The sequence below is a fragment of the Bradyrhizobium sp. KZN70725 genome (assembly GCF_055264925.1).
Genome location: NZ_JBUYWT010000006.1, coordinates 1 through 56,313, shown reverse-complemented (window position 1 = coordinate 56,313; position 56,313 = coordinate 1). Strand labels below are relative to the sequence as shown.

The following is a 56,313-nucleotide window of genomic DNA, read 5'->3' as shown; positions in this document are numbered from 1 at the left end:
TGCGCGATTCATCACCGGCATCGGCCTGCCGGTCGATGGCGGCATGGGCATGTAGCAACAAAGCCGACAACAAGCATTTCGGAGGATCGCAATGAGCGACAAGAAGCCCGTCATCGTCTATGGCGCTTCCGGCTATACCGGCCGGCTGGTCTGCGAATATCTGCGCGAGTACAACATCCCCTTCATCGCCGCTGGCCGCAGCGCCGAGAAGCTCAACGCCGCGATGAAGTCGAACGTGGCCGGCATCGAGACCGCCGACTACGAGGTCGTGTCGGTGCCGCACACCGTGGCCGCGCTGACCGAATTGTTCAAGGGCGCCTCGGTGGTGCTCAACACCGTGGGCCCCTTCGCCAAGTTCGGCGGCGAGGTGGTGCAGGCCTGCCTGGCTGCCAGGTGCCACTATACGGATACGACCGGCGAGCAGGACTGGCTGATCACGCTCGAGCACGAGTTTGGCACGAAATTCGCCAATGCCGGCCTGTTGCTGGCGCCGGGCATCGCGCAGATGTACACCACCGGCGAGATCGCCGCGCAGCTGTGCCTGGAAACGCCCGGCCTCGACACACTCGATATCGCCGTGTTCTGGGGCGGCAGCCCGACCATCGCCTCGACGCAGACCATCCTGGTCAACGCCGCGATGGCCAAGGCCTACTACCTGGAGCAGAACAAGTACGTCGAGCATCAGCCCGATGCCGGCCTCTACAACCTCGCCATCCCCGGCCAACACGAGCTGGCGCTGGCGCTGCCGTGGGGCGGCACATCGCACCCGGTGTGGTTCAAGCAGGATCCGCGCGTCGCCAACGTGAAGGTGCTGGGCGGCGTGTTCAATCGCGCGCTGATGCTGGGCGTGCCGCAGATCGTCGCCGCCGCGCTGGAGGCGACCAAGGACATGAAGCCCGACGAGCGCTACGCCGCGCTGGCACAGACCGCTGCCGGCGTGATGAACACCATGCCGCCGCGCGAGAACCCGCGTGTCAACAAGTCGCTGGATTCGGTGTATGCCTCCGGCCCGCTGGGGCGCGCGCACTGCGTCATCTACGGCAACAGCAACTACAAGCAGACCGGCATGTTGCAGGCCTATGCTGCCGCGCACCTGCTGCAGCAGCCGCCCAAGCGCGTAGGCTTCGCCTCCGGCTGTCAGGCGTTCGGTCATCGCGAGCTGCTCGGGCAATTGCGCAGCTTCGGCCTGGTCGGCAAGCCGGTCCTGACCGTGCATGATTGAGCTTGAGCCCCGCCCGGATCGGGGCTCGACACTCCGTTCCCTGAAGCGTTTTCGTTTTGCTCGAAAACGCACCTTCCGCGGGTGACGCAGTAGCGCGTCACCCGCCCCTTGCGCGAGACCTGCCATGCGCTTCATCGATTATCTCGATAAGGGTGCCTCGCTCGGCGCTGACGCGCCATGCCTCACGATGGACGGACGCGACCTCAGCTATGGCGAGGTGCAGCGGCTGAGCTACCGGATCGCGCGCGGGCTCGACCGGTCGGGCATCGCTCCCGGCGAGAAGGTCGCGATCCTGTCCGGCAACGATCCGCTCGCTTTCGCCTGCGTGTTCGGCATCTCGCGCGCGGCTGCCGTGTGGTGTCCGATCAATCCGCGCAACGAGGCGACCGAGAACAAGTTCATCCTCGATCAGTTCGATTGCAGCCTGCTGCTGTTTCATTCCAGCTTTGCGCCGATGGTCGAGGCGGTCCGGCAGGACCTGCCCAAGCTGCGCGCGCTGGTCTGTCTCGACGCCGAGCTGCCGTTCGCGCCGTCATTCGAGCGCTGGCTCGGCGGGCTTACTGATGATGTCTATCAGCGCGCCACGATCGACGATCTCGCGATGATCCCGGGGACCGGCGGCACCACCGGCAAGCCGAAGGGCGTGATGCTGTCGGGACGCAACATCGAGGCGATGACCGCGCTGACTCTGATGGGCTATCCGTTCAAGGGCCGCCCGATTTATCTCGCGCTGGCGCCGCTGACGCATGCCGCCGGCGTGCTCTGTTTCCCGATCATGACGTTGGGCGGCCGGGTCGTGATCATGCACCACCCTGACATCGGCGAGTTCCTGGCGCTGATCGAGCGCTACCGCGTCACCCACACCTTCCTGCCGCCGACCGTGATCTACATGCTGCTCGATCATCCCGGGCTCGACGCGGCCGATCGCAGCTCGCTGCAATGCTTCTGGTACGGCGCGGCACCGATCTCGGCGACGCGGCTAGCGGAAGCCTTGAAGCGGATCGGGCCTATGGCGCAGCTGTTCGGCCAGACCGAGGCGCCGATGATGATCTCGATGATGCCGCCCGCCGATCACTACAATCCGGACGGCACCATCGCGATGGAGCGACTCTCGTCGGCCGGGCGGATCGGCCCGCTGGTGCAGGCCGGCATCATGGATGGCGACGGCAAGCTGTTGCCGGCGGGATCGCGCGGCGAGATTGTGGTACGCGGCTCGCTGGTGATGGAAGGCTACTACAAGAACCCCGAGGCCACGCGCGAGGCTTCGGCGCATGGCTGGCACCACACCGGCGACATCGGCTACATCGACGGCGACGGCTATCTCTATATCGTCGATCGCGCCAAGGACATGATCATCACCGGCGGCTTCAACGTATATTCGATCGAGGTCGAGAACGCGTTGCGCGCCCACGAGGCGGTGCAGGATTGCGCCGTCATCGGATTGCCTGACGACAAATGGGGCGAGCGGATCGTCGCCGTGGTGCAGCCGCGCGTCGGCCACACTGTCGATGCGAGCGGGCTCGCCGCCTTCGTCAAGCAGCAGATCGGCAGCATCAAGACGCCGAAGCAGATCGAGGTCTGGGACGATCTGCCGCGTTCCAAGGTCGGCAAGGTGCTGAAGCCGGACATCCGCGCGCGGCTGGTGCAACGCTAGCCCGTGCGATCCGATGTCTACCTCTTGCCGTACTCGGTGAAGACGTAGTCGCGATTCTGTACCACCGTGTGGCACGCATGGCCGCACTTCGCGTCGTTTTCCTGGGGCGGATTGTCCGCCGTGGTGGCGGGCCTGAACACATCTGACGCCGCGTCATACTCGAACGCGCCGTATCCCCATCCGCCACTGTCTGCGAACCTCTTGCTGTCCTTGACCATGAAGTCGACGTCATGCTGCGCACCCGGCACCGTCGGTTGACCGGGATACGCCTCCTGCTTCTTCGGGATCCAATGGATCTTCGCCATCTTGGCGCCATCCGGGAACGGCTTGCCATTGCCGGGCACGCCCTCCCGGTAAGCGCCGATCATCACCGGATTGCCCAGGATCACGGCGATGACGCCTTCGTTCTCGCTGATCGCGATCACCGGCCAGTCCTCGTATCCCCTGAACTCGGAGAACGCGAGCCCGTTGGGCACCTGCAGGCTGTACTTGTCCTGCGCGGAAATCGCGACACCTGTCGCGAGGACGGAAATCGACACCGAAGCAACGAGATTGATCAGCGAGCTCTTCTGCATGTTCGCATCTCCTTCAATCGATTTGGCGGCGAATAATTCGTGCTGGAAATTCCTTGTCGCAGTGCTTCTCGCAGGAAGTTATTACAGCACGGAAATGCACAGAGCGAAATGGAGCTGCGGCCATGGTCCGCTGCCCAAGCCTGTGCAATGAATTGCTCAAGTTGAGCGAGCTTTCGCTTGGCGATCGACGACACGAGCACCTATTGACAACCAGCCGATGACACCGGAAGACGGACGCGCGCAACGAACCAGGGATGACTGATGTCCCGCGATTTTCGCCTTGATCGCGTTCCCGTCGACGTTCTCGCTTACGAGCTCGCCGAAGAGAGGGCGAGTGCGCTCGGCCGCATGGGCCGCGCGCTGGAACAGGCACTCGCCAGGCTGCGCGAGTTCGATGCCGCCCATCCGCGCGCTGAAACATCGACGTCAACACAACAGGCACGGCGCCTCCTGGTGCGGGAGGCCGGCCATGCGCTCTGGATGTTCGTGGTGCAGCGGGAAGCCTGCGGGCTGCGCAACAACCGCATGCTGATGCGCGACTACAACGTGCCCGGCGAGGTGCAGCTCAGCATGGGCCCGATGCTCGCCACGTCGACCTCATCGCCATAAAAAATGCGCAGGCCCCCTCGGTGACGAAGCAGGCCCGCGCATTGAATTCGCGGATGCTGAATTCAGCCGTAGATTTGCGTCAGTGGACGCTGACGGCCTGCAGCTCGTTGCTCCACGCATTTGCGACCGCGGCTTCGCGGCTGTCGGTCAGCATGATCGGCGTGCCGTCGGCGGCGTGCAGTGCGAACAGCTTGAGGCCCGGCGCGATCTTCGGCGCTTGCGGAAAGAGATCCGGCACGTCCTCGGAGCGGACCTGCTTCACGTAGGCGATATGACCTTCGCCCAGATGGGCCAGCGCTTCCGGCGTGACGCTCTCGGATTCGATGGTGGTGGTACTCAGTTCACTCATGGTCTCGACTCCTCAGTCAGATAAGCGGTCGAGTCCGCTCGTTGTTTCTATTATTCGTGCTCATTGATAGCGATTGTCTTAATGACCCGTTCAGGTTCCGGCCTGGCCAGGTCGATCGACAACAACCCGTTCTTCAGATCCGCGCCCAGCACATGCATCCCCTCCGCCAGCACGAAGGTGCGCTGGAAGTGGCGCGCGGCGATGCCGCGATGGATGTATTGCCGGGCCTTGTCGTCCTGCTGGCGGCCGCGGATGACGAGCTGATTTTCCTCAATAGTTACATCGAGTTGGTCGCGGGTGAAGCCCGCCACCGCCAGCGTGATGCGCAGCCGCTCAGGCTGCCCGTTGGTACGGTCGCACCGCTCGATGTTGTACGGAGGATAGCCGTCGGCGCCCTTCACGACGCGGTCGAGCGCACGCTCGATCTCGTCGAATCCCAGAAGGAACGGACTGGACAACGATGGAACACGAGACATTACAAAGTCCTCTCGAAGCGACTTTGAGGGGCCCTTGCGGCGCCCCATGCAACCGGCGGGCCGTCTGGCCTCCGGTCAGTGAGGGATATGGGGGCGATCTGGATAGCGTTCAAGCAGCCCCGAAACCAGCCTAAACGCCCGCAACATGGGGGTAAATTCTTCCCGATCGGTTACTCCCCGACGCGCTTGCGGCCATCGGCGGTAAAAAGATGCAGCTTGTCGCGGGGGGCGACGGCCCGGATCCGCTCGCCGATGGCGGGACCCGAGACGCCGGGAACCCGGACGATCACCTCACCGGGCGGCAGCTCGCCCGGATTGGCGGCAACGCCCTGCTCCTCGCGCTGGCGGCTGCCGTAGACGAAGGTCTCGGCGCCGACATGCTCGATCGCCTCGACGGTGAGGCCGAGCGCGACGCCGCCGGATGCGGTCTCGCTCGAGATCACGAAATCCTCCGGCCGGATCCCGACAATGCCGGCGCCGTCGGCGCCCGTGATCTGGGGCTTCAGCTCGTCCGCGCGCAGCGGCATCAGGTTCATCGGCGGGGCGCCGATGAAGGAGGCGACGAAGGTGGTCGCCGGCTTCTGGTAGATGTCCAGCGGATTGCCGACCTGCTCGACCTGGCCGCCGTTCATGACGACGAGGATGTCGGCGAGCGTCATCGCCTCGAGCTGGTCGTGGGTGACGTAGATCGACGTGGTGTTGAGCCGGCGCTGCAGTTTGCGGATCTCGACCCGCATCGCGATGCGCAACTTGGCGTCGAGGTTCGACAGCGGCTCGTCGAACAGGAACACTTTCGGCTGGCGCACGATGGCGCGGCCCATCGCGACGCGCTGGCGCTGGCCGCCGGAAAGCTGGCGCGGCTTGCGCTCCAGCATCGGCGAGAGCTCGAGGACGCGCGCGGCTTCCTCGACGCGGGTCTTGATCTCGGCCTCGGCCATGCCGCGGTTGCGCAGGCCGTAGGCCATGTTGTTGTAGACGCTCATATGCGGATAGAGCGCGTAGTTCTGGAACACCATCGCGATGTCGCGATCAGCAGGCTCGACCTGGTTCACGACGCGGCCGCCGATGTCGATCTCGCCGCCGGTGATGGTCTCGAGCCCCGCGACCATGCGGAGCAGCGTGGACTTGCCGCAGCCGGATGGGCCGACCAGCACGCAGAACTGGCCGTCGCCGACGTCGACATCGACACCCTTGATGGCCTCGAAGCCGCCGGGATAGGTCTTGCGGACGCTGCGCAGCGTGACGTTAGCCATTACTTTTCCGTCTCCACCAATCCGCGCACGAACAGTTTCTGCATCACGACGACGACGAACACCGGCGGCAGCATCGCGAGCAACGCGGTCGCCATCACAATCGGCCATTCGGTCAGCGCGTCCGTCGTCGTGATCATCTTGCGGATGCCGACCTGGATGGTCTGCATGTCGTCGCGCGTGGTGATCAACAGCGGCCAGAGGTACTGATTCCAGCCGAGGATGAAGAGGATCACGAACAGCGCGGCCATGTTGGTGCGCGACAGCGGCAGCAGCGTATCCCAGAAGAAGCGGAACGGGCCTGCGCCGTCGATCCGCGAAGCCTCCAGCAATTCATCCGGCACGGTCATGAAGAACTGGCGGAACAGCAGCGTCGCGGTGGCCGACGCAATCAGCGGCAGCGACAGGCCGGCATAGCTGTCGAGCAGATGCAGATCGGCGACGATCTTGTAGGTCGGATAGATGCGTACCTCGACCGGCAGCATCAACGTGATGAAGATGATCCAGAAGATCGCCATCCGGAACGGAAACCGGAAATACACGATCGCGTAGGCCGAGATGATCGAGATCGCGATTTTGCCGACCGCGATCAAGAGCGCCATGACCAGCGAGTTCAGCATCATGTGGAGCACCGGCTCGCGGGTCGAGCCGCTCGTGCCGACAAACAGCGTCTGGTAGTAGGTCTGGAGGAAATGGCCGCCGGGCAGCAGCGACATCTGGCCGTTGGCGATCACGGCGTTGTCCTGGGTCGAGGCGACCAGCGCGAGATAGACCGGGAAGGCGACGATCGCGATCCCGATCCACAGGATGGCGTGAGCCAGATAGCGCTGGAAGCCTTCCGCCTCGACCATCAGTAGGTCACCTTGCGTTCGACGAAGCGGAACTGGATCGCCGTCAGCATGACGACGATGACCATCAGGATGACCGACTGCGCCGCCGACGAGCCGAGATTGCCGCCGAGCAGGCCGTCCGTATAGACCTTGTAAACCAGCGTCTCGGTCGCCTTGCCGGGACCGCCGCGGGTCATGGTGTCGATGATGCCGAAAGTGTCGAAGAAGGCGTAGACGATGTTGATGACCAAGAGGAAGAAGATGGTCGGCGACAGCAGCGGGAAGATCACGGTCCAGAACCGCCGCATCGGCCGGGCGCCGTCGATCGCGGCGGCCTCGATCACGCTTTTCGGGATGCTCTGCAGCCCGGCGAGGAAGAACAGGAAATTGTAGGAGATCTGCTTCCAGGCCGCGGCGAGGATGATCAGGGCCGCCGCCTGATCGCCGTCGAGCAGCGGATTCCAGTCGATGCCCATGGCGCGCAGATAGCGCGACAGCACGCCGAGCGAGGGGTGCAGCATGAACACCCAGAGTACGCCAACCACCGGCGGGGCCACCGCATAGGGCCAGATCAGCAGCGTGCGATACAGCGTCGAGCCGCGCAGCGGCCTGTCAGCCATCACCGCGAGCAGCAGCGCGAAGGACAGCGATGAGACCGCGATCGCGAACGAGAACACGAAGGTCCGGACGATCGCCGCGAAATAGGCCGGGTCCTTGAACAGCTCGAGATAGTTCTCGAACCAGACGAAGCTGGTGGAGAGGCCGAAGGCGTCCTGCAGCAGGAAGGACTGGATCACCGCCTGCAGGGCCGGCCAGTAGAAAAAGATCAGGACGATCGCGAGTTGCGGGGCAACCAGCGCGTAAGGCAACAGCTTTGACTGGAAAATCGCTTGCTTTTGCATGGGCTCGGAAGAAGGGCAGGCCGCGGATGCGGCCCGCCGGTTGATCGCCCTAAAGCGCGATGAGATGAGGTTGGATCGTCATCGCGCCTTAGCTTGTCGTCTGGGCATGGTGGAAAACCGCTTCGCGCTTGTCCGGTTCATGCCCGAAGGCATCATGTCAGCGGACGGCGGTCTTTTCAAACTGCCGCAGCATCTGGTTGCCGCGCTCGACGGCGGCGTCCAGCGCCTGCTTGGCGGTCTTCTTGCCGGCCAGCGCCTGCTCGATCTCCTCCGACCACATGTCGCGCAGCTGCACCATGTTGCCGAGGCGCAGACCGCGGGAATTCGCGGTCGGCTCCTTGTTGGTGAGCTCGAGCAGCGGGGTCTCGAGATAGGGCTGGTCGTTGTAGAAGCCTTCTTCCTTGGCCTTGGCATAGGCGGCCTTGGTGATCGGCAGATAGCCCGAGGCCTTGTGGATCCAGACCTGGCGGTCGGTGTCCGAGAGGAAGGTCAGGAACCTGGCCACGCCCTTGTATTCCTCGGCCGACTTGCCGCCCATCACCCAGAGCGAGGCGCCGCCGATGATCGAGTTCTGCGGCGCGCCCTTGGCGTCGGGATAATACGGCATCGGCGCCGCGGTGAAGTTGAACTTGGCCTGCGCCTTGACGTTGCCGAAGAAGGCCGACGAGGTCAGGTAGATCGGGCATTCGCCCGAGGTGAAGCGGCCTTCGCCGGTGTTGGTGCGGCCGGCATAGTCGTAGGTCTTGTCCTTCTGCAGCTCGACGAGGCTCTCGAGATGCTTGACCTGCAGCGGGCCGTTGAATTCGAGCACGGTGTCGAAGCCGTCGAGGCCATTGGCCTTGCTGGCGAGCGGCACATTGTGCCAGGCCGAGAGCTGTTCGAGATTGACCCAGGTGACCCACGAGCCGGAGAAGCCGCAGGTGTTATAGCCGGCTGCCTTCAGCTTCTTGGCGTCGTCGAACACTTGCGGCCAGGTCTTCGGAATCTCCGCGATGTTGGCCTTCTTCAGCGCATCGAGATTGATCCACATCACCGTCGACGACGAGTTGAAGGGGAACGACAGCATCTCGCCCTTGGAGGTCGAGTAGTAGCCGGTGATCGCGGGCAGATAGACGCCCGGATCGAACTTCTCGCCGGCGTCGGCCATCAGCTTGTAGACCGGTTTGACGGCGCCGGTGGCGGCCATCATCGTCGCGGTGCCGACCTCGAACACCTGCATGATATGCGGCGCGTTGCCGGCGCGGAACGCGGCGATGCCGGCGTTCATGGTGTCGGCGTAGCCGCCCTTGTAGGTCGGGATCACCTTGTAGTCGGATTGCGAGGCGTTGAAGTCGTTGGCCAGCTTGACGATGACGTCGTTGTTGGCGCCGGTCATCGCGTGCCACCACTGGATCTCGGTCACCGCGAACGCGGGCGACGCGAATGCAAGCGCGGCAGCGGCTGCCGCGGCAGCGCCTAGTCGTCGAAAGAACATCAAAACCCCTCCCAATTGGAACATCATCTTTCGTTGCGCGCGTTATCAGCGCCGGATGACGTTCAAATGACCGTATAAACGAAAGTCATGGTAGGGGGGAAGCCGAAGCGAAGGGAAGCGGTAAAAAAGGCGAAGACCGCAGCCGGCTCCGTGCGGTGCAGCGCCAAACGCGACGTTGCACCGCAGTGTTGATGCGTCGGCCGGTTCGATACGGGCCGACGCTCCAGCTTTGTCCTGACGCGAACCGGTGCGCATCCCGCATCGCGTGCGGGACAGGCTCGAAAACGCCTTTAGCGCTTGCGCTGGGGACCGCAGACCACGCCCTTCTCAACCAGGCCGTTGATCTCGTCCTTCGAGTAGCCGAACTCGCCGAGCACTTCCGCGGCGTGCTGGCTGAACTTCGGCGGCGTCCGGCGCAGGTTCGGCTTGGTGCGTTCGAGGCGGATCGGCGAGGCGACGCCCTTGTACCAATCCTTCTCGATGACGTCGCCGCGATGAATGGTGTGCGGGTTGGTCAGCGCCTGGTCGATCTTCTGCACCGGGCCAGCCGGCAGGCCGGCGGCGAGCAGCCGGTTGCACAGCTGCTCGGCCTCGTGCTGGCTGAACACCGCGGCCAGCTCGACGCGGAGCGCATCGCGGTTGGCGATGCGCTCCTTGTTGCGGGCAAAGCGCGGGTCGGTGCCGAGCTCGGGCTTGCCGATCTCCTTGGCGAGCTTGCGGAAGGTTCCGTCATTGCCGACGCCGATGAAGATGTTGTCGGTCTTGGTCGGGAAGATCGCGTACGGAACGAGGTTGGGATGCTCGTTGCCGGTGAGCGACGGCGGCTTGCCGTGCATGAAGTAGTTCGCGGTGTGCGGATGCATGATCGCGAGCCCGGTCTCGTACAGCGTCGTCTCGATGAACTGGCCGAGCCCCGAGCGCTGCCGCTCCGACAGCGCCATCAGGATGCCGATCGTGGCGTAGAGCCCGGTGGTGATGTCGACCAGCGGCACGCCGATCCGCATCGGGCCGCTCTCCGGCGAGCCGGTCGCCGCGATCATGCCGGTCATCGCCTGGATGATCGCGTCATAGCCGGGATTGCCGCCGCGCGGGCCGTCGGCGCCGAAGCCGGAGATCCGGCAATGCACGAGGCGCGGAAATTTCGCGCGCAGCACGTCGTTGCCGATGCCCCATTTGTCGAGCGTGCCGGGCTTGAAATTCTCGATCAGCACGTCGGCGGTCTCGAGCATCTTCATCAGCACCGCGCGTCCGCCCTCGGAAGCGAGGTCGAGGCCGATCGAGCGCTTGTTGCGGTTGATGCCGACGAAATAGGCCGCGTCTTCTTCGTGGAAGGGAGGACCCCAGTCTCGCACCTCGTCGCCGGCGGGCGGCTCGACCTTGATCACGTCGGCGCCGTGGTCGGCGAGAATCTGGGTGCAATACGGACCGCCGAGCACGCGCGTCAGATCGATCACGCGCAGGCCGGTCATCGCGCCCGTAGCCGCTGGGGTATTCATGGAAGCAACCTTCGCTCAGTTGGGATCAGATAACGAGGGTCCCAGAGCTAACGGTCTTCAGCCGGGGCAGCAATGCTTCCGTCGGCGCAGGCCCATGCAGCAGGCGGCGCATGCGTTCGCCAAGCGAACCAGCCGCTGAAAGAGCAATGGTCCGCCACGTGTTGCGGCGGACCATTGCGTGATGTGGAATTAGACGACGCTCAGCTTGACGTCGACATTGCCACGGGTCGCGTTGGAATAGGGGCACACATGGTGGGCCTTCTCGACCAGCGCTTCGGCATCGTTGCGCGCAAGGCCGGGCAGCGACACCGCGAGCTCGACGGCGAGGCCGAAGCCGCCTTCCGAGCGCGGGCCGATGCCGACCGTCGAGGTCACCGAGGCGTCGGCGGGAACCTTGGGGCCGCCCTGCGAGGCCACGAACTTCATCGCGCCGATGAAGCAGGCGGCATAGCCGGCCGCGAACAGCTGCTCCGGATTGTTGCCGGCGCCGCCGCCGCCACCGAGCTCCTTCGGGGTCGTGAGCTTGACGTCGAGTGCGCCGTCGAGCGTCGCCGCATGGCCGTCGCGGCCGCCGGTTGCCTTGGCGCTGGTCTTGTAGAGCACGTTCACAGACATCGTGGTCTCCCTTGGTGGGTTGGGCTTGAATTCGATGACGCATGTATTGCACGCAAATAGATTGCGCACAATATAAAATATGCGGTCTCACATTTAATTGTTCGCAATTGAATCCGCGGTCCCGTGAGCCCAGAATGACCCGGAAACGAGATGGATTCGATGGGAATCATGGCCAGGAAACCGACGGCCGCGGATCAGGCGCTGCGGCTCGACAATCAGATCTGCTTTGCGGTCTATTCGACCGCGCACGCCTTCAACCGCGTCTACAAGCCGCTGCTCGACCGGCTCGGGCTGACCTATCCGCAGTATCTCGTGATGCTGGCGCTGTGGGAGCGCGACGACGTCGCGGTGAAGGACCTCGGCGAGCGCCTGTTCCTGGATTCCGGAACGCTGACGCCGCTCTTGAAGCGGCTGGAGGCGGCGGAGTTGATCAAACGGACCCGCAGCACCGCGGACGAGCGGGTGGTGCTGATCGCGCTGACGCCGCAGGGCCACGCGCTGCGCGAAAAGGCCAAGGCCGTGCCGCAGTCGATCCTCGCGGCCTCGGACTGCACCGTCGGCGAACTGATGGCGATGAAGGACGAGATCGTCGCGCTGCGCGACCGGCTGAATGCGGTGCTGGGGGAGTAGGGGCGGTCGGGGCGGTTAGAGGCGCTTCTTGGCGAAGGCGCGGCCGGATGCGGACTTCAGATATTTTCAAAAGCGACGGCCTGCTTCTCGTCGCTGAAAGCGACGTAGGTCTTGAGCCGCCACGGTCCAAATTTGGATGTATGGGGCACTTCCCCGGCATTGTGCTTAGCCAGTCTAGCCCGCAGATCGGTAATCCGGACATAGAAGTGCAGGCAATCAAGGCTCTCGAGAATGTAAACGTATTTCATCTGTTCCCCCCAACACACGGCTGATGGGGTGGATGCTAACGCATTCGGATTTCGGAGAGAGCCCGGCTCCGCCCTTTGGGCTACGCCGCGGCAGCCTTCGCTCACTTCGCTACGATGGACTATTCGGGCTTGCCGAGCCGAAGCTCGCGAAGGCTGGTGGAGCCAGGCGGGATCGAACCGCCGACCTCTTGCATGCCATGCAAGCGCTCTCCCAGCTGAGCTATGGCCCCTTATCCAGTTGGGATGATCCTGGGGGATCGATCCCGGTCCGCGCGGCCTGGACGACTCGCGCGGCAGCACCGTTGATCATAGATCGGCGCCGATCTCAAGTCTCTTCGTCGCCTCCGACGTCACCAATGATGTCGGTCACGTCCTCATCGCCCTCTTCCTCGTCGGCGATGAAGGTCGAATCGTCGTCGTCATCGTCGTCGATGGTCTCATCGACCTCGATATCGTCCTCGGATTCGGGAACCTGGGCCTTGACCTTCCCGGTGTTCTCCTCGGCATCGGCCTCCTCGAGCGAGACCATCTCCTCGGCCTCGGCGGGCTCCGGCATGTCGGCTGCGGTCGCAGGCGAACTGACGGTGGCGCCACGGCCCCGCGGCGGGGCGATCGGCGCGATCGGCACGACTTCGCCGGTATAGGGCGAGATCACCGGATTCTTGTTGAGGTCGTAGAACTTCTTGCCCGTGGTCGGGCAAATGCGCTTGGTTCCGAGCTCGGACTTGGCCACGTGGTAATCCCAGAATTTTCCTGAAAAACGGAGCTTCACTTGGCTAGTTGAGGAGCCGCTGTCAATAGCGGTCTGCGCGCATTTGACGGGCGCGTGACGCGGTGTTGCCTATGTGATACCTGCCGCGACGCGAGAGGACACAATCTTGGCCCATTCTGACACCCCGACCTCGCTGGACTCGCGCGCGTGCGGCCCCCTGGCCGGCACGGTCCGCGTTCCCGGCGACAAATCGATTTCCCACCGCGCCCTGATCCTGGGGGCGCTTTCGGTCGGCGAAACCCGCATTTCCGGCCTCCTGGAGGGCGAGGACGTCCTCAATACCGCCAAATCCATGCGCGCGCTCGGCGCCAAAGTGGAGCGGTCGGCGCCGTTTACCTGGTCGGTGTCCGGCGTCGGGGTCGGCGGCTTCGCCCAGCCTGCCGCGCCGCTCGATTTCGGCAACTCCGGCACCGGCTGCCGGCTGGTGATGGGCGCGGTGGCCGGTTGCCCGATCGCCGCCATTTTCGACGGCGACGCCTCGCTGCGCTCGCGGCCGATGCGCCGCATCCTCGACCCGCTGGAGCTGATGGGCGCCCGAACCAGCGACATAAGGGAGGGCGGCCGGCTGCCGCTCACCCTGCACGGCGCCCGCTATCCGGTGCCGATCGTCTACAAGACGCCGGTCGCCTCGGCCCAGATCAAGTCCGCGGTGTTGCTGGCGGGGCTCTCCGCGCCCGGCATCACGACGGTGATCGAGCAGGAGGCAAGCCGCGACCACACCGAGCTGATGCTGAAGCATTTCGGCGCCGAGATATCCTCCGAGCAGGAAGGCAGCCACGGCAGGCGAATCTCGCTGCACGGCGAGCCCGAGCTGCACGGCGCCAACGTCGTGGTGCCCGCCGATCCGTCCTCCGCGTCATTCCCGATCGTGGCCGCACTGATCGTCGAAGGGTCCGATGTCGTGTTCTCAGACGTGATGACCAATCCGCTGCGCACCGGCCTGTTCACCACGCTGCGCGAGATGGGCGCCTCGATCGAGGAGAGCGATGTGCGCGGCGATGCCGGCGAGCCGATGGCGCAGCTGCGTGTGCGCGCCTCGAAGCTGAAGGGTGTCGAAGTGCCGCCGGAGCGCGCGCCGTCGATGATCGACGAGTATCTGGTGCTGGCGGTCGCGGCCGCCTTCGCCGAGGGCACCACGATCATGCGCGGCCTGCAGGAGCTGCGCGTCAAGGAATCCGACCGCCTTGAAGCCACCGCCGACATGCTGCGGGTCAACGGCGTCAAGGTCGAGGTCTCCGGCGACGATCTGATCGTCGAGGGCCGCGGCCATGTTCCAGGCGGCGGCCTCGTTGCCACCCATATGGATCATCGCATCGCGATGTCGGCGCTGGTGATGGGCTGCGCCTCCGATCGGCCGGTGAAAATCGACGATACCGCCTTCATCGCCACCAGTTTTCCGGATTTCATCCCGATGATGCGCGCGCTCGGAGCTGATTTCGCATGATCATCGCCATCGACGGACCCGCCGCCTCGGGCAAGGGCACGCTTGGCAAGCGGCTCGCCCACCACTACGGCTATCGTCATCTCGACACCGGCGTGATCTACCGTGCGGTGGCCTATGCGATGATTCAAGCTGGTGCCGAGCTCAGCAACGAGGTGCTGGCCGTGGCCGCGGCGCTCGAGCTCGACCCCGAAAAGTTCGGCAATCCGATCCTGAAGACCCAGAAGGTCGGCGATGCCGCCTCCGTGGTGTCGGCGATTCCGCAGGTTCGTGAGGTGCTGGTGAACTTCCAGCGCCAGTTTGCCGCCGATCCGCCCGGTGCGGTGCTGGACGGACGCGATATCGGCACCGTGATCTGCCCGGATGCCGACGTGAAGATCTTCGTGGTCGCCGACCCCCGCGTGCGGGCACGGCGGCGCACGCTGGAGGCGCGCGCCCGCGGCGAGGACGCCGACGAAGAGGCGGTGCTCGCCGACATCCTCAAGCGCGACGAGCGAGACAAGAACCGGGCGATTGCACCCTTGCGGCCGGCTCCGGACGCCCACACGCTGGACAATTCGAACCTCGATATCGAGGCCGGCGTGCGTGCCGCCATCGCCATCGTCGAGGCCGCGCGCGCCAGGCGCTAGAATCGCGGGCCGTCGCGTCGCTCTCGGCCCGAAAACCCAGCAAAATGGGGCATTTCCTGCTTGCCGAAAGTCGCATGCAGGGCTATATCAGCGCCGTTCGGAGCAGCATCGACGATGTCGAGGCCGTGTCTGAGCGGGCCGGCGATGGGTTTGAACCAATCTCAAACGAAACCAACGCCGCATCTGGAGGAACGCCCGCTCCCAGGTCTTGCAGTCGATATTTTCGTTTCAGGCTCCGGATCAATCATACGTACCGAACGTGCAGTCTTGCTGCCGGCCCGCTGTTGCACCTCCTGCAATGAGCGGTCGTCAGGGTTTGCGGAACCCCGACACTTCACGCACGGTGCGCCCATCAACCCGAACGGCCGGCGAGATCCCGCATCTGGAGAACAAATGGTTTCGAATTCTGCGTCTTCCTATACTCCCACCCGCGATGACTTCGCGGCGATGCTTGATGAGTCCTTTGCCGGCGGCAATTTGCAGGAAAGCTCGGTCATCAAGGGCAAGGTGGTTGCAATTGAGAAGGACATGGCCGTCATCGACGTCGGCCTGAAGACCGAAGGTCGCGTTGCGCTGCGTGAGTTCGCCGGCCCCGGCCGTGAAAGCGATCTCAAGGTCGGTGACGAAGTCGAGGTGTTCCTCGACCGTATCGAGAATGCGCTGGGCGAAGCCGTGCTGTCGCGCGACAAGGCGCGCCGCGAGGAAAGCTGGGGCAAGCTCGAGAAGGCGTTCCAGAACAACGAAAAGGTCAACGGCGTCATCTTCAACCAGGTCAAGGGCGGCTTCACGGTCGACCTCGACGGTGCGGTGGCCTTCCTGCCGCGCTCGCAGGTCGACATTCGTCCGATCCGCGACGTTGCGCCGCTGATGAACAATTCGCAGCCGTTCCAGATCCTCAAGATGGACCGCCGCCGCGGCAACATCGTGGTGTCGCGCCGCACGGTTCTCGAAGAGACCCGCGCCGAGCAGCGCCAGGAGCTGGTGCAGAACCTCGAAGAGGGTCAGGTGATCGACGGCGTGGTCAAGAACATCACCGATTACGGTGCGTTCGTTGATCTCGGCGGCATCGACGGCCTGCTGCACGTGACCGATATCGCCTGGCGCCGCGTCAACCACCCGACCGAGGTGCTGACCATCGGCCAGACCGTCAAGGTCAAGATCATCAAGATCAACCACGAGACGCACCGCATCTCGCTCGGCATGAAGCAGCTCTTGGATGATCCGTGGCAGGGCATCGAAGGCAAGTACCCGCTGGGTGCCCGCTTCACCGGCCGCGTCACCAACATCACCGACTACGGCGCGTTCGTCGAGCTCGAGCCGGGCATCGAAGGCCTGATCCACGTCTCCGAGATGTCGTGGACCAAGAAGAACATGCACCCCGGCAAGATCGTTTCGACCTCGCAGGAAGTCGAAGTGCAGGTGCTGGAAGTGGATTCGGTCAAGCGCCGCATCTCGCTCGGTCTCAAGCAGACCATGCGCAATCCCTGGGAAGTCTTCGTCGAGAAGTTCCCGGTCGGTTCGGTGGTCGAGGGTGAGGTCAAGAACAAGACCGAGTTCGGTCTGTTCCTCGGTCTCGAGGGCGATGTCGACGGCATGGTCCACCTCTCCGACCTCGACTGGAAGCTTCCGGGCGAGCAGGTCATCGACAACTTCAAGAAGGGCGACATGGTCAAGGCCGTGGTGCTCGATGTCGATGTCGAGAAGGAGCGCATCTCGCTCGGCGTCAAGCAGCTCGAAGGCGACCCCTTCGCCGAGCCGGGCGACGTCAAGAAGGGCGCGGTCGTGACCTGCGAAGTGCTCGAAGTGAAGGAGAGCGGCATCGAGGTCCGGATTTCGGGCACCGAGTTCACCACCTTCATCAAGCGGTCCGAGCTGGCCCGCGACCGCAACGACCAGCGCGCCGAGCGCTTCGCCGTCGGCGAGAAGGTCGATGCCCGCGTCATCCAGTTCGACAAGAAGGCCCGCAAGGTGCAGGTCTCGATCAAGGCGCTGGAAGTCGCCGAAGAGAAGGAAGCCATCGCGCAGTACGGCTCCTCCGATTCGGGTGCGACGCTTGGCGATATCCTCGGCACCGCGCTGAAGAACCGCGGCACCGACAAGTAAGCGTTCGCGCGATTTGAGGCGAACAATCGGGGCCCCGGCGCAAGCCGGGGCCCTTTGCTTTGGGGCATCCGTAGCCCGGATGAAGCGAAGCGAAATCCGGGACTTTCTATCCGTGCTGCTGAAGCCTCCCGGATTACGCTTCGCTTCATCCGGGCTACGGATTTGTCTTCCCCTTCCCCCTGAAAGGACCTGAAAGGTGGAAGGACGGGATGGGGGTCAGCCACAGGCGATGCTGCTCATGGAGAGAGCTGATCCCCACCCGCTTTGCTCTGGCGAGCAAAGCGACCTCCCCTTTTCAAGGGGAGGTTAGGGCGCGGCTGGGATGAAGCGCACGTGCACCCGGGCTACGAGTGCCTCCGAATACCGGGCCTTGTTTTCTTCATATTGCGTCGCAATTGATGTATTTGGCTAAGCTGATAGTGACGCTGCGACTGCAAAACGCGCGGATTGCGCGCTGACCATTTCTGGAGAGATCGGATGTCGCTGGATTCGGACGTGATCGTCGATCGTCGCCGCATCAGGCGCAAACTGACGTTTTGGCGCGTCGCCGCCGCGGTCATTGCGATCGCGGCCATCGTCGGCGTGGGCGTGATCGCCGCCGGCGGGCGCGGCACCTTTTCGACGTCGAACACGATCGCGCGGGTCAATATCGACGGACTGATCCGCAGCGACCAGGATCGCGTCGAGGCGCTGGAGCGGCTCGGAAAGTCGAGCTATGCGGCTGTTGTCGTGCACATCAATTCGCCCGGCGGTACGACCGCGGGCTCCGAGCAGCTTTACGACTCGCTGATGCAGCTGAAGGCGAAGAAGCCGCTTGTCGTCGTGGTCGAGGGATTGGCCGCCTCGGGCGGCTACATCACGGCGATCGCCTCCGATCATATCGTCGCCCAGCAGACCTCGCTGGTCGGCTCGATCGGCGTTCTGTTCCAATATCCGAACGTTTCGGAATTGCTCAAGACTGTCGGCGTGAAGATGGAGGAGATCAAATCTTCCCCGCTGAAGGCCGCGCCGAACGGCTTCGAGCCGACCAGCCCGGAGGCCCGTGCCGCGATCGACGGTCTCGTCAAGGACTCCTATGCATGGTTCCGTGGATTGGTGAAGCAACGGCGCGGCATGGACGATGACCTGCTGGAGAAGGTCGCGGACGGTCGCGTCTTCACCGGCCGGCAGGCGGTCGATCTCAAGCTGGTCGATCAGCTGGGGGACGAGAAGACCGCGATCGCCTGGCTGGTTGCCGAGAAGAAGGTCAAAAGCGACCTGCCGGTGCGCAATTACAAGCTTAATCCGCGGTTCGGCGATCTGACCTTCCTGCGCACGGCGGCGTCCGTGACGCTCGATGCGTTCGGTCTTGGTGCGATCGCGCGGCGGATCGAGCAGGGCGGCGTGGCCGAGGCGGTCGACCGGTTCGGGCTTGACGGCATGCTGGCGCTGTGGAGCCCGGCTGGAACCAACTGATCGGCTGCCAAAGGCGTGCTCGTCAGGCTATTCCCGCTTTGCGGGAATCGCCGCATGCCCCAATTGGGCTATTTGTCACGTGATTTCACGACGCCCTAAATCGATTTAGCGTCTTGACAGTGCACGGCATTTTCACGGAAATGGGTTTCCGCAAGAGCCCGGATCCCACTTTCGATGATCAAATCCGAACTTGTTCAGCGTATCGCCGAGCACAACCCGCACCTCTATCAGCGGGATGTCGAGAACATTGTGAATGCGATTCTCGATGAAATCGTCGCAGCGCTGGCACGTGGCGACCGTGTCGAGTTGCGCGGTTTTGGCGCATTCTCGGTGAAGCACCGCCCGGCGCGCGCCGGCCGCAATCCACGCACCGGCGAGCATGTGCCGGTCGACCAGAAGAGCGTGCCGTTCTTCAAGACCGGCAAGGAAATGCGCGAGCGCCTCAACCGCGACGTGACCGAGGCGGGCGCCGCCAAGGTCGATGCGCCCAAGGCTGATGCTTAAGGCCGACGCCTAAGGCGCGACGTCAGGCGTTGCCGTGTTGCGGGCGATATGCCCGCATTTGCTCCATCGCTGCGAGAGATGGTCATGCGAAAGTTCTTCACGGCAGTGGTCGTCGTTCCGCTCGGTCTGATCTTCATCATTTTTGCAGTCGCTAACCGTCACTGGGTGACGGTGTCGTTTGATCCCTTCAATTCGGTGACCCCGACGGTTGCGGTCACGCTGCCGTTGTTCGTCGTCATCATCGCCTCCGCGATCCTGGGCGTGATCGCGGGCGGCATCGGAACCTGGTTCAAGCAAGGGCGCTGGCGCCGCGCGGCCCGGCAGCACGAGGCTGACGCCCGCCATGTCCGCGCCGAGCTCGCCGACCTCAAGGCCGCCGCCTCCCGGGACGACGCGCAGCGCCGTCCGGCCCCGGCGCAACTCGGCTTTTACGGGGCCGCCGGGCGAGACAAGCAGGGCGCGACGTTGTAGAACCCGCCCCACCGGACCAGGGTTCACCCCGGTTCCGGTCGCCCGACAACCCGTTTTGAGACCCGTTTCGAGACCATGCCCCTGCTCGTCAAAATCTGCGGCCTGTCCACGCGCGAGACGCTCGACGTCGCGCTTGAAGGCGGTGCCGATATGGTGGGGTTCGTATTCTTTCCGCCGTCGCCGCGTCACATCAGCCTCGAGACCGCGCGCGAGCTTGGCAGCCGCGCCAAGGGCCGCGCCGTCAAGGTCGCCCTCACCGTCGATGCCGACGATGCGATCCTGGAAAACATCGTCGAGACGCTGCGGCCGGATATCCTGCAATTGCATGGCAAGGAGACCACGGCGCGGCTGCGCGACATCAAGGCGAAGTTCGGCCTGCCGCTGATGAAGGCGCTGCCGGTCGAGACGTCGGCCGACCTTGCGCCGCTGCCGGGTTATGCCGGTGTCGCCGATCGCATCCTGTTCGATGCCCGCGCGCCGAAGGATGCCACGCGGCCGGGTGGCCTCGGCGCGCCCTTCGATTGGCACGTGCTGGAAAATCTCGATCTTGCGCTGCCCTACATGGTCTCCGGCGGGCTCAACGCCGACAACGTCACTGAAGCCGTCCGCGTCACGCGCGCCGGCGGCGTCGATGTCTCGTCGGGCGTCGAGCGCACGCCCGGTGTCAAGGATCCCGAATTGATCCGCGCCTTCATCCGCGCCGCGCGCGCAATCCAGCATTCTTCACCTCTCCCCGTTCACGGGGAGAGGTCGACCGCGCAACGCGCGGGCGGGTGAGGGGCGCTGCAACGATGATCGAGCAATTGGAGAAACCCCTCACCCCAGCCCTCTCCCCGCAAGAGCGGGGCGAGGGAACGGAAACAGCGCCGCAAGCCGGCAAGAAGAACTGATGGTTCGATGAATCCAAACCTGCCCAATTCCTTCCGCAGCGGTCCCGACGAGCGCGGGCATTTCGGCATTTTCGGCGGACGCTTCGTTGCGGAAACGCTGATGCCGCTGATCCTCGATCTCGAAAAAGCCTATGCCGACGCCAAGGCCGATCCGGCGTTCCAGGCCGAGATGAATGTCTATCTGAAGGATTATGTCGGCCGGCCCTCGCCGCTCTATTTCGCCGAGCGGCTCACCGAGCATCTCGGCGGCGCCAAGATCTATCTGAAGCGCGAGGAGCTCAACCACACCGGTTCGCACAAGGTCAACAATGTGCTCGGCCAGATCATGGTCGCGCGCCGCATGGGCAAGAAGCGCATCATCGCCGAGACCGGCGCCGGCCAGCATGGCGTGGCGACGGCGACGCTGTGCGCGCGGTTCGGGCTCGAATGCGTGGTCTATATGGGCGCGGTCGACGTCGAGCGGCAGCAGCCGAACGTGATCCGCATGGAGATGCTGGGCGCCAAGGTCGTCCCGGTGCAGTCGGGCGCGCGCACGCTGAAGGACGCGATGAACGACGCGCTGCGCGATTGGGTCACCAACGTGCACAACACCTTCTATTGCATCGGCACGGTGGCGGGTCCGCACCCCTATCCGATGATGGTGCGCGACTTCCAGTCGATCATCGGCCACGAGACACGCAAGCAGATGCAGGAGGCCGAGGGCCGCCTGCCGGATTCGCTGATCGCCTGCATCGGCGGCGGCTCCAATGCGATGGGCCTGTTCCATCCGTTCCTCGACGATCCCTTGATCGAGATTTTCGGCGTCGAGGCTGCCGGTCACGGACTGACGCAGCTGCATGCCGCTTCGCTGGCCGGCGGCCGTCCCGGCGTGCTGCATGGCAACCGCACCTATCTCTTGATGGACGCCGACGGCCAGATCGAGGAAGCGCATTCGATCTCGGCCGGCCTCGATTATCCCGGCATCGGCCCGGAGCACGCCTGGCTGCACGAGACCGGCCGCGTGAAATATCTCTCGGCGACCGACGAGGAGGCGCTGGCCGCATTCCAGCTGCTGTCGCGGCTCGAGGGCATCATCCCCGCGCTGGAATCGGCGCACGCCATCGCGAAACTGTCCGAGCTCGCACCGCAGCGACCGAAGGATCACCTGATGGTGGTCAACCTCTCGGGCCGCGGCGACAAGGACGTGCCGCAGGTCGGCGACATCTTGAAGGCGAGGAAGAAGTGACCACCCGTATCGACGCACGTTTCTCCGAGCTGAAGCAGCAGGGCCGCTCCGCTTTCGTCACCTTCGTGATGGCCGGCGATCCCGACGCCAAGACCTCGCTCGACATCCTCAAGGCGCTGCCGAAGGCCGGCGCCGATGTCATCGAGATCGGCATGCCCTTCACCGACCCGATGGCCGATGGCCCGTCGATCCAGGCCGCCGGTCTGCGCGCGCTCAAGGGCGGCATGACGCTGCGCAAGACGCTGGCGATGGTCCGCGACTTCCGCAAGGAGGACAACGCCACGCCGATCGTGCTGATGGGCTACTATAATCCGATCTACATCTACGGCGTCGACCGCTTCCTGGCCGACGCCAAGACCGCCGGCGTCGACGGCCTGATCATCGTCGACCTGCCGCCGGAGGAAGATACCGAGCTCTGCATCCCCGCGATGAAGGCCGGGCTGAACTTCATCCGGCTGGCGACGCCGACCACCGACGACAAGCGGCTGCCGGCGGTGCTCGCCAACACCTCGGGCTTTGTCTATTACGTCTCGATCACCGGCATCACCGGCGCCGCGACGGCCGATTCGAAGGTGGTCGCGGAAGCCGTGGCCCGCATCAAGCGGCACACCAAGCTGCCGGTCTGCGTCGGCTTCGGCATCCGCACCCCGGAGACGGCGCGCGCGATCGCCGAGAACGCCAACGGCGCGGTGGTCGGCACCGCAATCGTCGATGTGGTGCGCGCCAACCTCGATGCCGAGGGCCGTGCGACGCCGAAGACCGTGAGCGCGGTGGCGGACCTGGTGTCGGCGCTGGCGCAGGGGGTCCGGGGCGCCAAGCAGGCCGCTGAATAAGCCACATTTTGCGGCAACAAGGCCGCCGATGGCGGCTTGCCGGGCTCGCCCGGCCCGCCATATATCCAGCTGGTGCGGAACCGATCCGCATTTCGGAGCGAACCATGAATTGGCTCACCAACGTCGTCCGGCCGAAGATCCGCAACATCCTGCGGCGCGAGACGCCGGAAAACCTCTGGATCAAGTGCCCGGATTCCGGGCAGCTCGTGTTCTACAAGGACGTCGAGGCCAACCAGTTCGTGATCCCCGGCTCGAACTACCACATGCGCATGGGCGCGGTGGCGCGCCTGAAGTCGATCTTCGACAACGAGACCTGGTTCGACGTCGCGCTGCCCGAGGTGACGGCGGATCCGCTGAAATTCCGCGACGAGCGCAAATATGTCGACCGCATCAAGGACGCCCGCACCAAGACCGGGCTGAACGACGCGATCAAGGTCGGCTACGGCAAGTTAGAAGGTGCCGGCGTCGTGGTCGCCGTGCAGGATTTCGATTTCATGGGCGGCTCGCTCGGCATGGCCGCCGGTGAAGCCATGGTGCGCGGGCTCGAACTCGCGGTCGAGAAGAAGTCGCCCTTCATCGTGTTCGCCGCATCCGGCGGCGCGCGGATGCAGGAAGGCATCTTGTCGCTGATGCAGATGCCGCGCACCACCGTCGGCGTGCAGATGCTGCGCGAGGCGCGCCAGCCCTACATCGTGGTGCTGACCAATCCGACCACCGGCGGTGTCACCGCGTCCTATGCGATGCTCGGCGACATCCAGATCGCCGAGCCCGGTGCGCTGATCGGCTTTGCCGGCGCGCGCGTGATCGAGCAGACCATCCGCGAAAAGCTGCCGGACGGCTTTCAGCGCGCCGAATATCTGCGCGAGCATGGCATGGTCGACATGGTGGTGCACCGCCACGAGATGAAGGCCACGCTGGCGCGGCTGTGCCGCCTGCTGACCAAGGCGCCGGCGCTCGAATCCGCATCGAAGCCCACGGCCGCGGTCATCGAGCCGGCCCAGATCGTCACGGCGCCGGAGACGGTGCCGGCCGCGCCGCACGCGTGACCGCGAGCGCCGTCCCATCGCAAGCCTCGTTTGAGGCGTTGATCGCGCGGATATCGGCGCTGCATCCCAAGCGCATCGATCTCAGCCTCGATCGCATGCGCGGCCTGATGGAGCGGCTCGATCATCCCGAGCGCAAGCTGCCGCCGGTGATCCATGTCGCCGGCACCAACGGCAAGGGCTCGACCATCGCCTATCTGCGCGCGATTCTCGAAGCCGCCGGCCTGCGCGTGCACGTCTTCACCTCGCCCTATCTGGTGCGGATCAACGAATGCTACCGGCTGGGCGCCGTCGGCGGCGGCAAGCTGGTCGGCGACGAAGAGCTGCGCGAGACGTTCGAGCACTGCGAGCGCATCAACGCCGATAGTCCCATCACCATCTTCGAGATGGAAACGGCGGTGGCGTTCTGCCTGTTCGCCAAGCATCCGGCCGACGTCGCATTGCTCGAAGTCGGGCTCGGCGGCCGGCTCGATTCGACCAATGTGGTCGAGGCGCCGCTCGCCTCGGTGATCGCACCGGTGAGCATGGACCACATGGAATTCCTCGGCGACAATCTGATGGCGATCGCCGGCGAGAAGGCCGCGATCATCAATCGCAAGGTGCCGGTGGTGTGTGCCGAGCAGGCGCCGGATGCGATGGCCGTGATCGAGGCGCAGGCGAACCGCATGCGCGCGCCGCTGCATGCGGCCGGCCAGCAATGGCATGTCGGCGTCGAGCGCGGCCGGCTGGTCTATCAGGACGAGCGCGGCCTGCTGGATCTCGCCGCGCCGAAACTGTTCGGCCGGCACCAGTTCGACAATGCGGGCCTTGCGATCGCGACCCTGCGCGCGATCGACGCATTCAAGCTCAACATCGCGGCCTTTGAAGCCGGCATCGTCAATGCGGAATGGCCGGCGCGAATGCAGCGACTGGTTTCCGGCACTCTCGTCGGACAGGGGCCGCAGGGCTCCGAGGTCTGGCTCGACGGCGGACACAATGCCGAGGGCGGCCGCGTCGCGGCGGCTGCGCTCGGCGATCTGGAGGAGCGCGTGTCGCGGCCGCTGGTGGTGATCGTCGGGATGATGGCCAACAAGGATGCCGACGCATTCCTCGCCAATTTCGCCGGACTGACCCGCCACATCATCGCGGTCCCGGTGCCCGGCCGCGACAACGGCATGGCGCCGGACAGACTGGCGGACGCCGCGCGAGCTCTCGGCATGCGGGTCGAGATCGCTGATGGCGTCGCCGCCGCCTTGCGGCGGCTTGCTGCGCTGGCCTATGAGGTGCCGCCGCGGATCCTGATCACGGGCTCGCTGTATCTGGCCGGTCCCGTGCTTGCGGCCAACGGCACGCCTCCTGCATGACAGGTGACGCGTCCCGGATGCGGTGCGCATGAGGGAGGACGAGCATCATGCGTTTTGCTGCGATCGCCGACATCCACGGCAACCATCTCGCGCTCGAAGCCGTACTGTCGGACATCCGCGCGCAGGGCATTTCCGACATCGTCGACCTCGGCGACATGGTGAGCGGGCCGCTCGACGCCCGGCCCACCATCGATACGCTGATGGCGCTCGATGCGGTCCATCTGCTCGGCAATCACGACCGCTACCTGATCGACCGCCCGCATGAGAAAATGGGCTCCTGGGAGCGGCTGACCTATACCCAGCTCGAGCCGCGGCATCTCGACTGGCTGCGCACGCTGCCGGCGAATTCGATCTATCGCGACGAAGTTTTCCTCTGTCATGCAACGCCCCAGAATGACGAGACCTACTGGCTCGAGACGGTGCTGCCGGGCGGCGAAGTCTGCATGTCCCCGCTGGAAGCGATCGAGGCGAGAGCGGCCGGCGTGCCGCAATCGCTGATCCTCTGCGCACACACGCATACCGCGCGCGCCATGCGACTTCGCGACGGCCGGCTGATCGTCAATCCCGGCAGCGTCGGCTCGCCCGGCTATCGCGCCGGCAAGCCGCATCCGCATGTCGTCGAGGCCGGTTCGCCCGATGCGCGCTATGCGATCCTCGAACAGGTCGATGGTGGCTGGGATGTCACCTTCCGCCACATCCCCTACGACCACGCAGCAATGGCGGCGCTGGCGCGGCAGCACGGCCAGGCCGAACTCGCCTCGGCGCTGGCGACGGGATGGATTCGCTGACTTGCCTAATGGATATGCGCCTCATCCGAGACGCCGACATGCTCGCGATAGACCATCTCCCAGCCCTTCCAGCCGGTGAACAGCAGGATCAGGACCACGATGAACGATAGCGCGAGACCGGTCGGCACGATGGCGGATGCGCCGTGCTCGAAGCGCAAATACCAGTTGTAGAGCGCGATCAGCACCGCGATGACATTGCCGCCGGCGTGCTGCCATGCATCGGAAAGATTGCGGACCTGATCGTCTCCGAGGAGATCGATCACGCCGGCGATGGCGGCGAGCGCGGCCATGATCAAGCCGATGCCAAGCAGCCAGAGCGAGGCGCTGGCCCAGAAGTCAGTGCCCGTCTTCCAGAAAGCGAGATCGGCAACGAAGGTCAAAACAAAGCATACGACTGGAAATGGAATAAGCATCGGATGGATAGGATGTCCCGCGACCTGCGCGGTTGATCTGGGGTTCGACATGGGTCCCTCCTGAGGGCCATTTGATCCCTCAACATCGACTGCCTGTCCGGGTTCCTATTCGCTGCACCGCAACGGCAGTGCCGTTATCCCCTCAACAGCTTCATCGGGTCGGCCGCCTTCTGCTTCAGTTGCTCGAACGAGCATTGCTTCGGCGCCTTGTCCGGACGCCAGCGCAGGATCGAGGTGCCGTGGCGGAAACGATCGCCACTGAAATGGTCGTAGCAGACCTCGATCACGAGCTTCGGCTTCAGCGGACACCATTGCGCCGAGCGCTCGGTCGACCACCGGCTCGGGCCGCCCGGCGCATTCCCGGTAAAGCCGGGCTTTGCAATCAACGGCTCGAGACGGTCGGTGAGCGCCGCCTTGTCCTGTTGCCTGATTGCGGAGGTGAAGCCGACATGATGCAACAAGCCATCGTCGTCATAGAGGCCGAGCAGCAGCGAGCCGACCACTTGGCGGTCGCCGATCCTGTTGGTGGCGTAGCGAAAGCCGCCGACCACACAGTCGGCGCTCCTGAACCTTTTGATCTTCTGCATGCCGTCGCGATTGCCGGCCTGATAGGGCAGGTCCAGGCGCTTGGCGATCACGCCGTCGAAGCCGCCGCCGGATCGCGCCAGCCATTTCCCGGCAAGCGCGTAGCTTGTCGTCGCGGGAGACAGCCGAAAGCTGGAATTGGATTTCAATTGCGACCTGGCGAACGCCTCGAGCTGCGGTCGTCGTTTGCTCAAAGGCTGGCCGGAAAGCTTCTTCATGGTTGGCGCGGCCAAGAGATCGAACGTCAGAAACAAGGCGGGCGTTTCCTGTGCCAGCCGCGTCACCCGGCTGGCGGCAGGGTGGATGCGCTGCAGGAGATCGTCAAAGGAGAACGTTCGGCCGTGCGGCACCACGATCTCGCCGTCGAGCACGAATGACGTTGCCTTCACGCTCAGCGCCGCGGCGACCAGCTCCGGGAAATAGCGGCCGAGATCTTCGCCGGATTTCGAGCGCAGGTCGACTTTGCGGCCTTCGCGTTTCAGCAGGCAGCGGAAGCCGTCCCACTTGGGTTCGTACTGCCACTCCTTCCCGCGCGGGATGGCATCGACCGAGCGCGCCTCCATCGCAACGAGCGGCGTGGACCTGGAAGCGGGCTTTTGACGCGGGGAGGGCAAGTGCCGGGACCTTCAAACGCAACACACACGGTCCCAACGCAAACGGCCGGCGAATCCGCCGGCCGTGCACGAATTTATTAATCAGAAGAAGCGGGATCAGACCGCAGCGGTGATCCACTGCTGCAGCTTGGCCTTCGGCGCGGCGCCGACCTGACGGGACGCCATCTCGCCGCCCTTGAAGATCATCAGGGTCGGGATCGACATCACGCCATACTTCGACGCCGTCTTCGGGCTCTCGTCGACGTTGAGCTTCACGATCTTGACCTTGTCGCCCATCGCGCCGGAAATCTCATCGAGAGCGGGCGCGATCATGCGGCAGGGGCCGCACCACTCGGCCCAGAAGTCGACGACCACCGGCCCGGTCGCCTTGAGCACTTCGGCTTCGAAATCGGCGTCAGAAACCTTGCCAACGGCCATGTGAGTACCTCGTTCGGTTGAGACAAAAGGGCGCGGTTGGGAATCGCGCCCGGGAGCATGGGTCAAACCTATGAACGCCCCCTTGCCGGGTCAAGCTTGCTCACGCCGACATGAACTTATGCCAGGGCGGCGTCCAGCGCGGGGGCGGAAATCTCCATGATTTCAGTCGTTTCGGTCCAGAGCAGGGCGGCCCGCACCGGCAGCTGGGGATAAAGCCTGGCGAGCACCGCGCGGTACAGCGCGAGCTGCCGGACGTAGCCCCTGGGCGCCTCGGCTGCCGTCCTGGGCGGAGCGTGGTTGGTCTTGAAATCGACGATCAGGACGTCGGTCGGCGTCACCACCAGGCGGTCGATCTGGCCCGACACCAGCGCCTTCGGCTGGCCCGGCCGCTCCAGCCGCCCGACGATCGAGACCTCGGCGCGGCTGCCGGGCGCGAACACGGCGGCAAAGCGCGGATCGGCGATCAGGCCGAGCACCTGATCGGCGAGCGCGACCTGCTCCTGTTCGTTCCAGCCGTCGGCATTGCGCGCGAGGTAGCCGAGCGCGGCGGCGCGCCGCCGCTCGAGGGCGACGTCGGGCAGCGACTGCAGCAGCCGGTGCACCAGCGTGCCGCGTTGCAGGGCGCGGGCGCGCAGCTGCACCGATTCGCCGGTTCGGATCGGATGGCTGTCGTCATCAGCCGGATCGGACGGACGCAGCATGCTCGCCGCCGATGCTTCCGGTACGGCCGGAGCCCGCAGCCAGGACGGCAATGCGATCGGCACCGCGGCCGCCGACGCAGTCGCACCGGTGAGATCGGCGACGTCATCCGGCCGCGAATAGCGCATCACCTTGCCGCCTGGCGTCTCCAGCTCCTCGAGCTTGAGCCCGGAATTGGCGAGCCCCTTGGTGATCAGATCGTACCAGGACGATTTCCGCACCGTGTTCATGTTGCCGGGCATGCAGCCGCCGACGATCAGCCGGTCGGCGGCGCGGGTCATCGCGACATAGAGCAGGCGGCGATACTCGTCCTCGGTGTCGCCGAGCATCGCCTTGCGCGCCTCGGCGACGCCGGGCGGATCCTCGGCCTTCTTGCCGGCCCACACCACGACGCCGGGCGCGTTCGGCGCGGCGTTGCCCTGCGGCAGATGGATCAGCCGCAGCCGCTGCGTGTCCGACGGCGAGGTCGTGGTGTCGACCAGGAACACCACCGACGCTTCGAGGCCCTTGGCGCCGTGCACGGTCATGACGCGGACCTCGTCGCGCGAAATCTCCATGTCGCGCTTCACTTCGGTGTCGGCGGCGCGCAGCCAGGCGACAAAGCCCTGCAGCGAGGCCGGCGCCTTGCGCTCGTAGCTCAGCGCAAGCTCGAGGAACTCGTCGAGCGCGTCGTTCGCCTCATGGCCGAGCCGGCGCAGGATGCGCGCCCGCCCGCCATCGCCGCCGAGCAGCCAGGCGTAGAACGCGAACGGCGTCTCCTGGGTGAAGCGGCGCTCGCATTGTTCGAGACGGCGCAGCGCGGCCGAAAATTGCTCATCGGTGGGTGCCTGCGCGGCCAGTGCCTCGCGCAGCGAGCCGCGACGCTGGTACGCCAGCTTGAATAGATCGTCGTCGTCTAGGCCGAACAGCGGGCTCTTCAACGCCACCGCCAGCGCGAGATCGTCCTGCGGCAGCAACAGCGCATCGGCGAGGTTCATCAGGTCGATGATCGCGATGTGCTCGGTCAGCTTCAGCCGGTCGGCGCCGGCGACCGGGATGCCCGCGTGCTTCAGCGCCTGGATCACCGCGTCGAAGGCGTTGCCGCGCCGCCGCACCAGGATCAGCATGTCGCCGTAGCTGAGCGGCCGCCGTCCGCCGGTGCTGCCGGTCATGGTGCCGCTGGCAACGAGGCCCTTGATCTCGGCCTGGATGCGACGCGCCAGTTTCACCTCGGGGCTGGTCACCGACACGCCGTCGAACGGCGCGCGCCAGCCCTCGATATCCTGGCGATCGTCGGCCACGGCGAGATCCCAGAGCTCGATCTGGCTGGGGCCGGCATCGGCCATCGCGTTGTGGATCGGGTAGCCGTTCTCGATCGCATGAATGCTGCGGAAGATCTCCTGCTCGCGGAACACATGGTCGACCGAATGCAGGATCACCGGCCCCGAGCGGAACGAATAGGTGAATGACACCGGGTCGAATTTCAGCCCGGCTTCCTCGAACCGCCGCTTCAGCTCGCGCCGGCGCAGGTCGAATTCGCGCGGCGCCGCGCCCTGGAACGAGAAGATCGACTGCTTCTCGTCGCCGACCGCGAACACGGTGCGCACCAGGCCGTCGCGCGCGCCGGCGCCGGAGGTGAATTCCGAGATGATGTGCGCGACGATGTCCCATTGCCGCGGGCTCGTATCCTGCGCCTCGTCGATCAGCACGTGATCGACGCCGCGGTCGAGCTTGTAATGCACCCAGCCCGACGAGACGCGGTCGAGCATCGCCAGCGTCTTGTCGATCAGATCGTCATAGTCGAGCAGGCCGCGTTCCACCTTCTCGCGCCGGTAGTGCGCGGCGGCCGCGGTCGCGATGTGGATCAGCGCCTCGGTGCGGTCGCGCGCGACCACGGCGCGGCGGCGCTCGATCAACGGACCGAGACGGTCGATCTCCGCCTCGAACCGACGGCCCGCGACCGCATTCTTCTTGATGAAACTGTTGGTGACGACAGACGCGCGCGGGGCGCGTTCATCGGTCAGGAAGACGCCGAGATATTCGTCGACCTGCGCTGCACCGGTGAAGGTCAGCGCGCTCCGCAGCCGTTCGGCCTGCTTCTGATCCGCCTTGCTGCTGGTATCGAGCAGCGTCGCCATCTCCTTCCAGCTCGCGCGCGGCAGGTTCGGCCCGTCGACGATCTCGCGCTCGACCTCCTCGATGCGATCATCGGCGGAGACGCCGAGCGCGGCCGACATCTGCGCTGCGGCGGCCGCGGCGTTGCCGGCGGCATCGGTCCAGGCCATGAAATGGTCGCGGCTGAGGCAGGCCTCGCGGACCACCTCCTTGAAAGTGACGTCGGCGGCATTTGCCATCGCCGTCCGCAGCGCGCGGCCGATCGGACTGTCGGGAATCCGCGAGGCTTCGAGGAACACCGCGAGATTGGCGCGCTCCATCATCTCGTTCTGGTCGCGGTCGTCGAGCACGGCAAAGCGCGCCGGCACGTTGGCCTCGAACGGAAACTGCTGCAGCAGGCGGGTGCACAGCGCGTGGATGGTCTGCACCTTCAAGCCGCCGGGGGTCTCCAGCGCGCAGGCAAACAGTTTGCGCGCCTCGCGCCGCAACGTGGCGGAAGGATGGGCAATGCCGGCCTCGCGGATCGCGGCGTCGAGCCCGGCGTCGTCGAGCGTCACCCAATGGCCGAGCGTCGTGAACACGCGCTCGGCCATGTTCGCGGCAGCCGCCTTGGTGAAGGTGATGCAGAGGATCTTTTCCGGCGGCACTCCCGACAGCAGCAGGCGGATGACGCGCTGCACCAGCACATGGGTCTTGCCCGAGCCGGCGTTGGCCGACACGAAGGTCGACGCTTTCGGATCGGACGCGCGCGCCTGCGCGTCGCGCACGGCGGGCGGAATCGGACGGGGCGCCTTCACCATTCCTCGATCCCCAGGCCGCCGGCGGCGGACCATTCCTTGATGCGTGCGAGGTCGTCATAGGCGCCGTAGCGGTTCGCCCACATCGAGAGGTTCAGCGAGGTGTAGGCCTGCTGCTCGTCGTCGAAGGCGCGGATCAGGGCCTCGAGCTTGCGCCGCGCGCTGTCGGCGGCCTCATCGGGCGGCTGCGGCGTGTCGTTGGTCTTGATCTTCAGCTCCAGCGAACGCTGCTCTCCCGGCGGATTGTTGCCGCTCAGCCTGACATAGACGAGGTCGCCGACCGAGGAGTCGGCCGGGATGTCGACAAAGCCGCCCTCGCGCAGGATCGCGGCTTCCAGGGTGAGCTGCGGCGACAGGCCCATGCGCACCTGCTTGCCGGTCGGCGGCTGGCCGGTCTTGTAGTCGAGGATCGCAAAGCTGCCGTCATCGCGCCGCTCGATGCGGTCGGCGCGCGCCGAGAGCGTGAAGGTCCTGGCATCGTCGAGCGGGATGCCGATCTCGCCGCGGATCTCGGCCTTGATGGCCTCGATCTGGCCGCGCCGGGCCTGCTCCCATTCGGCAAACCATGTTGCGATGCGCTGGAAGCGCGGCCACCACAGCGCTCGCGCCTCGGGCCGCTCCATCAGCGGCGCAAAATATTTGGCCCCGATCTCGCGCAACGTGAGCAGGGTGTTGGCAGGCAGCGCGTCGGCATAGACCTGCGTGAACTCGCCGAGCGCCTCGTGGATCGCCGAGCCGCGATCGGCCGCCGACAACGGCATGTCGACGGGGTCGAGCGGATCGAGCCGCAGGATGTAGCGCGCATAGATCGTGTAGGGATCGCGCAGCCAGTCCTCGATCGCGGTGACAGACATCTTCAGCGGACGTGCCTCGCGCGGCGGCCGCGGCTCCGGCTGCGGGATCGGCTCGACCTTGTCGGGCCGGTCGAGCTCGGCGGCATATTTCACGTAAGTTTTGCCGGCCGATGTCGCGGCCTTCCAGCGCGCCTCGCCCGCGACCGCTTCGAGCCGGTGCAGGAAGCGCGAGGCGACCGCCGGCGCGCCGCCGACCTTTGCGGCGTGGGTGAGGATCACCTCGTGATGGCCGAGCAGCTGCGCAAAGTCGTGCGCGGAAAGCCCGATGCGGCGCTCGGGAAGATCGAGCCCGAGCTCATGCCGCATCGGCCGGCTCAGCCACGGATCGATCCGCGGCGCCGGCGGCCAGACGCCCTCGACCAGGCCGCCGAGGATGACGCGATCGGATTCGGTGAGACGTGCTTCGAGCTGGCCGAAGATGTTGAGCTGCGCGCGCGCCGATTCCGGCCGCCGCACCATGCGGTCGGCGAACGCGGTCTGGAACACCTCGGGATAATCGGCGAGCGGCGTCATCAGCCCGCTCGGCTGCTGCTTGGCGAGCAGCTCGTCGAACGCAGACGCCAGCGACGCACCGGCGCGCTCCTCGAACACGACGGCAACGCCGTTCTGGTCGCCGGACAGCGCGATCAGGGCCTCGCGGTGGCGCGCGGCCAGCTCCGCGAAATCATGGGGTTTTGACGACGCCATGCCTTCGAGCGGCGCCAGCGCCGCCTGCAATCTGGCGATCAGGTCCTGCGCCCGGTTGAGCTCGTTGTCACGCAGCCGGGCGCGCGGCTCCATGGCGTGCAGCGACGAGGTCTCGCCGCCGTGCAGTTTGACCAGCTCGGCGCGGAAGCGCGCGAAGTCGCGGGCGAGGCCGCCGGTCCCGGCTTGCGGCCGCGTGCCGCGGAGCAGCGCGATCTCCAGTACCTCGATCGCGCGCCGCAGCGCGCCGCGCGAACCGCCGAGCCGGAACAGCGGATGCTTGAGCAGCGCGAGCAGCGTCGGCGGCTCCAGCCCCTTGGCCGCCGCCTCCGCGGTCAGGCGGGCGAACACGCCGGCCGGCGTCTCGATCAGCGCATCGCCGCCGGAATCGTCGAACTCGAGCTTCCAGCGCGTCAGCGACGCCATCACGCGGCGCGCCAGCGCGCGATCCGGCGTCACCAGCGCGGCCGATTTGCCGAGATGCCGCGCCTCGCGCATCGCAACCGCGATCGCCAGCGCCTCCATTTCCGGATTGGGCGCCTCGACCACGGTGAGGTTGGTCATCCCGGCGGAAATCCGCGCCACGATCTCCGGCCGTTCCAGCCGGTCGTGCCACTGCGCGGTCGCGGTCGAGGGACGCATCGTCTCCGACACCAGCACCTCGCGGCCGAGCGGCGCCGGCTCGGCAAGGCTCTCGACGTCGCGGCGCTTGATGCCGAAGCGGTCGAGCAAGGCGTGCATCGCGAATTGCGGATGGTTCGACGAGGGCGGCGTTACGAACCTGCCGTCGTCGCCGCGGTCGCCGCCGATCGTGTCCCAGGAGTCCTCGTCGAGATCGGTGTCGAGCCCGGGCAGCACCACGGCACCGTTCGGCAGCTTCGCCACCGCGTGCAGGAATTTCGCCGTCGCCGGCATCGAGCCGGTCGAACCGGCCGCGATCACCGGGCCCGCGTGGTGCGCGGTCAGCCGCGCCGCCTCCGCCTCGATCAGCAGATCGCGGCGCGCGGCGGGTTCGATCCGGCCGATCTCCTTGAGGTAGCTGGGCCAGGCGTCGCGCGCGATGCGCAGGAAGTCGAGCGAGTGCTGCCAGTATTTGTCGAGCTGGTCCGGCACCAGGCGGTCGAGCGCGCGCCAGTCGACGCGGCGCGTCACCATGTCGTCCATCAGCCGCGCCAGATCGCCGGCGAGTTGCAGCGTCGAGGCCGGCCCGCCGACCACCAGCGGCGCCGATACCGGCGTCTTCGCCCAGGCGGCGACCAGATGCGCCAGCGTCAGCCGGCGCTCGAGCTCGCCCAGCCTTGGCGGAATCTCCAGCGGCGCGGCGCCGCCGACGTCCTCGCTTTGGTCGGCGAAGGCGAGTTCGTCCTCATCGATGTCGCCAAGCGCGACGATGCGCGGCAGCACGGCGGCGTCCGACTCGAGCACATCGAGGAAGATTTCCCGCGCCAGCCGCCCGGCACGGCGGGTCGGCAGATACAGCGTGGCGTTGGCGAGCCTTGCCGGATCGCTCTGCGCCTCGAATCCCGCGACCAGCCGGCCATCGACCAGCGCCGAGATGACGGCGCGCAGGAACGGCGCAGAAACGGGAACACTGAAGACGCGCATGGGCTGCCTGATTCGAATCCGGCGCCAATATAGGGAGCGGCGGCCGTCGTTAGCCACCCCTGACGGAGAACCGTCACCGCTCAATATCGCAATCGGCCGGCGCAGCGATCGGCGGCATCCAGGAACCAGCGCAGCGCCGGATCCCGGGCAGCGCGGCTCGTATGGATCAGGTCGATCGCGAAGGCGGGGATGTCGATCGGCGGTGCGACGACGGCAATGTCGGCCAGATGCGTGAAGCGCCGGGCGACGCGCTCGGCCATCGTGGCGATGAGATCGGTGCCGGCCACGGCGAACGGAACGGCCACCACATGCGCAAGCGTCACCGCCACCCGTCGCTTCAGTCCATGGCGCACCAGCAGCGCGTCGATCACGCTCGGCAGGCCGTCGCCGCCGGCCGCCGAGAACAGCGCGTGCGGCAGGGTCGCGTAATCTTTCAGATCCAGGCGCTCCGATCGGTTCGCGCGTGCATCGCGGACGCAGACGAAGCGTTCCTCGAACAGCCGGTGCCGGACACAGCGCGGCGAGTCCGGCAGGTGCCCGCCGATCAGGGCATCGAGCTCGCCGCGCTCCAGCTTCGCCAGCGCCACCGTCGCATCGGTGAGCGGGCGCACCGCAAGGTCAATGCCGGGCGCTTCGATGCGCAGCAGCCGGGTCAATTCCGGCACCACGACGAGATCGCCGTAGTCGGTCGCGGCGATGGTGATGCGCCGTCGCGCGATCGCCGGATCGAAGCCCTGATCGGGCACCAGCGCGCTCCGGATTTGCCGCAGCGCGTCGCCGATCGGCCCGGCCAGCGCCAGCGCCTTTTCGGTCGGCTGCATGCCCGCGCCGGCACGCAGGAACAGTTCGTCCGCAAACAGCGCACGCAGCCTTCGCAACGCGCTGCTCATGGACGGCTGGGCGAGCCCGATGCGCTCGGCCGCCCGGGTGACGTGGCGCTCCTCCATCAGCGCTTCGAAGGCGACCAGCAGGTTGAGATCGACGGCGGATAAATTCATCGTAGCAATAATGCTTATAAGAATAATCGATTTCAACAATGATTTGCCCCGGCTTATGCTCGTTGGTCGGACATGACGACGGGACCCAGGAATTTGGCGAGATTTGCGAGGCTGGTGCCAAGCGGGCCGACACTGCTGATCATCGGCGTGCTGGCAGGATTGGCTTTCCCCGCCTTGGCGGACGGCGCCCGCCCGCTGATGGCGGCGGCGATCTTCGTTCTGGTGCTAGGCACCTTCCTCCAGGTCGACGGCACGGCGTTCCGGCGCGCGTTGCGGCGGCCGCTGGTCTGGCTGCTGTTGCCGGCGCTGGCCATGCTGGCGAGCCCGCTTGCAGTCGGCCTTGCCGCGCGCGGCGCCGGCTTTCGACCCGAGCTGATCGTCGCATTGGTGCTGTCGGTGTGTGCGCCACCGTCGAGCGGCACGGCGGCCGTCGCGCGCATGCTCGGCTTCGATGCGACCATTCCGCTTGCCGTGACGCTGCTGTCGATGGCGCTGGCGCCGGTTACCGTGCCGCTGATCGCCGCGGGATTTGCCGGTCTCGCGCTCGATCCGCTGGCGCTTGCGACGCGGCTGGCCCTCCTGGTTGGCGGCGCCGGCGCGTTGGCGTTGCTGTTGCGCCGTCAGGCCGCTGCACGATTGGTGCAGCATGCGCGCATCATCGACGCGCTCGTGCTGGCCTCGCTGCTGCTGTTCGCGATCGCCACCATGGCCGGGGTGCGTGCTCAGATCGAAGCGCAACCGGCCGCCGCGTTCACCTGCGTCGGCCTTGCCTTCGCCTGCAATCTTGCCCTGCAATTGTGTGGCGCGCTGCTCACGCCGGGCAATCTGGCTGCACGGCTGACCAGCGGCCTCGTTCTCGGCAACCGCAATGTCGGACTGGTCTGGTCGGCGATGGGCGCTGCGGTGTCGCCGATGACGGCGTTGTTCTTCGCCGCCACGCAGTTTCCGATCTATATGACGCCGCGGCTGATCGAGATGCTTGTTCGCCGCGAGCGCAAGGAGAATGCCTCACCATGAGCGCGACGATCCTGACCGAAGACCTCGCCGTCCGTTTCGCGCGCATCGCGCTCGGCCATGTCACGCGCGAATATCCGAACAAGCCCGATCACGTGCTGGCGGGGCCGCAGGATGCGCGCACGCCGCGCGAGCTGCATCCGGTGTTCTTCGGCAGCTACGACTGGCATTCCTGCGTCCACAGCTACTGGATGCTTGCCCGGTTGCTGCGCCGCTATCCCTCATCCGAGGCGGCGGACGATATCCGCGCGCTGTTCGACGCGCAGTTCGTTGCGGAGAAGATCGCGGCCGAATGCAGCTATCTCGCCGCCCCGACCGCGCGCGGCTTCAAGCGGCCTTACGGCTGGGGCTGGCTGTTGAAGCTCGCCGCAGAGCTCTCGCTCGTCGAGAACACCAACTGGCGCGATCGGATCGCTCCGCTCGCCGAGATCTTCGCGCAGCGCTACCGCGATTTCCTGCCGCTCGCCACCTATCCGGTGCGGGTCGGCACCCATTTCAACACCGCGTTCGGACTGCGCATGGCAGCCGACTACGCCGCGGTGACACAGGACGATGCGCTCAGTGCGCTGTTGCGCGACACAGCGCTGCGCTGGTACGGCGCCGATCAGGACTGCCCCGCCTGGGGTGAGCCGAGCGGTGATGACTTCCAGTCGTCCGCGCTGATCGAAGCGGAGTGCATGCGCCGGCTGCTGGCACCGGGTGACTTCCTGCCCTGGTTCGACCGCTTCCTGCCGCGGCTCGAGCTGCGCGAACCCGCAACCCTGTTCCGGCCCGCCACGGTCACCGATCGCTCGGATGGCAAGCTGGCACATCTCGACGGGCTCAATCTCAGCCGCGCATGGTGCTGGCGGGCGCTGGCCGGTGCGTTGCCGGCGGCCGATGCGCGCCGTCCGATCCTGCAGGATGCCGCGCGCCGGCATCTCGACGCCGGCCTGCCGCATATCGCCAGCGACTATATGGGTGAACACTGGCTTGCGAGCTTCGCGGTGCTCGCGATCGACGCCGATGGCTGACGAAGGCGCCGCCTACGCGACGCTTTCCAGGTAAGCTTCTTCCGCAGCCTGGATCGCGTCCGGAGTGCCGACATGCATCCAGACGCCGTCGAGGCGCAGGCCGAACAGCCGCTCCTGCTCGTTGGCGCGGTCGAACATCTTGGTCAGCGAGAACTCGCCGGCCGGCGCGTCGGCGAACAGCGCAGGCGACATGATCGCGGCGCCGGCATAGACGAACGGCACCACCTGGTGCTCGCGCCGCTTGCGCAACGCGCCATCCGGCAACATCGAATAGTCGCCGCGCCCGCCATAGCCGATGCTCGTAGCGGTCGGCGCCATCAGCAGCAGGATATCCATCCGCGCGGGATCGAAGGTTTCCGCGAGCCGCGCCAGATTGGAGCGCACGCCGTCGATCCACATCGTGTCCGCGTTCAGATGATAGAACGGCGCATCGCCGAGCAGCGGCAGCGCCTTCACCACCGCGCCGCCGGTGCCGAGCACCTGGTCGCGCTCGTCGGAGATGATCACGCGCGGACGGCTGCGGGGCTTGACGTGCTCGATGATCTGGTCGGGCAAATAGTGCACGTTCACGACCGCTTCGCTGACGCCGGCGCCGGAGAGCTTGTCGAGCACATGGTCGAGCAGCGGCTGGCCGGCGACGCTGACCAGCGGCTTCGGCATCGTGTTGGTCAGGGGGCGCATGCGCACGCCGAGGCCCGCAGCGAGCACCATGGCTTTATGGGGAGTGACGGGCATCTTGCGGATATTCTCGGTCATCATCTCTCATGCGCCGATCATATCACGGCGATTCGGCAAGCACATCAATCAGACGCCATAGTCACGAGACATGACGGCCGTAAGACGGCAATGACGACCCTGGCCTAGACGTCGGCAGCTTGCGTGCCGCGTCTGGCGGTTTTCTTCTTCTTGTCGCCTTGTTTGAGAAAGTTGACGCCGATCTGGTCGCCATTGACCCATGCCAGCTCGCAGCGGCGATAGGCCAATCCTGTGGACGACAGCAGCAGAAAGAACTCCTTCAGGTTCAGGCCCTCGACCGAGCCGTCGACGGAGAGCTTGGCGCCCGTCTCCGACACGTCTTCCATGGTGCAGTCGCGCCGCCAGGTGCCGTCGATGCCCATCATGTGCGCTGCTATGCCGCGCTCAAACGTGACACGATCGCCCTTGCGTCGTTCCGTCCCCATCGTGTGGTCCCGCTCCAGATCCGGCCGCGCCATGGATCAGGTGCGGGCTCCGCAACCTTAGGGGAGGCGAGGCTAATAACCCGTAAACTACGGTACTGGAGGAGGGACGTTGGCTTTGTACCAGATGCGGAAGCTGGTCAGCGCGGGGTGAGCCAGCGACCGCTCGAGATAGGTCCAGATCCGCGGCTGGTGCTTGAGATATTGCGGCTTGCCGTCGCGGCGGTTGAGTCGCGCAAAGGTGCCGAGCAGGCGGGTGTTGCGCTGCGCCGACATGATCGCATAGAGCTCGGCGAAGCCGGCCGGATCGAAGCTTTCATCGGTCGCGCGCCGCGCCTTGATGTAGCGGGTCAAGAGCGACAGCTCGAGCTGCTCGGGCACATCGATCCGGGCATCCTGCAGCAGCGACACCACGTCATAGGCCGCGGGGCCGAGCAGCGCGTCCTGGAAATCGATGACGCCGACGCGCAGGATGCCGGTGCGTTCGGCAAGCCAGATGATGTTCGGCGAATGGAAGTCGCGGATCACCCAGGTCTGCGGTGCGGCTGCGGGCTTCTCCAGCAGGCCGCGCCACATCCCGAGAAATTCGGCGCGAAGCTCCTCGCTCGGCTGCGCGCCGCGGTCTGGCAGGTACCATTCCAGCATCAGCCCGATCTCGATCAGCCAGGCGTCGATGTCGAACACCGGGATGTCGTAGCTCTCGTCCGACGTCAGCGGCAATTGCTCCGGCAGCACCTCGCGGTGCAGCGCCGCCAGCATGTCGACGGCGGCCTCGTAACGCTCGGCGATCGGCTGCGGTGGGTCGCCCTCGATGACGCCCTCGGCGCCGAAATCCTCGGTGATGAGGAAGCCGGATCCGAGATCGATGTGACGGATCGCGGGCGCCGAGAAACCATGCTTGCGCAGGCCGTTTCCGATCGCGACGAACGGCCTGACGTCTTCGGCGAGATGCACCGCTGCGCTGTAGGACTGGCCGCTGTAGATCGCCGGGCCGTCGGGACGGCGCGGCGAGTTCATCAGGATGACGGTGCCGTCGTCGTTGCGCAGCCGCGCATAGGAGCGCGTCGAGGCATCGCCCGGCATGCGTTCGCGCCGGGCATTGAGAAAGCCCGCGCGGTCGAGGAACTGGCGCAGCTCGTTGAGCCGCGCGACCTTCGCCGCACCCTTGCCATGGCCGGTGATCTCGGCCGCGCGTGCCGCCGATCCGAGCGCCGGGCGATGGCTGAACGCGATATCGATGCGGTCGGCGGGCATCGCGTCGGGCGCGCGCTCCGGCCACTCGATCAGCGCCACGATGTCGTCGGGCAGCGGCGACAGCCCGATCTCCTCGAGCTCGCCGGCGTCGTTGATGCGGTAGAGGTCGGCATGGACGAGCGGAAACGACGGCAGCTCGTAGCTCTGCGCCAGCGTGAAGGTCGGGCTCGGCACCTCCAGCGCGTCGTCGGCGGCGAGGTAACGGATCAACGCGCGCGCGGCCGTGGTCTTGCCGGCGCCGAGGTCGCCGGACAGCGTGATGACGTCGCCGGCGCCGATCAGCAGCGCGAGGTCGGCCATCAGCTCTGCTGTCGCGGTCTCGTTCGCGAGCGCCACCGAGAATGTCGAGGTCGCCGTCATTCAGCAGCGTTGCGGTGTGCGGTCTGGTCGATCGGGAAGTCGCAGGTCACGGTCGTGCCGCGGCCTACGGTCGAATCGACGCGCACCCGTCCGCCATGGAGTTCGACGAAGGAGCGGACCAGCGACAGGCCAAGGCCCGCGCCGCGGTGCCGCGAGCCGTGCGAATGGCTCTCGAACCAGTTGAACACCTTGTCGCGCATCTCCGCCGGAATGCCGGGACCGGCATCGGTCACCGCAAACACCACGCTGTGCTCGGTGCGGTGCGCGCTGATCGTGACGGTGGCGTCGTGCGGCGAGAAGCCGACCGCGTTGGCGAGCAGATTATACAGCACCTGCACCACGCGCCGCTCGTCGCCGACAAAGGCGCCGATGTCGGGCTCGATATCGACCTTGAGGGTGATGCGGTCGGTCGCGAGGCGATCCTGGATGCCTTCGGCGGCGGCTTCGATCGCCTGGCCGATATTGACCGGACCGAGCTCGAGCTTCATCGCGCCGGCGTCGATGGTGGCGAGATCGAGAATGTTGTTGGTGAGCGCCAGCAGCGCGTTGGTCGATTTGGTGACGTAGTCGAGATATTCGGCCTGCTTCGGCGTCAGCGGTCCGGTCGAGGGATCGCTGAGGAAATGCGCGAAGCCGATGATGGTGGTGAGCGGTGCGCGCAGCTCGTAGGAGACGTGGTGGACGAAATCCACCTTCATCTGGTCGGCGGCTTCCAGCGCCTCGTTGCGCTCGCGCAGCGCCCGCTCAACATTTTCGGTGTCGGTGATGTCCTGGAAGGCGAGCAGGGTCTTGCCGTCGGGCAGCGGGATGGTCATGCAATTCAGCACGCTGCCGTCCTTGCGCTCGAGCTTGAGCGCGACCTGGGCGCGGTTCTCGATCGCGGTGATCTGCTCGCGCAGCGTCCGCCAGGTCAGGGCGTCGTCGAACAGCGGCCGGCACAGTGCTTCCACCGCCTCGATATGCGGCTCGCCCTGCAGCGCGTCGGCCGGCAGCTTCCACATCTTGGCGAAGGGCGGGTTGAACAGTTCCGCGCGGCCGTTGCTGCCGAACACCGCGACCGCTTCGCCGAGATTGTCCAGGGTCTCGCGCTGCACCCGCGTCAGGCGGTCGTAGCGGCGGGCGAGGTCGAGGCTCTCGGTGACGTTGTCGAACAGATAGGTGACGCCGCCCTCGAGGTTCGGCGTGGTGACCACGCTGATGGCGCGGCCGTCGGGCAGGAACCAGGTATAGGTCTCGGATTCGACCGCGCGATAGGCTTCGTGCAGCTTGGCCTTCCAGGCGCGGAAATCCGGCTGCTCGGGCAGCTTGCGGTTGGCGCGCAGCCGGTCCAGCACGCTGGAATCGTCGGGGTTGCCGTCGAGGAAGGCCTGATCGAGGCCCCACAGCCGCCGATAGGACTCGTTGTAGAAGGTGAGCCGCCGGTCGGCATCGAACACCGCGACGCCCGACGACAATTGGTCGAGGGTACGCCGGTGCGCTTCGACCATCCGCGCGATCGCCGCGCGCAACGCCGCAGCTTCGCTGGCGTCGATCGCGATGCCGGCGCTGCCGCCGGAGAGCTTGAGCGCCTGCACGTCGTAGATCCGCCGCTCGCCGCTGACGACGATCGGCAGCCGCGCGGCATAATTGGCATTGTCGTTCAGCGCGCGGGTCAATTCGCCGCGCTGGTCGCTTTCGAGCAGTTCGAGATTGCGCTGCAGCGCATCCGACACGCTCTTGCCTTCGGTAGCGCGGACATAGGCCGCGTTGGCATAGCGCAGATTGCCCTCGAGGCTCTTGGCCCAGATCGGCCATGGCGCGGCGGCGGCGAAATCGCGCAGCAGCTCGGTTTCCTCCTGCAGCGCCTTGTAGCGCAGGTTGGACTCGGCGAGCTCGCGGCGCAGGCCGCCGAGCTCGCGGATCCGCACGATGGCCTGGCCGCCGATCGCGCGGCCCATCGCCTCGATGGCGCGGCCGGCCGAGGTCGAGAGGTTGAGCAGGAACGCCTCGCCCTTCTCGCGCAGCGCGTCGACGGCGTGATCCATCTGCAGCGCCGGCTCGGGCGGCAGCCAGGTTCCGAAGGCGAGGACGCGCTGCGGCGAGCCTTCCTGCGACATCACCAGCGAGATGTCGCCCGAGATCTGCGGCCGGTTGTCGCCGGCGGCCCAGGAGATCAGGACCTGCGGCTCGACGAACAGCAGCGCGCGCAGCCGGTCCGATTGCGCCTGCAGGTCGGTGATCTCGGACTGCAGCTGCTCCTCGTTCCTCGTCGCGCGGACCCGGGTGCGCATCAAGAGGATCGCGGCGACGGCCGAGAAGCCGACCAGCGCAAGCGACGTCGCGAGGACCGCGACCTCCTGGTGATTGAAGCCGAAATGATCCGACATCGCCTGGGCGACCGGGCTCTCGGCGGCAAACGCGGTGCGGGCTGGCAGCAATGCGGTGATGGCGAGCCCAATCATGCCGTCGCGCGCCAGTGAGGTGCATGACAGCAGGGTTCGACGCATTGCCGCGACTACGCCCGACATATGTTGCCCCAGAACGCACAAACCTTAAGGCATGATCCGGAAAAGAGGAGACCGGTGTTCCCTCACGGCAAACGTACGACGTTTGTCCGCCGATCATGCCCAAGCAGGACCAGTCAGCCCGACGAAGACCCCCCGTCGCGCTCGAATCAAGACAGAATAGTCCCAACGGGACTCGGCGAGTAAGAGTCCAGACCGTGAACGCAGAATCCCCTGTGAAAAAATGCCGCCGGGTGGGGCGGATTTTACGCGAATTGACTCCGTATTGGTGCGGAGAGCGCGCACGAAGCGTGATCTTCCCGAGCTCGTCCGCACACTTCTCCGATGCGAAGGCGCTTGGCTCCCTCTCCCCGTTCTTACGCGTTCTTACGGGGAGAGGGTTGGGGTGAGGGGCCGTCTCCGCATATCCGGTGATAGCTGCGTTCGCGGAGACTCCCCCTCACCCGGAACGCATCTGACGATGCGTTCCGACCTCTCCCCGCACGCGGGGCGAGGTGAAGTGGCGCCGCCGCTCGAGTGAAGTCGTCGCGCACTAGCGTCCGGTCGAGCCGAAGCCGCCGCTGCCGCGCCCGGTCGCCGGCAGCACGTCGACCGGAACCAGCTCGGCCCGTGTGACCGGCGCGATCACCATCTGCGCGATGCGCTCGCCGCGCCGGATCGAGAACACCTCGTGGCCGTGGTTGATCAGCAGCACGTTGATCTCGCCGCGATAGTCGGCGTCGATCGTGCCGGGCGAGTTCAGCACCGTGACGCCGTATTTGGCGGCAAGGCCGGAGCGCGGCCGCACCTGCGCCTCGTAGCCCGGCGGCAGCGCGATCGTCAGTCCGGTCGGAACCATCTCGTAGCGGCCCGGGAGCAGCAGCAGCGGCGCCGACTGCGGCACCGCCGCGAGCAGGTCGAGCCCGGCCGCGTCGGCGGTCTGATAGATCGGCAGCAGGAGATCGGCGCCGTGCGGCAGTTGATGGACTTCGACCTTGATGGTGGCGCTCACGATGCGGTTCCTACGGCTCTAGAGCATGATCCGATTGAATCGGATCATGCTCTAATCCTTTTGTTTGGTCGCGTTTTCTTGACGCGAACCGGTGACCACTTCGCTCGAAAACGCTCTTGCGATGCGCGACACCAGCGCGGTCGCGACTTCCTCCTTGGTCATGACAGGCCAGGAGTCGACGGTGACGTCCTTGCCCTCGCGCGAGAGCAGGTGAACGGTGTTGCGGTCGCCGCCCATCACCCCGGTTGCCGGCGAGACGTCGTTGGCGACGATCCAGTCGCAGCCCTTGCGCGCGAACTTCGCCTTGGCGTTCTCGATCAGATGCTCGGTCTCGGCGGCGAACCCAATCACCAGCGGCGGCCGCTGCTCCTTCAGCTTGGAAATTGTCGCGAGGATGTCGGGGTTCTCGACCAGCTGCAGCGGCGGCATGCCGGCCGCGGTCTTCTTCAGCTTCTGGCTGCCCTCGGTGGCGACCCGCCAGTCGGCGACCGCGGCGGCGAAGATCGCGACGTCGACCGGCAGCGCCGCCTCGACCCGGTGCAGCATGTCGCGCGCGGACTCCACGCGCATGACCGAAATGCCCTGGGGGTCGTCGAGCTCGACCGGGCCGGTCACCAGCACCACCTCGGCGCCGGCGGCGCGCGCGGCGGCGGCGATGGCAAAGCCCTGCTTGCCGGACGAGCGGTTGGCGATGTAGCGGACCGGATCGATCGCCTCATGGGTCGGGCCCGCGGTGATCAGCACCCGCTTGCCGGCTAGCGGACGTGGCTGCGGCGGGCGCAGCATGCGGTCGGCGGCGGCGGCGATCTCGGTCGGCTCGGCCATCCGGCCGACGCCGGCCTCGCCGGCTTCCGCCATCTCGCCCGCATTGGGGCCGACGGTGTGGACGCCGTCGCGGCGGAGCTGCAGCACGTTGCGGCGGGTGGCCGGATTGTTCCACATCAGCGGGTTCATCGCCGGCGCCAGCAGGATCGGCCGGTTGGCCGCCAGCAAGGTGGCGGTGGCGAGGTCGTCGGCATGGCCCTGCGCCATCTTGGCCATCAGGTCGGCGGTCGCCGGCGCCACCACGATCAGGTCGCAGTCCCGCGCCAGGCGGATATGGCCGGCGTCGAACTCACTCTCGGCGTCGAACAGGTCGGTGTAGACGCGCTCATGCGACAGCGCGCTGGCGGCGAGCGGGGTGACGAATTGCTGGGCCGCCCTGGTCAGCACGCAGCGGACCTGGATGTGCCGTTCCTTGAGTCGCCGGATCAGATCCAGCGCCTTGTAGGCCGCAATCCCCCCGCCGATGATCAGGGTGACGCGCGGCTCGCCGGCCACGCTGGCGGCCCGTGGAGCAGGGGCTGCCACTGTCGCGGAACCTGGGCCGGGCGCCTCGGAGGGCTCCGTACCGCCGTCTGCGAGGTCCCGGAGGATCACCCGGACCTCCTCCTCGACCGAGCGGCCGTTCCTGGCGGAGCGCAGCCGCAGATAGGCCTTCAGCGTGTCGTCGAGTTTGCGGATGGTCAGGCTGGCCATGGCGTGCCCTCAGGCATCATGCTCAAATAAATATGATAGCGATGCTATCACATGGTGCATGCATTGCAATCAGTGTGCCCGGATCGCGAAAAAGATCGCGATGGAGGCGATCGCAATGACCCAGAGGCCGACGGTCTGCACCCGCGCCTTGCGGGCCTCGGCGCGGGCCATTTCGTCGATCGAGTCCGAAGACAGCATGTGGCCCTCCAGCGTCATGGTCTCCAGCTGCTCGAGCACCGTGACGGCGCGGTTGGCGATCGACGGCAAGTTGGCGAGGATGCGGCCGAGCTCGCCCGCGCCTGAGATCGCGCCCTGGATGCGGCCGGCCGGGCCGAGATTCTGCGTGATCCATTCGCGCACCACGGGGTCGGCGATCTTCCAGATGTCGAGCTTCGGGTCGAAGCCGCGCGCCACCCCCTCGACCACCACCATGGTCTTCTGCAGCAGGATCAGCTCGGGGCGCGTCTGCATGTCGAACAGGCCGGTGACCTCGAGCAGAAGCGTCAGCAGCTTCGCCATCGAGATTTCCTCGGCGGTGCGGTTGTGGATCGGCTCGCCGATCGCGCGGATCGCCTGCGCGAAATTCTCCACCGAATGGTGGCCGGGCACGTAGCCGGCCTCGAAATGCACCTCGGCGACGCGGCGATAATCGCGGGTGATGAAGCCGAGCAGGATCTCGGCCAGGAAGCGCCGCTCCTTCAGCCCGAGCCGTCCCATGATGCCGAAATCCACGGCAACGAGCCGGCCGGCCTCGTCGAGGAACAAATTGCCGGGATGCATGTCGGCATGGAAGAAGCCGTCGCGCAGCGCGTGGCGCAGGAAGCTCTGGATCACCTTGCGGCCGAGATCGGGCAAATCGACCTTGGCCTGCGCCAGCCGGACGTGATCGTTCAGCGCGATGCCGTCGATCCACTCCATCGTCAGCACGCTGTGCGCGGTGCGATCCCAATCCACCGCGGGGACGCGGAAGTCCGGATCGCCGCGGGTGTTCTCGGCCATCTCGGACAGCGCGGCCGCCTCGAGCCGCAGATCCATCTCCATCGCGACCGAGCGCGACATCGTGTTGATGACCTCGATCAGGCGCAAGCGCCGCGCCTCGGCGGAATGCGCCTCGGCCTTGTGCGCGACAAAGAAGAAGTCGCTGAGGTCGCGGCGGAAGCGCGCGGCGACGTTGGGCCGGAGCACCTTGACCGCAACCTGATGCCGGACCCCGTCGCGCTCGATTTCGCCGCGATGCACCTGCGCGATCGAGGCCGCGGCAACCGCAGGGCCCAGATGCACAAAGGCCTGCGGCAGCGGCCGTTCCAGCGATTGCGTGATGACGGTTTCGGCCGCTTCCTGCGCGAACGGCGGCAGCCGGTCCTGCAGGGCTTCGAGATCGCGCGCCATCGCCACGCCGACCACGTCGGGCCGGGTGGCGAGGAATTGCCCGAGCTTGAGATAGGCCGGTCCGAGCCGCGTCAGTGCGCGCGACAACCGCGGACCTGACTTGGCGGAGCGGCGCTCGATCAGCCGCGCCAGCTTCAGCGCGAGCTGCCCGGGCGGCGGCACCAGCGCGGGATCGACGACGCCGAACACGCCCTCGCGCGCAAACACGAAACCGGCGCGGGCGAGGCGCGTGATGTGGGTCAGTGCAGAGATCACAAACGCCAGCCCGAATGCAGCGCCACGATGCCGCCGGAGAGGCTCTGCCACTTCACGCGGGCAAAGCCGGCGGCGCCGATCATCTCGGCGAACGCGTTCGGCCGCGGGAATTTGCGGATCGACTCGACGAGATATTGATAGGACTCGGCGTCACCGGTGACGGCGCGGCCGAGCGGCGGGATCACCTTGAAGGAAAACAGATCGTAGATCTTGTCGAGGCCGGGCACGTCGACGGTGGAGAATTCCAGGCACAGGAAGCGGCTGCCCGGCTTGAGCACGCGATAGGCCTCGCGCAATGCGAGGTCGATCTGCGGCACGTTACGGATGCCGAATGCGATGGTGTAGGCGTCGAACGCGCGGTCGGCAAAACCCAGCGTTTCGGCGTTGCCCTCGACGAACGACACCCGGTCATCGAGGTGCTGCTTCGCGGCGCGCTCGCGGCCGACGGCGAGCATGTCGGCATTGATGTCGCAGACCGTGGCATGAAAGCCCGCGCCCGCGGTCTTGGCGGCCCGGAACGCGATGTCGCCGGTGCCGCCAGCGACGTCGAGCAGCGCGAACGGCCGGTCGCCCTTCGGCGGATCGAGCATCGTGATCATGACGTCCTTCCAGGCCCGGTGCAGGCCCGCCGACATCAGATCGTTCATCAGGTCGTAGCGGGACGCCACGCTGTGAAACACGTCGTTCACCAGCGTCTGCTTCTCGCCCAGGGGCACATCCCTGAAGCCGAAATGGGTGGTTTGATCCGGCCGATCCATCACTCAGAACTCTTACCCTTTTTGGTCGCGTTTTCTTCACGCGAACCGGTAGCCGCTTCGCTCGAAAAACGCTCCAGCCAAACCATAGCGCGGCGGCCGCAATGGCGCTATCACGTCACTTCCAAAAGGTGAATGCCTGCCATGCCGGAATTACCCGAAGTCGAGACCGTCCGCCGCGGCCTGCAACCGGCCATGGAGGGGTCCAGGATCCTCAAGGCCGAGGCTCGCCGCAAGGATTTGCGGTTTCCGTTTCAAAAAGACTTTATCGCCCGGCTGGAGGGCCGGACCATCACCGGGCTCGGCCGCCGTGCCAAATATCTGATGGCGGACCTGAACTCCGGCGACGTGCTGCTGATGCATCTGGGCATGTCGGGCTCGTTCCGCGTGCTGAAGCAGGACGGCGCGGCGACGCCGGGGCAATTCCACCATCCGCGCAGCGAGGATCGCGTGCATGATCACGTGGTGTTCCACATGTCGTCGGGCGCGGCCGTCGTCTTCAACGATCCGCGGCGCTTCGGCTATATGAAGATCATCGCGCGCAACGCGATCGAGGATGAGCCGCTCCTGAAAGGGCTCGGTCCCGAGCCGCTCGGCAACGAGTTCGACGCGGCGATGCTGGCGCGCTCCTGTCACAACAAGAAGACCAGCCTGAAGGCCGCGCTGCTCGATCAGCGCGTGGTGGCGGGACTTGGCAACATCTATGTCTGCGAGGCGCTGTTTCGTTCGCATCTGTCGCCGCGGCGATTGGCCGCGACGCTCGCGACCAAGTCCGGACAACGCAAGGGCGTTGCCGGGGGCGAGCCGACCGACCACGCTAGGCGGCTGGTCGACGCGATCCATTCGGTGCTCAACCAGGCGATCAAGGCCGGCGGCTCCTCGATCAGCGACCATCGATTGACCAACGGCGATCTCGGCTATTTCCAGCATTCGTTCCAGGTCTATGACCGCGAGGGCGAGACGTGCCGTACGTCGGGCTGCGAAGGTATTGTCAGGCGCTTCACCCAGAACGGCCGTTCGACGTTCTGGTGCCCGAAGTGCCAGAAGTAACAATGTTCGAGACCCCGCGCATCGAGACGCCACGCCTGATCCTGCGGCCGCTTGCGCTGTCGGATGCCGCGGCGATCCAGAGTCACTTCAACAATTGGAATGTGATCAAGACTCTCGCCACGGTGGTGCCGTGGCCTTATCCCGGCGACGGCGCGGAAAGCTTTATCAGGCGCGAGCTCGACAAGATCGCGGCCGGAGAGGAAAGCTATCAATGGTCACTGGTGTTGCGTGCCCGCGATGGCGAGGCGATCGGCAACATCAATTTCCGGCCGCGCGCCGACGGCCGCAAGGGCAATCGCGGATTCTGGCTCGCTGAGCCGTATTGGAATCAGGGCCTCATGACCGAGGCGATCGCGGCGGTGAACGATTTCGCCTTCCTGGCGCTCGGCCTCGATCACTTCCATGTCTGCAACGCGCCGTCCAACGTCGGCTCGCGCCGGGTCAAGCAGAAGACCGGAGCCGAATTCGTCGGCTTCGTCGAGCTTCCGCACCACAATGGCGAATCCAGAGCGGAGAAGTGGAAGGTGACGCGCGAGACCTGGTTGCGCGATCGCGCGAAGCCGTGACGTTATTTGCGAATACCGCCGCGAGGAAAATCGCGGCGCCTTGACCGTGCACGCGCGGCCGGAGAACATGGCTCCGATCGCTCCATCAAGAACGAGAACACAATGGCGATGAACGGCATGTCGATGAATGACGCCTGGCGCGACCGCGCCGCGACAAGTTTTCAATGCGAGAAGCAGCCGGCCACCAGCAGCCGCGGCATGGTGGTGAGCAATCATCCGCTGGCATCGAGCGCGGGCGCCGAGATGTTGGCTGCCGGCGGCAATGCGATCGATGCGGCGATCGCCACCTTGTTCACGCTGACCGTGGTCGAGCCGATGATGGTCGGCATCATCGGCGGCGGCATGGCGCATATTCGTCTCGCCGACGGCAGCCATCGCTTCATCGACGGCCAGAGCACGGTGCCGAACGCGGTGCGGCCGGACACCTACACTTCGAAGCCAGGATCGGCGCACGACGTGTTCGACACCGTCGGCAACGAGAATTTGAACGGGCCGAAAGCGGTCGCGGTGCCGGGCTCGCTGAAAGCCTGGTGCGAAACGCTGCGCCGCTTCGGCACCATGAGCCTTGCCGATGTGATGCAGCCCGCGATCAAGCACGCCGCGCGCGGCTATGCGGCGACGCCCTATTTGCATGAATGCATCACCGACGGCGCCGAGGAGATGCTGAAGGACAAGCCGATCTCGGCGATCTATCTGCCTGATGGCACGCCGCTGAAGCCCGGCGAGCGCGTGGTGCAGGCGGAATATGCCGAGACGCTGAAATACATCGCCGATCATGGCGACAACGCGCTCTACCAGGGGCCGCTTGGCGACATCCTGGTCGACTACATGAAAAAGAGCGGCGGCTTCATCGCGCAGGAGGATCTCGCGACCTACAAGACCGTCGAGCGGCAGCCGATCCGCTGCGACTACCGCGGCTGGGAAATCCTCGGGCCTCCGCCGCCCGCGGCATCGGGCGTGCATATCACGCAGATGCTCAACATCCTCGAAGGCTATGACATCGCGCGGCTCGGCTTCGGCACGACCGAGACGATCCATTATCTTGCCGAGGTGCTGAAGATCGCCTTTGCCGACCGCGCGGCCGCGAGCGGCGATCCCGCCTATATCAACGTGCCGGTGGAGCGGTTGACCTCGAAGGCCTATGCCGAGGAGCGCCGCCGCGCGATCGATCCCGACCGCGCGCAAGCCTGGAGCGCCGGCGTCACCCAGCTCGAAAGCGCGCACACCACGCACATGACCGCGGCGGATGCGATGGGCAATGTGGTCGCGACCACCCAGACCATCAACAATCTGTTCGGCGCCAAGATCCTGATCCCGGGCCTCGGCACCGTGCCGAACAACTACATGAACCTGTTCGATCCGCGGCCGGGACACGCGCTGTCGCTGGCCGCCGGCAAGCGCGTCACCACCTCGATGTCGCCGATGATGGCGCTGCGCGACGGCAAGCTCGCCTACGCGCTCGGCCTGCCCGGCGGCAAGCGCATCTTCCCGAGCGCGATGCAGGCGCTGATCAATCTGATCGACCACGGCATGAGCCTGCAGGAGGCGGTCGAGGCGCCGCGGGTCTGGACCGAGGGCAATGCGCTGGAGGTCGAGCCGGCGGTGCCGGAGGCTGTCCGCGCCGCGCTATCAGCCAAGGGCCACAAGGTGCAGGTCGTGCCGACGGTGGCCGGCGGCATGAACGCGATCCAGTTTCACGCCGACGGCACGATGTCGGGCGCAGCCTGCTGGCGCGCCGACGGCACCCCGGTCGGCATTGCCGGCGGCCTCGCCCGCGCCGGGGTGCGCTTTGCGTTGAGGTGAGGTTGGTTAGGCTCCCTCGCCCCGCTCTCGCGGGGAGAGGGTGGGGTGAGGGGCTCACTCCACGAGGTGGTGTCCATTGATGGACCTGTACCCCCTCACCCGGATTGCATCTGGCGATGCAATCCGACCTCTCCCCGCAAGCGGGGCGAGGTAGCTCTACTTCCTGACGCAGATCACGCGGACCACGGCCGCCTTGGCGTCCGCCGAGTCGCCCGACGCGGTGACGCCATGCGCCTTCAGGAAGCTGCGCACCGTGTCGGCCGGCACCAGCGCGGCCTGCGCCGGCGGCGCCGCGTTTGCGGGGCCTGCGACGATGACGGGTTTCAGCACCGCGATCCCGGCAAACCTGCCGCCGCCGTCGAGCGCCGCCGCGCCGGAGAACCCGAGTGCCGGCGCCGGCGACAGCGCCTGATCGCCGCCGCCGATCTGTGCGGCCGAAGCCTTCACGCTGCTCGCGGCCGCTCCGCCGCCCTGGTTCTGCGGATCGGCGATCCCGGTGATGTCGAGCGCGGTCTGCGTCGCCTGGCCTGCGATATTGAGCGGCTTCAGCCCGCGCACGCCATAGATGCGCAGCAGCGCGAGGTCGTGATCCCTGTCCTCGGCGACCCGATCGGCATTGCCGTAGCCCGGGATCGTCAGCGCGATGCAGTCGTCGGTCGCCACGCGATCGGTCACGATGGCGCCGTCGTCGCTGACCACGACGCCGGTGGCATATTCGACGGTCTTGCGCGGCGGCGGACCGGCCCGCACGGCGGACGGAAATGCGTTGAAGGCGCTCGATATCGCGATCACCACCGGCTCGATGGTGGTCTGCATCGCCTGGTCATAGAGGATGGTGAGGATGCGGACCTCGTCGCCCTTCAAGGTGCCGCGCAGATAGAACTTCTTCAGCCCCTGCATGCCAGACAGCACGAAGAAATCCGGCTTCACCACGGTGTAGTCGATGGTGCGGCCGGCCGGTTCCTTCTTTTCCTGCTCGGCAAGCTTTGCGGTGGTCGGACTGGCTTCCTTGCGCCGGGTCAGCAGCACCTGGACGGTGCCGGTCGGCGAGGTCCATTTGGCGCCGGAAGCGTCGCTGGTGAGCTGCGGCACCAGCTTGGTCGGAATGCCGAGCCGCGCCCCGGTGGCCGGCTCGGTGACGATCCGCCAGCCGACACCTTCCTGCTTCCGCCGCGCAGTGTCGGCGAGCACGCCGCGCTCCTGCGGGTTCAGCACGCCGGTCGGCTTGCCGCCGCGCTTCTTCTGGAATTCCTTGATCGCATTGACCATGCGCTCGCTGACGTCGCCGGTAATGGCGCCGTTATATTCGCCGACCCAGGCGAGGTCGGATTGCAGCGCCAGCCGCTCGGCCTGCGCCATCGCGCCCGCGGTATCCTCCGGCTTCTGCAGCCCGGGGCGTATCGGCACCGTCGCCACGGTCTTCGGTTTCGCCCCCGCCGTCGAGGGCGGGGTCATCTGGGCCTGCGCCATGCCCATCCCCGTGACCGCAATGGAAGCGGCCATCAATGTTGCCGAAAGCACCGATCTCATGACAAATCCGGGGGGAATGACTGACACCATTGACGTCCAGGCAATTAAGCACATCTGCTTGGTCGGCAACAACCGCGCTCCGGTTCAGGGAGCGCGTCAACCCTCATCCTGAGGAGCGGCGAGAGCCGCGTCTCGAAGGATGAGGGCCACGGACCGGGCCTCATGGTTCGAGACGCGCGTGCCGCGCTCCTCACCATGAGGGTCACGGGTAGGATAGATGAGACAATGCTGAGTGCCGACGAACTTGAACGCTATGCCCGCCACATCGTGCTGCGCGAGGTGGGCGGCCCCGGCCAGAATGCGCTGAAGCAGGCCTCCGTGCTGGTGATCGGCGCCGGCGGCCTCGGCGCGCCGGTGCTGATGTATCTGGCGGCAGCCGGTGTCGGCCGGCTCGGCGTGATCGATGACGATATCGTCTCGCTCTCCAATTTGCAGCGCCAGATCATCCATGCGACGTCTGATATCGGCAAGCGCAAGGTCGACAGCGCGGCGGCACAGATCCATGCGCTCAATCCGCATGTGACGTTCGAGGCGCATTCGATGCGGCTCACCGCCGACAATGCGATGGCGCTGATCGCGAACTACGACCTCGTGCTCGACGGCTCCGACAATTTCGAGACCCGCTATCTCGTCGCCGATGCCTGCTTCCTCGCGAAGCGGCCGCTGATCACGGCCGCACTGGGCCAGTTCGACGGTTCGCTGACCACGATCCGCGCGCACGAGAAGAATGCGGACGGCGTGTTCAATCCGACCTATCGCTGCCTGTTTCCGGAGGCGCCGCCGCCGGGCACGGTACCGGCCTGCGCCGAGGCCGGCGTGATGGGCGCGCTCGCCGGCGTCCTGGGATCGATGATGGCGCTGGAGGCGATCCGCGAGATCGTCGGCTTCGGCGAGGGCCTGGTCGGCCGCCTCCTGATGGTGGATGCGCGCGCGATGCGGTTCGAAACCCTGCGCTACGCGCGCGATCCGCAGAACCCGCTCAATGGCGATGGGCCTGTCATCACTGACCTCAGCGCCCATCGCACCTGATTGCTGCCGTTATCTGCTGGCCGGCTTCTCGCTGTCGAGATGCGCCATCTGCTCGGCCGCATAGCGCGTGCCGGCAGCGATATCCGGCGGGAAGGCTTTCGCCAGCGCCGCGAGATGAGCTTGCGTCAGCGTCAGCCTGGTCGCGCCGAGCGCTTCGGCGAGACGGTTGCGGGTGCGGGCGCCGACCAGCGGCACGATCTCCTTGCCCTGCGCCGCGACCCAGGCAATCGCGACCTGCGCCGGCGTCGCCCCGATCTCGGCGGCAACGGCGCGCAACTGCTCGACCAGCGCGAGATTGGCATCGAGGTTCGCGCCCTGGAAGCGCGGCGTCATCAGCCGGTAGTCCCTGCCGATCTTGCCGGACTCCTTCGACCAGTGGCCGCTGATCAGCCCGCGCGACAGCACGCCGTAGGCTGTGATGCCGATGCCAAGCTCGCGGCAGGTCGTCAGGATATCGCGCTCGATGCCACGCTCGATCAGCGAGTATTCGATCTGGAGATCGACGATCGGATGCACGGCATGAGCACGGCGGATGGTGTCGGAGCCGACCTCGGACAGGCCGATATGTCTGATGTAGCCGGACTTCACCAGATCGGCGAGGCCGCCGATCGTCTCCTCGATCTGAACGTTGGGATCGAGACTGCCGGGCGATAGATGTCGATGTAGTCGGTGCCGAGACGTTGCAGCGAATAGGCGAGAAAATTCTTCGTAGCGGCCGGTCGGGTGTCCATTCCGGCGAATTCACCCGCGGGGCCGCGCAACGCGCCGAACTTGACGCTGATCTGCAGCCGGTCGCGCGCGACGTCCTTCAGGGCTTCCTGCACCAGCATCTCGTTGTGGCCCATGGCGTAGAAGTCGCCGGTATCCAGCAGCGTGATGCCGGCATCGAGCGCCGCGTGCACGGTGGCGATGCTCTCGCCGCGATCGGCCGGGCCATAGACCTCGGACATGCCCATGCAGCCGAGGCCGAGGGCCGCGACGGTGGGCCCGGTTGAGCCGAGTTTGCGTGTGTCCATGTGGATGTTCCTCGAACGTTTGCGGCGGAAAATCCGTCGCCAAATGCCGAGGTGATATGGGCCGGCCAGCTTTCGCCGATAAGCTGGACAATCACGAATGGCTTGTTCACTATATCGAACAATGCAGAATTTCGACCTTCGCGACCTCGACGGCTTCGTGGCGGTGGCGCGCACGCGCAATTTCCGGCGTGCGGCGCTCGAGCAGCGCGTCTCGGTTTCCAGCCTCAGCCAGCGCCTGCGCGACATGGAAGAGCGGCTCGGCGTCCGCCTGATGAACCGCACCACCCGCAGCGTCGCGCTGACCGAGGCCGGCGAACTGCTGCTTGCCCGTGTCGCGCCGGCCATGGTCAACGTCGCCGATGCGATCACCGAGGTGCGCGGCCTGCGCGCCGAGCCGTCGGGGCGGTTGCGCATCAACGCGCCGCCGCCCGCGGTCGATCTGGTGCTGGCGCCGATGATCGCGCCGTTCCTCGCCAGATATCCGCGGGTCGAGCTCGACGTCGTTGCGGAGAGTGCGTTCGTGGACATCGTCGCGCAGGGCTTTGACGCCGGCGTGCGTTACGGCGAGCACCTGGCACAGGATATGGTCGCGGTTCCGCTTGGCGCGCCGCAACGTTACGCGATCGTGGCGTCCAGCGCGTATGTCGCAAAGCACGGCCGGCCGATGCATCCGAAAGATCTGCTGGCGCACCCCTGCATCCGCAGCCGCTTCAGCAACGGTGTGATGTTCGATTGGGAGTTCGAGAAGAACGGCCGCGTGGTGAAGATTTCGCCGCCGGCCAGGCTGACCGCGACCCATCTCGGCCTCGCGCTGCGTGCGGTTCATGACGGCGTCGGCTACTGGGCGACGTTCGAGGGCTATGTCCGCTACGGCGTCAAATCCGGTGCGCTGGTCAGCGTGCTCGACGACTGGTGCCCGCCATTCGACGGACCGTTCCTCTATTATCCGAGCCGTCGCCAGCCGCCGCCGGCGCTCGCTGCGTTCGTGTCATTCGTCGCCGACTGGCGCAAGCAGGCGCGACGGAAGAAGTAGAGCAGGACCTCGCCACATCGTCGTCCCGGCCTTGAGCCGGGACCCGTACCCACAAATGCGGATTGCCTTGCAGCGCTGGGGCCACAGCCCTCGCAACAACGAGGCCCTGCGGTTATGGGTCCGTGCTTTCGCAGGGACGACACCGAATGCGTGATTACAGCATGCGCCTCGCTGGCCGCACCGGCTCCTTTGCATGGGGTTGTTTTCGATATTTTGGCAGCGCGCCCCTGCGACGGCAGGGCTGTCGCGTGTGACTACCCACGTCCCGTAGCCCGGATGGAGTGAAGCGTAATCTGGGGCGGCCTGTCCGCGGATACAGGCCCCGGATTTCGCTGCGCTCCATCCGGGCTTCTGTAACGGGCCTTGGTTAGTCAATCCCTTTTCGCGTCATCCACTCGCCGGGCACTTGCTTCTGTACGGGATCGGCGCGAAGGCCGTCGCCTGATGGGGTGCATTGAGGAGCCGGCC

50 protein-coding genes, 1 tRNA gene and 1 pseudogene (1 of these 52 only partly in view) are annotated in these 56,313 nt (G+C 66.0%); 24 read left to right on the top strand and 28 right to left on the bottom strand.

Annotated elements, in window-relative coordinates; genetic code table 11:
* The 3 genes from ACZBJS_RS07800 to ACZBJS_RS07790 form a co-directional block, all read left to right on the top strand.
* Positions 1-55 carry the 3' end of an SDR family NAD(P)-dependent oxidoreductase gene (locus tag ACZBJS_RS07800; RefSeq protein WP_016843541.1) on the top strand. It extends 749 nt beyond the left edge of the window, so only the last 55 of its 804 coding nucleotides appear in the window; its start codon lies off the left edge, out of view; its stop codon occupies positions 53-55.
* Between the two features lie 36 nt (positions 56-91).
* Complete coding sequence (locus ACZBJS_RS07795; protein WP_057020397.1) at positions 92-1,222, top strand: DUF5938 domain-containing protein; 1,131 nt, start codon at positions 92-94, stop codon at positions 1,220-1,222.
* 124 nt (positions 1,223-1,346) lie between these two features.
* Complete coding sequence (locus ACZBJS_RS07790) at positions 1,347-2,876, top strand: AMP-binding protein (protein ID WP_463438625.1); 1,530 nt, start codon at positions 1,347-1,349, stop codon at positions 2,874-2,876.
* Positions 2,877-2,893: 17 nt separating this feature from the next.
* On the opposite strand, the gene ACZBJS_RS07785 is transcribed toward ACZBJS_RS07790, so the two are convergent.
* Complete coding sequence (locus tag ACZBJS_RS07785; RefSeq protein ID WP_316398506.1) at positions 2,894-3,451, bottom strand: cytochrome P460 family protein; 558 nt, start codon at positions 3,449-3,451, stop codon at positions 2,894-2,896.
* A gap of 261 nt (positions 3,452-3,712) precedes the next feature.
* On the opposite strand from ACZBJS_RS07785, the gene ACZBJS_RS07780 reads away from it, so the two are divergent.
* Positions 3,713-4,060 carry a DUF6665 family protein gene (locus ACZBJS_RS07780; protein WP_057020400.1) on the top strand — a complete coding sequence of 116 codons (348 nt, stop codon included), beginning with the start codon at positions 3,713-3,715 and terminating at the stop codon, positions 4,058-4,060.
* Between the two features lie 79 nt (positions 4,061-4,139).
* On the opposite strand, the gene ACZBJS_RS07775 is transcribed toward ACZBJS_RS07780, so the two are convergent.
* The 8 genes from ACZBJS_RS07775 to ACZBJS_RS07740 form a co-directional block, all read right to left on the bottom strand.
* The gene (locus ACZBJS_RS07775; protein ID WP_016843536.1) at positions 4,140-4,409 is read right to left on the bottom strand and encodes a BQ00720 family protein; all 270 of its coding nucleotides are present in this window, start codon (positions 4,407-4,409) and stop codon (positions 4,140-4,142) included.
* A gap of 50 nt (positions 4,410-4,459) precedes the next feature.
* The gene (locus ACZBJS_RS07770) at positions 4,460-4,885 is read right to left on the bottom strand and encodes an Hsp20 family protein (RefSeq protein ID WP_057020402.1); all 426 of its coding nucleotides are present in this window, start codon (positions 4,883-4,885) and stop codon (positions 4,460-4,462) included.
* Between the two features lie 170 nt (positions 4,886-5,055).
* On the bottom strand, positions 5,056-6,138 hold the full coding sequence (locus ACZBJS_RS07765; RefSeq protein ID WP_316398507.1) for a sn-glycerol-3-phosphate import ATP-binding protein UgpC: 1,083 nt from the start codon (positions 6,136-6,138) through the stop codon (positions 5,056-5,058).
* A complete protein-coding gene (gene ugpE, locus ACZBJS_RS07760) occupies positions 6,138-6,986 on the bottom strand; it encodes a sn-glycerol-3-phosphate ABC transporter permease UgpE (RefSeq protein WP_316398508.1) in 849 nt (282 codons plus the stop codon). The genes ACZBJS_RS07765 and ugpE overlap by 1 nt, the downstream gene beginning before the upstream one ends.
* Entirely contained in the window at positions 6,986-7,867 is an 882-nt protein-coding gene (gene ugpA / locus ACZBJS_RS07755) for a sn-glycerol-3-phosphate ABC transporter permease UgpA (RefSeq protein WP_057020405.1), read from the bottom strand. The genes ugpE and ugpA overlap by 1 nt, the downstream gene beginning before the upstream one ends.
* 157 nt (positions 7,868-8,024) lie before the next feature.
* Positions 8,025-9,341, bottom strand: a complete 1,317-nt coding sequence (gene ugpB, locus ACZBJS_RS07750; RefSeq protein ID WP_316398509.1) for a sn-glycerol-3-phosphate ABC transporter substrate-binding protein UgpB — start codon at positions 9,339-9,341, stop codon at positions 8,025-8,027.
* A gap of 290 nt (positions 9,342-9,631) precedes the next feature.
* Entirely contained in the window at positions 9,632-10,837 is a 1,206-nt protein-coding gene (locus ACZBJS_RS07745; protein WP_316398510.1) for a CaiB/BaiF CoA transferase family protein, read from the bottom strand.
* 189 nt (positions 10,838-11,026) lie between these two features.
* The gene (locus tag ACZBJS_RS07740; RefSeq protein WP_076833862.1) at positions 11,027-11,452 is read right to left on the bottom strand and encodes an organic hydroperoxide resistance protein; all 426 of its coding nucleotides are present in this window, start codon (positions 11,450-11,452) and stop codon (positions 11,027-11,029) included.
* A 168-nt stretch (positions 11,453-11,620) separates the two neighbouring features.
* On the opposite strand from ACZBJS_RS07740, the gene ACZBJS_RS07735 reads away from it, so the two are divergent.
* Entirely contained in the window at positions 11,621-12,082 is a 462-nt protein-coding gene (locus ACZBJS_RS07735) for a MarR family winged helix-turn-helix transcriptional regulator (RefSeq protein ID WP_057020441.1), read from the top strand.
* 56 nt (positions 12,083-12,138) lie between these two features.
* On the opposite strand, the gene ACZBJS_RS07730 is transcribed toward ACZBJS_RS07735, so the two are convergent.
* From ACZBJS_RS07730 to ACZBJS_RS07720, 3 genes are all read right to left on the bottom strand, one after another.
* Positions 12,139-12,330: a GIY-YIG nuclease family protein gene (locus ACZBJS_RS07730; RefSeq protein WP_076833793.1), complete on the bottom strand. Its 192-nt coding sequence runs from the start codon at positions 12,328-12,330 to the stop codon at positions 12,139-12,141.
* 154 nt (positions 12,331-12,484) lie between these two features.
* A tRNA-Ala gene (locus ACZBJS_RS07725) sits at positions 12,485-12,560 on the bottom strand.
* Positions 12,561-12,655: 95 nt separating this feature from the next.
* Positions 12,656-13,063, bottom strand: coding sequence for a TIGR02300 family protein (locus ACZBJS_RS07720; protein ID WP_057020408.1), 408 nt, complete (start codon positions 13,061-13,063; stop codon positions 12,656-12,658).
* Between the two features lie 145 nt (positions 13,064-13,208).
* Here ACZBJS_RS07720 and aroA point away from each other — a divergent pair, with 145 nt between their 5' ends.
* From aroA to ACZBJS_RS07660, 12 genes are all read left to right on the top strand, one after another.
* The gene (gene aroA, locus ACZBJS_RS07715; protein WP_316398511.1) at positions 13,209-14,546 is read left to right on the top strand and encodes a 3-phosphoshikimate 1-carboxyvinyltransferase; all 1,338 of its coding nucleotides are present in this window, start codon (positions 13,209-13,211) and stop codon (positions 14,544-14,546) included.
* Positions 14,543-15,172 carry a (d)CMP kinase gene (gene cmk, locus ACZBJS_RS07710; protein ID WP_057020410.1) on the top strand — a complete coding sequence of 210 codons (630 nt, stop codon included), beginning with the start codon at positions 14,543-14,545 and terminating at the stop codon, positions 15,170-15,172. Before aroA ends, cmk begins: the two co-directional genes overlap by 4 nt.
* Positions 15,173-15,565: 393 nt before the next feature.
* A complete protein-coding gene (rpsA, locus tag ACZBJS_RS07705; protein WP_028337539.1) occupies positions 15,566-17,275 on the top strand; it encodes a 30S ribosomal protein S1 in 1,710 nt (569 codons plus the stop codon).
* Positions 17,276-17,752: 477 nt separating this feature from the next.
* Entirely contained in the window at positions 17,753-18,730 is a 978-nt protein-coding gene (sppA, locus tag ACZBJS_RS07700) for a signal peptide peptidase SppA (RefSeq protein ID WP_168856666.1), read from the top strand.
* 174 nt (positions 18,731-18,904) lie between these two features.
* Positions 18,905-19,234, top strand: a complete 330-nt coding sequence (locus tag ACZBJS_RS07695; RefSeq protein WP_016847379.1) for an integration host factor subunit beta — start codon at positions 18,905-18,907, stop codon at positions 19,232-19,234.
* A gap of 84 nt (positions 19,235-19,318) precedes the next feature.
* A complete protein-coding gene (locus ACZBJS_RS07690; RefSeq protein ID WP_253588354.1) occupies positions 19,319-19,705 on the top strand; it encodes a LapA family protein in 387 nt (128 codons plus the stop codon).
* Between the two features lie 75 nt (positions 19,706-19,780).
* Positions 19,781-20,482: a phosphoribosylanthranilate isomerase gene (locus ACZBJS_RS07685; protein ID WP_316398512.1), complete on the top strand. Its 702-nt coding sequence runs from the start codon at positions 19,781-19,783 to the stop codon at positions 20,480-20,482.
* 120 nt (positions 20,483-20,602) lie between these two features.
* Positions 20,603-21,820 (top strand): tryptophan synthase subunit beta, encoded by a 1,218-nt coding sequence (gene trpB, locus ACZBJS_RS07680; protein ID WP_057020413.1) that lies wholly within the window; start codon positions 20,603-20,605, stop codon positions 21,818-21,820.
* On the top strand, positions 21,817-22,653 hold the full coding sequence (gene trpA, locus ACZBJS_RS07675) for a tryptophan synthase subunit alpha (RefSeq protein WP_076833796.1): 837 nt from the start codon (positions 21,817-21,819) through the stop codon (positions 22,651-22,653). The genes trpB and trpA overlap by 4 nt, the downstream gene beginning before the upstream one ends.
* Positions 22,654-22,757: 104 nt before the next feature.
* Complete coding sequence (gene accD / locus ACZBJS_RS07670; RefSeq protein WP_316398513.1) at positions 22,758-23,699, top strand: acetyl-CoA carboxylase, carboxyltransferase subunit beta; 942 nt, start codon at positions 22,758-22,760, stop codon at positions 23,697-23,699.
* Positions 23,700-23,794: 95 nt separating this feature from the next.
* The gene (locus ACZBJS_RS07665; protein ID WP_463438635.1) at positions 23,795-25,039 is read left to right on the top strand and encodes a bifunctional folylpolyglutamate synthase/dihydrofolate synthase; all 1,245 of its coding nucleotides are present in this window, start codon (positions 23,795-23,797) and stop codon (positions 25,037-25,039) included.
* 47 nt (positions 25,040-25,086) lie between these two features.
* The gene (locus ACZBJS_RS07660; protein ID WP_076833802.1) at positions 25,087-25,827 is read left to right on the top strand and encodes a metallophosphoesterase family protein; all 741 of its coding nucleotides are present in this window, start codon (positions 25,087-25,089) and stop codon (positions 25,825-25,827) included.
* A 5-nt stretch (positions 25,828-25,832) separates the two neighbouring features.
* Here ACZBJS_RS07660 and ACZBJS_RS07655 read toward each other — a convergent pair whose 3' ends face one another.
* From ACZBJS_RS07655 to ACZBJS_RS07630, 6 genes are all read right to left on the bottom strand, one after another.
* Positions 25,833-26,291, bottom strand: a complete 459-nt coding sequence (locus ACZBJS_RS07655) for a DUF2231 domain-containing protein (protein WP_076833804.1) — start codon at positions 26,289-26,291, stop codon at positions 25,833-25,835.
* Between the two features lie 83 nt (positions 26,292-26,374).
* Positions 26,375-27,439 carry an ATP-dependent DNA ligase gene (locus ACZBJS_RS07650; protein WP_316398514.1) on the bottom strand — a complete coding sequence of 355 codons (1,065 nt, stop codon included), beginning with the start codon at positions 27,437-27,439 and terminating at the stop codon, positions 26,375-26,377.
* A 96-nt stretch (positions 27,440-27,535) separates the two neighbouring features.
* The gene (gene trxA, locus ACZBJS_RS07645) at positions 27,536-27,856 is read right to left on the bottom strand and encodes a thioredoxin (RefSeq protein ID WP_016847387.1); all 321 of its coding nucleotides are present in this window, start codon (positions 27,854-27,856) and stop codon (positions 27,536-27,538) included.
* Between the two features lie 116 nt (positions 27,857-27,972).
* Positions 27,973-31,449: a double-strand break repair helicase AddA gene (gene addA / locus ACZBJS_RS07640; RefSeq protein ID WP_316398515.1), complete on the bottom strand. Its 3,477-nt coding sequence runs from the start codon at positions 31,447-31,449 to the stop codon at positions 27,973-27,975.
* Positions 31,443-34,589 (bottom strand): double-strand break repair protein AddB, encoded by a 3,147-nt coding sequence (gene addB, locus ACZBJS_RS07635; RefSeq protein WP_316398516.1) that lies wholly within the window; start codon positions 34,587-34,589, stop codon positions 31,443-31,445. Before addB ends, addA begins: the two co-directional genes overlap by 7 nt.
* An 80-nt stretch (positions 34,590-34,669) precedes the next feature.
* A complete protein-coding gene (locus ACZBJS_RS07630; protein WP_316398517.1) occupies positions 34,670-35,587 on the bottom strand; it encodes a LysR family transcriptional regulator in 918 nt (305 codons plus the stop codon).
* Between the two features lie 93 nt (positions 35,588-35,680).
* Here ACZBJS_RS07630 and ACZBJS_RS07625 point away from each other — a divergent pair, with 93 nt between their 5' ends.
* Together ACZBJS_RS07625 and ACZBJS_RS07620 are read left to right on the top strand one after the other, a co-directional pair.
* Positions 35,681-36,604, top strand: a complete 924-nt coding sequence (locus ACZBJS_RS07625) for a hypothetical protein (RefSeq protein WP_316398518.1) — start codon at positions 35,681-35,683, stop codon at positions 36,602-36,604.
* Positions 36,601-37,614 carry a DUF2891 domain-containing protein gene (locus tag ACZBJS_RS07620; RefSeq protein WP_229192687.1) on the top strand — a complete coding sequence of 338 codons (1,014 nt, stop codon included), beginning with the start codon at positions 36,601-36,603 and terminating at the stop codon, positions 37,612-37,614. Before ACZBJS_RS07625 ends, ACZBJS_RS07620 begins: the two co-directional genes overlap by 4 nt.
* Before the next feature lie 12 nt (positions 37,615-37,626).
* Here the strand turns inward: ACZBJS_RS07620 and ACZBJS_RS07615 are convergent, their stop codons facing one another.
* The 8 genes from ACZBJS_RS07615 to ubiE form a co-directional block, all read right to left on the bottom strand.
* Entirely contained in the window at positions 37,627-38,349 is a 723-nt protein-coding gene (locus tag ACZBJS_RS07615) for a nucleotidyltransferase family protein (RefSeq protein ID WP_316398523.1), read from the bottom strand.
* Positions 38,350-38,474: 125 nt separating this feature from the next.
* On the bottom strand, positions 38,475-38,795 hold the full coding sequence (locus ACZBJS_RS07610; RefSeq protein WP_028337556.1) for a PilZ domain-containing protein: 321 nt from the start codon (positions 38,793-38,795) through the stop codon (positions 38,475-38,477).
* 87 nt (positions 38,796-38,882) lie between these two features.
* Positions 38,883-40,406 (bottom strand): tRNA (adenosine(37)-N6)-threonylcarbamoyltransferase complex ATPase subunit type 1 TsaE, encoded by a 1,524-nt coding sequence (gene tsaE / locus ACZBJS_RS07605; RefSeq protein WP_229192685.1) that lies wholly within the window; start codon positions 40,404-40,406, stop codon positions 38,883-38,885.
* A complete protein-coding gene (locus tag ACZBJS_RS07600; RefSeq protein ID WP_057020424.1) occupies positions 40,403-42,913 on the bottom strand; it encodes a sensor histidine kinase in 2,511 nt (836 codons plus the stop codon). The genes tsaE and ACZBJS_RS07600 overlap by 4 nt, the downstream gene beginning before the upstream one ends.
* A 529-nt stretch (positions 42,914-43,442) precedes the next feature.
* On the bottom strand, positions 43,443-43,901 hold the full coding sequence (gene dut, locus ACZBJS_RS07595) for a dUTP diphosphatase (RefSeq protein ID WP_076833820.1): 459 nt from the start codon (positions 43,899-43,901) through the stop codon (positions 43,443-43,445).
* Positions 43,902-43,952: 51 nt separating this feature from the next.
* Positions 43,953-45,419 carry a bifunctional phosphopantothenoylcysteine decarboxylase/phosphopantothenate--cysteine ligase CoaBC gene (gene coaBC / locus ACZBJS_RS07590; RefSeq protein ID WP_076833822.1) on the bottom strand — a complete coding sequence of 489 codons (1,467 nt, stop codon included), beginning with the start codon at positions 45,417-45,419 and terminating at the stop codon, positions 43,953-43,955.
* A gap of 69 nt (positions 45,420-45,488) precedes the next feature.
* Positions 45,489-47,063: a 2-polyprenylphenol 6-hydroxylase gene (gene ubiB / locus ACZBJS_RS07585; RefSeq protein ID WP_076833825.1), complete on the bottom strand. Its 1,575-nt coding sequence runs from the start codon at positions 47,061-47,063 to the stop codon at positions 45,489-45,491.
* Positions 47,060-47,821, bottom strand: coding sequence for a bifunctional demethylmenaquinone methyltransferase/2-methoxy-6-polyprenyl-1,4-benzoquinol methylase UbiE (gene ubiE / locus ACZBJS_RS07580; protein ID WP_057020427.1), 762 nt, complete (start codon positions 47,819-47,821; stop codon positions 47,060-47,062). The genes ubiB and ubiE overlap by 4 nt, the downstream gene beginning before the upstream one ends.
* 141 nt (positions 47,822-47,962) lie before the next feature.
* Here ubiE and mutM point away from each other — a divergent pair, with 141 nt between their 5' ends.
* The 3 genes from mutM to ggt all read left to right on the top strand — a co-directional run bounded on the left by mutM (position 47,963) and on the right by ggt (position 51,237).
* On the top strand, positions 47,963-48,868 hold the full coding sequence (gene mutM, locus ACZBJS_RS07575) for a bifunctional DNA-formamidopyrimidine glycosylase/DNA-(apurinic or apyrimidinic site) lyase (RefSeq protein WP_057020428.1): 906 nt from the start codon (positions 47,963-47,965) through the stop codon (positions 48,866-48,868).
* Between the two features lie 2 nt (positions 48,869-48,870).
* Positions 48,871-49,434, top strand: a complete 564-nt coding sequence (locus tag ACZBJS_RS07570; protein ID WP_253638175.1) for a GNAT family N-acetyltransferase — start codon at positions 48,871-48,873, stop codon at positions 49,432-49,434.
* Between the two features lie 123 nt (positions 49,435-49,557).
* On the top strand, positions 49,558-51,237 hold the full coding sequence (gene ggt / locus ACZBJS_RS07565; RefSeq protein ID WP_316398524.1) for a gamma-glutamyltransferase: 1,680 nt from the start codon (positions 49,558-49,560) through the stop codon (positions 51,235-51,237).
* A 156-nt stretch (positions 51,238-51,393) separates the two neighbouring features.
* Here ggt and ACZBJS_RS07560 read toward each other — a convergent pair whose 3' ends face one another.
* Positions 51,394-52,767: a peptidoglycan-binding protein gene (locus tag ACZBJS_RS07560; RefSeq protein ID WP_316398519.1), complete on the bottom strand. Its 1,374-nt coding sequence runs from the start codon at positions 52,765-52,767 to the stop codon at positions 51,394-51,396.
* Between the two features lie 225 nt (positions 52,768-52,992).
* Here ACZBJS_RS07560 and ACZBJS_RS07555 point away from each other — a divergent pair, with 225 nt between their 5' ends.
* A complete protein-coding gene (locus tag ACZBJS_RS07555; RefSeq protein WP_316398520.1) occupies positions 52,993-53,796 on the top strand; it encodes a HesA/MoeB/ThiF family protein in 804 nt (267 codons plus the stop codon).
* Positions 53,797-53,805: 9 nt separating this feature from the next.
* Here ACZBJS_RS07555 and ACZBJS_RS07550 read toward each other — a convergent pair.
* Positions 53,806-54,812: pseudogene (locus ACZBJS_RS07550) on the bottom strand (aldo/keto reductase).
* 121 nt (positions 54,813-54,933) lie between these two features.
* On the opposite strand from ACZBJS_RS07550, the gene ACZBJS_RS07545 reads away from it, so the two are divergent.
* On the top strand, positions 54,934-55,845 hold the full coding sequence (locus ACZBJS_RS07545; RefSeq protein ID WP_316398522.1) for a LysR family transcriptional regulator: 912 nt from the start codon (positions 54,934-54,936) through the stop codon (positions 55,843-55,845).
* The last annotated feature ends 468 nt before the right edge of the window (positions 55,846-56,313 follow it).

What these genes read in the sequence shown, in the direction of transcription:
- ACZBJS_RS07780 (WP_057020400.1), top strand. Translation starts at nt 3,713, where the DNA reads ATGTCCCGCGATTTTCGCCTTGATCGCGTTCCCGTCGACGTTCTCGCT.
- ACZBJS_RS07610 (WP_028337556.1), bottom strand. Translation starts at nt 38,795, where the DNA reads ATGGGGACGGAACGACGCAAGGGCGATCGTGTCACGTTTGAGCGCGGC.
- ACZBJS_RS07600 (WP_057020424.1), bottom strand. Translation starts at nt 42,913, where the DNA reads ATGTCGGGCGTAGTCGCGGCAATGCGTCGAACCCTGCTGTCATGCACC.
- ACZBJS_RS07685 (WP_316398512.1), top strand. Translation starts at nt 19,781, where the DNA reads ATGCCCCTGCTCGTCAAAATCTGCGGCCTGTCCACGCGCGAGACGCTC.
- ACZBJS_RS07560 (WP_316398519.1), bottom strand. Translation starts at nt 52,767, where the DNA reads ATGAGATCGGTGCTTTCGGCAACATTGATGGCCGCTTCCATTGCGGTC.
- cmk (WP_057020410.1), top strand. Translation starts at nt 14,543, where the DNA reads ATGATCATCGCCATCGACGGACCCGCCGCCTCGGGCAAGGGCACGCTT.
- ACZBJS_RS07790 (WP_463438625.1), top strand. Translation starts at nt 1,347, where the DNA reads ATGCGCTTCATCGATTATCTCGATAAGGGTGCCTCGCTCGGCGCTGAC.
- addB (WP_316398516.1), bottom strand. Translation starts at nt 34,589, where the DNA reads ATGCGCGTCTTCAGTGTTCCCGTTTCTGCGCCGTTCCTGCGCGCCGTC.
- ggt (WP_316398524.1), top strand. Translation starts at nt 49,558, where the DNA reads ATGAATGACGCCTGGCGCGACCGCGCCGCGACAAGTTTTCAATGCGAG.
- sppA (WP_168856666.1), top strand. Translation starts at nt 17,753, where the DNA reads ATGTCGCTGGATTCGGACGTGATCGTCGATCGTCGCCGCATCAGGCGC.
- trxA (WP_016847387.1), bottom strand. Translation starts at nt 27,856, where the DNA reads ATGGCCGTTGGCAAGGTTTCTGACGCCGATTTCGAAGCCGAAGTGCTC.
- ACZBJS_RS07630 (WP_316398517.1), bottom strand. Translation starts at nt 35,587, where the DNA reads ATGAATTTATCCGCCGTCGATCTCAACCTGCTGGTCGCCTTCGAAGCG.
- ACZBJS_RS07775 (WP_016843536.1), bottom strand. Translation starts at nt 4,409, where the DNA reads ATGAGTGAACTGAGTACCACCACCATCGAATCCGAGAGCGTCACGCCG.
- ACZBJS_RS07730 (WP_076833793.1), bottom strand. Translation starts at nt 12,330, where the DNA reads ATGAAATACGTTTACATTCTCGAGAGCCTTGATTGCCTGCACTTCTAT.
- ACZBJS_RS07770 (WP_057020402.1), bottom strand. Translation starts at nt 4,885, where the DNA reads ATGTCTCGTGTTCCATCGTTGTCCAGTCCGTTCCTTCTGGGATTCGAC.
- trpB (WP_057020413.1), top strand. Translation starts at nt 20,603, where the DNA reads ATGAATCCAAACCTGCCCAATTCCTTCCGCAGCGGTCCCGACGAGCGC.
- ACZBJS_RS07795 (WP_057020397.1), top strand. Translation starts at nt 92, where the DNA reads ATGAGCGACAAGAAGCCCGTCATCGTCTATGGCGCTTCCGGCTATACC.
- ACZBJS_RS07545 (WP_316398522.1), top strand. Translation starts at nt 54,934, where the DNA reads ATGCAGAATTTCGACCTTCGCGACCTCGACGGCTTCGTGGCGGTGGCG.
- ACZBJS_RS07665 (WP_463438635.1), top strand. Translation starts at nt 23,795, where the DNA reads ATGCGCGGCCTGATGGAGCGGCTCGATCATCCCGAGCGCAAGCTGCCG.
- mutM (WP_057020428.1), top strand. Translation starts at nt 47,963, where the DNA reads ATGCCGGAATTACCCGAAGTCGAGACCGTCCGCCGCGGCCTGCAACCG.
- ACZBJS_RS07620 (WP_229192687.1), top strand. Translation starts at nt 36,601, where the DNA reads ATGAGCGCGACGATCCTGACCGAAGACCTCGCCGTCCGTTTCGCGCGC.
- coaBC (WP_076833822.1), bottom strand. Translation starts at nt 45,419, where the DNA reads ATGGCCAGCCTGACCATCCGCAAACTCGACGACACGCTGAAGGCCTAT.
- tsaE (WP_229192685.1), bottom strand. Translation starts at nt 40,406, where the DNA reads ATGACGGCGACCTCGACATTCTCGGTGGCGCTCGCGAACGAGACCGCG.
- ACZBJS_RS07785 (WP_316398506.1), bottom strand. Translation starts at nt 3,451, where the DNA reads ATGCAGAAGAGCTCGCTGATCAATCTCGTTGCTTCGGTGTCGATTTCC.
- rpsA (WP_028337539.1), top strand. Translation starts at nt 15,566, where the DNA reads ATGGTTTCGAATTCTGCGTCTTCCTATACTCCCACCCGCGATGACTTC.
- ACZBJS_RS07555 (WP_316398520.1), top strand. Translation starts at nt 52,993, where the DNA reads ATGCTGAGTGCCGACGAACTTGAACGCTATGCCCGCCACATCGTGCTG.
- ugpB (WP_316398509.1), bottom strand. Translation starts at nt 9,341, where the DNA reads ATGTTCTTTCGACGACTAGGCGCTGCCGCGGCAGCCGCTGCCGCGCTT.
- addA (WP_316398515.1), bottom strand. Translation starts at nt 31,449, where the DNA reads ATGGTGAAGGCGCCCCGTCCGATTCCGCCCGCCGTGCGCGACGCGCAG.
- ACZBJS_RS07660 (WP_076833802.1), top strand. Translation starts at nt 25,087, where the DNA reads ATGCGTTTTGCTGCGATCGCCGACATCCACGGCAACCATCTCGCGCTC.
- accD (WP_316398513.1), top strand. Translation starts at nt 22,758, where the DNA reads ATGAATTGGCTCACCAACGTCGTCCGGCCGAAGATCCGCAACATCCTG.
- ACZBJS_RS07765 (WP_316398507.1), bottom strand. Translation starts at nt 6,138, where the DNA reads ATGGCTAACGTCACGCTGCGCAGCGTCCGCAAGACCTATCCCGGCGGC.
- ACZBJS_RS07745 (WP_316398510.1), bottom strand. Translation starts at nt 10,837, where the DNA reads ATGAATACCCCAGCGGCTACGGGCGCGATGACCGGCCTGCGCGTGATC.
- ugpA (WP_057020405.1), bottom strand. Translation starts at nt 7,867, where the DNA reads ATGCAAAAGCAAGCGATTTTCCAGTCAAAGCTGTTGCCTTACGCGCTG.
- ugpE (WP_316398508.1), bottom strand. Translation starts at nt 6,986, where the DNA reads ATGGTCGAGGCGGAAGGCTTCCAGCGCTATCTGGCTCACGCCATCCTG.
- ubiE (WP_057020427.1), bottom strand. Translation starts at nt 47,821, where the DNA reads ATGGATCGGCCGGATCAAACCACCCATTTCGGCTTCAGGGATGTGCCC.
- ACZBJS_RS07570 (WP_253638175.1), top strand. Translation starts at nt 48,871, where the DNA reads ATGTTCGAGACCCCGCGCATCGAGACGCCACGCCTGATCCTGCGGCCG.
- ACZBJS_RS07655 (WP_076833804.1), bottom strand. Translation starts at nt 26,291, where the DNA reads ATGTCGAACCCCAGATCAACCGCGCAGGTCGCGGGACATCCTATCCAT.
- ACZBJS_RS07740 (WP_076833862.1), bottom strand. Translation starts at nt 11,452, where the DNA reads ATGTCTGTGAACGTGCTCTACAAGACCAGCGCCAAGGCAACCGGCGGC.
- ACZBJS_RS07695 (WP_016847379.1), top strand. Translation starts at nt 18,905, where the DNA reads ATGATCAAATCCGAACTTGTTCAGCGTATCGCCGAGCACAACCCGCAC.
- ACZBJS_RS07690 (WP_253588354.1), top strand. Translation starts at nt 19,319, where the DNA reads ATGCGAAAGTTCTTCACGGCAGTGGTCGTCGTTCCGCTCGGTCTGATC.
- ACZBJS_RS07735 (WP_057020441.1), top strand. Translation starts at nt 11,621, where the DNA reads ATGGCCAGGAAACCGACGGCCGCGGATCAGGCGCTGCGGCTCGACAAT.
- ACZBJS_RS07615 (WP_316398523.1), bottom strand. Translation starts at nt 38,349, where the DNA reads ATGCCCGTCACTCCCCATAAAGCCATGGTGCTCGCTGCGGGCCTCGGC.